Below are 57,671 nucleotides of genomic sequence, written 5' to 3'. Positions count from 1 at the left end.
TTTACGTGGTTTTACTTTAATAGAATTGATCGTGGTACTGAGCATCGCTGCTATCATTTCTGCTCTCGCAGCTCCCAGTTTCGCGGACATGATCCGTAACCATCGGCTGACAACACAGGCTAACGACATACTCAGCCAGTTGTATTACGCCAGAACAGAGGCCATACGCCGCGGCGTACAAGTATCCATAAGAAGCACATCCAATATAAACAGTAACTGGACCAGTGGCTGGCAGATTTTTGCGGACCTTGACGGCGATGGCCAACTGGATAATGGGACCGATACCTTGTTGCGTGTGCGCGAACCACTGGAGGGCAACTACACCCTGACCAGCGGTAACAATTATCAAACCTGGCTGGCCTATCTCCCCAGCGGCTACCCCGTCAGCTCAGCCGGCCTCGGTAACGACACTTTTACTCTCTGCGCTGGCAATAATGTGAATCAGGCTCGCTCAATCACCGTTAATAATACCGGCCGTGCGTCGATCCGTGATGGGGTTGCCGCATGTCCGTAGAACATGAGCAAGGCTTTACCCTGGTGGAAGTGATGGTTGCGGTGCTGGTGCTGGCAATTGGCTTGCTGGGCATGGCCCATCTTCATGTCACATCCATGAAAGTCAATCAAAGCGCCGAATTCCGCAGTCAGGCAACGACACTGGCCGCAAATATGTTTGACAGAATGCGCGCCAATCAACAGGCAGCAAAGAATGGTGATTACGCACTAACCCTGAATACCGATCCGCCGGCTTCCCCCAGCAACGTAGCGGAAAATGACATTGCTGAATGGCTCACTAAACTGAACAACACCCTGCCGCAGGGCGATGCCAGCATTGTTTGTCCGGCTTTTGCCGCCACTACCGAATTTGTATGTGATATCACCATCACCTGGACTGAAATGCAGGAAAACGATGCCCTGGGTACAACCAGCTATGTCTATGCAGGGGCGATTCTGTGAGTTTTCAAAAGCAGCAGCAAGGTCTTTCGTTAATAGAGCTGATGATATCGCTGTTACTCAGCCTTATCGTCATTGCCGCAGTGATACAGGTCTTTCTCTCCAGCCGCCAGATGTACCGGGTGCAGACAGCCAAGGCACATATTCAGGAAAACGGCCGTTATGCCATGCATGTGTTGACCGATGAGTTGCTGAATGTCGGTTACCAGGGTTGTGGTTCCTTCCAGATTGCTGACAACGAAGTCAACAATACCCTTAATACACCGAACAACTATTTGTGGAATTTTACCGTACCACTGCAGGGTGCCGAAGCCACAGGCCCCAATCTCTGGACCCCAACACTTGATACCAGTATTACCAACCCTGTTGCCGGTAGTGATGTCATTACCGTGAGAACGATCAATCAACCAGAAATCAGAGTCACTCAGCATCCCGGCGGTACACCACCCGGATCAGCCGCGATAATGGTGCCTTCGGGGAACCTGCTGGAGCGTTTCGATATTGTGATGGTCACCGACTGTGAATCGGCAGCCATCTTCCAGATTACCTCAGCCAATCCCAGCACCTCCGGAACGCTCACCCATAACACGGGTGTCGGCACACCCGGCAATGCCACTAAGGCACTGGGTAAAAACTACACCGGTGGCTGGATTAGCCGCATTCTCACTACCAGTTTTTATATCCGTAACAATCCTGACGGCATTCCCGCTCTCTATATGAAGCAGGGCGGCAATGCCGTGCAAGAGCTGGTCAGTGGCGTCGAGTCTCTGCAACTGGAATATGGCACTGACACAGATGGAGATGGCTCAGCAGATACCTATCTCAGTGCCAATGCCGTTGGTAACTGGAGTCAGGTCGTCAGTATTTCGATTGATCTGGTCATGGTCAGCGAGGAAGATAACCTGACCGTGGATGGACCTCAGGATTATTTGCTCGATGGTAATACCATCACACCTGCAGATCGTCGACTGCGTTCGGTTTTCTCGAAAACCATTACTCTGCGTAATCGCGTGCCTTAAGGAGTATGAGTATGAAACAGCAAGGTGCCGCTCTGGTCGTCAGTATGATTCTTCTGGTGCTTATTACCATCATCGGGTTGTCTTCGATTCGCAGCGGTGTAATGCAGCAGAAAATGGCGACCAATGAGCGTGATAAGGAACTCTCTTTTGAAGCCGCTGAAACCGTTCTCAGGGATGCGGAAAACTGGCTGAGCAGCCAGTTGGTTGAGCCTCTGCCCACTGACGATGGCAGTACCCGGGTCTGGAAACTGAACGCAATGGACCCGAATGACGCTAACCCGCAAAGCTGGTGGCAGGAACGGAGTCAGACCTGGTGGAATAACAATAGCGTTAGCTATGGCGTGGCACTGTCCAATATAAAAACAGCCCCAAGCAGCATCATCGAGTTTCAATATTTTAAATCTGACGATCTGGTCATCGGTGATGGCGGCGTGCCCAACGGGACCGTTTACTACCGGATCACCGGCCAGGGCACCGGCGGTACCGACGTTGCCAGAACGCTGCTGCAGAGCACCACTGCGAAGAGGTTCTAGCCATGTTGTCACGTACTTTGCAAAGTCTCTGTGTCGCCCTGGCTTTGTTCTCTATCAACGCTGTTGCCACAGCAGCGCCACTGAGTCTCAGTAAAACCCCTCTCTATCTGGGCGGCGGTGTCGAACCTAACATCATGTTTATTCTTGATGACTCAGGCTCAATGGTATTTGAAGTGACACCGGATGATCTGGCTTTCCCCGGCAGTTCCTATGCAGCGTTGCTGTTTCCAAGCCCGGACAGTGTCTATGGCAGCGGAACCCCCTACCCGAGCTACTCCAAAACACTGCTGGAAGTGGCGACTGTCGACGATAATGACGCCTACAATGCCACCACTCGCTCCCCCCAATTCAACAGCACTTATTATGATCCGTCGGTGACCTACCGTCCCTGGGTAAAAGAAGATGGCACACTTTATCCCGATGCTAATCCGTCCTGTGCCTGGCATAACCCCGAGAATACCGGCAGTTGTCCATCTGGCGATGTCAATTCCGTTGCCCGTGATTTAACTCGAAATAATGATAACTACAATAATAACCGCTGGCGGGATTGTAATAGCAGTGGCTCCTGCTCCACTACAACCAACTATAAATCGTTCTGGCCGGCAACCTATTTCTGGCATAACGGTGGCAGTCAGTGGAACTGGAACAATTACACGCGGGTCGAGATTCGCTCCAGTACCCCTAACTACAGCGGTCATAACCGAAGTAACCGTGATGACTGCGGGGGTGATGGCGTTTGCTCCTACGATCAGGAAATTCAGAACTTTGCCAACTGGTATACCTACTATCGTTCGCGAATTCTGACAGCACGCGCCAGTATTGGTCGTGCCTTTGTTGATCAAAGTAAAAAACGTATCGGTTATGGCACGATCAATAAAGGTTCCTCTGATGTGGACGGCATTTCCACCGGCACTATCATTGATGGTGTACGTGATTTTGAGACTTCCCGTGAAGACTTTTTCGATAATTTATACGGCAGAGATATTCCGGCTCTGGGCACACCGCTAAGAGAAGCACTTGACGATGTCGGCCAATACTACTCCCGGACTGACTCCAAAGGACCGTGGAGTTCCACCCCCGGAGAGTCAGGTGGGACTGATTACAGCTGCCGCCTCAACTACAGCATTATGATGACGGATGGTTACTGGAGTGGCGGCAGCAGTTATGATGCCGATACCAGCGAGGCCCGAGCCAATGTTGATAATACAGCAGGCTTAAACATCACCGGCCCCGAAAACGATCCTTTCCAGTACTCACCGGTTGGTCCGTTCCGGGATAGTCAAAGCAATACGCTGGCCGATGTGGCCATGTATTACTGGAAACGGGATCTACGTACTGATCTCGAGAATGATGTTGCCACATCCCCCATCGATCCGGCTTTCTGGCAGCATATGAGCTTATTCGGCATCAGCTTCGGCCTGACCGGCTCAGTGGATGCAGACGCAGCCTGGGCTGCAATCGATACCGAAACGGATATCAGCTGGCCTGACACCAACCCTTCAAGTTCAGGCAACTGTAGTGGCAGCGAATGCCCGGCTCGTCTTGATGATTTGCTTCATGCCTCTATCAACAGCCGCGGCGGTTTTTTTAGTGCTTCCAATCCGAAACAACTAGCAGATGCCCTCTCTGATGTACTGGCATCAATATCAAAACGTCAGTCCTCCGCTTCTTCGGTTGCATTGAACACCGGAACAATCTCATCCAATAGCCTGGTCTATCAGGCCAAATTCAACAGCGAAGACTGGAGCGGACAGTTACTGGCTTACAGTATCAATGCTGACGGTACACTCAGTGCCTCTGAAACATGGGATGCCGGTGATTTAATTCCCGCTCCGGCCAGTCGCAATATATTCACCTTCAATGGCACTGATGGCCTGCCATTCTCAGACTTCAATGCCTTGTCAGCTTCTCAGAAAGCACAACTTGGTAGTCAGCAGGTACTGAATTACCTCCGAGGTGATGACTCAAATGAACTCGCCAACGGGGGGAGTTTCCGCAATCGTAATACGCTACTGGGGGATATTATCCACTCAAGCCCGGCCTATGTCGGGATGCCTCTGCAGCGCTATCCGGATATCTGGGAAGCCGCCGCAGCAGAGAACGCCAAGCCCTACTCAACCTTCAGAAGCGATAACCTCAACCGTCAGCCGGTTATCTATGTGGGCGCCAATGATGGCATGCTGCACGCCTTTAATGCCGAGACCGGTGTTGAGCTGTTCAGTTATATTCCTGAAAGCGTCTATCAGAACCTGAGCGATTTGACCGTGTCAGGCTACAACCATGAGTACTTTGTTGATGGTACACCGACAATTGTTGATGCCTTCATTAATGATGAATGGAGGACTATTCTTGTTTCCGGCCTGGGTGCCGGTGGTCAGGGGATTTTTGCACTGGATGTGACTGATCCTGAAAACTTCGATGAAGATGATGTGCTATGGGAATTTACCGATACAGATAATGCTGACTTAGGCTTTACCTTCGGTCAGCCCAGCATCGCCCGAATGCAGGATGGCAGTTGGGCAGCCATTTTCAGCGGCGGTTACAACAACACGGCAGATAATGCCGGTGATGGTAATACCGCTGACAGTTCAAGCGGTGACGCTAAACTTTTCATCGTCGATCTCGCGGATGGTACCTTGCTGACAACGTCCCCGCTCAATACCGAGCGCGGTATCAGTGAAGATCCGACCGGACAAAATCGCCCCAACGGTCTGGCGACACCCGCGGTAGTTGATATTGATGGCGATGCGGTAGCTGATCTGATTTATGCCGGCGATTTATTTGGCAATATGTGGAAAATTAATGTCTCATCGCCCACACCAGCTAACTGGGATTTTGCGATGAAAGCCAGTGGCGTTCCACAACCGCTGTTCGAAGCCTGTGCCAGCCTGACTTGCAGCAATCTGAACAGACAACCTATCACCACGCAACCGCAAATCATTAATCACCCGACCGGTAACGGTTATCTGGTGTTATTCGGCACCGGCAAATATTTTGAAGTCGGTGACAACAGTGCCGTCAATCAGACCACACAGAGTTTCTACGGAATCTGGGATAAGAATGAAAATATCAGTAGCCGATCCGAGTTGCTACAACAATCCATTACTGATGAAGTGACACAATCCGGCTTTGAGCTCAGGGTCACCACTGAAAACACCATAGACTGGTCGACGCACAAGGGCTGGTATCTCGATCTGATCGATCCGGATACCGGTACCAATGTCGGCGAACGCCAGGTCAGTGAAGCGATTGTTCGCAACGGCCGGGTGATTTTCACTACCCTGCTGCCCTCTGAAGATCCATGCGGTGATGGCGGTACCAGCTGGTTGATGGAACTCGATGCCACTTCAGGCAGCAGGCTGACTTATTCGCCGTTTGATCTGAATGGTGATAAGGCTTTCACCGTTACAGACTATGTCAATGTCGGGGATATTGATAACGATGGTAACGATGATTATGTACCGGCCAGCGGCAAAAAGTCGAAAGTCGGCATAAACAACACTCCGGGCATCCTTAATGACGGTGGCGGACAAACTGAGTTCAAATACAGCTCCGGTTCATCCGGTGAAATCGAAATCACCACTGAAAATCCGGGGCCGGGCTCCCAGGGGAGGCAGTCATGGCGACAACTGGATTACATCTACAAGCGATGAAACTCATACAAATTAGCTTATTTCTAATGCTGGGTCTGCTTTCAACCTCGCCGTTACAGGCCATGGATTTTTCAAATGAGGGCACCATCACGGATCTCAAGATCAGTGCCGGTGAGGTTAAAATTGATGACCAGCTGTATCTGTTAGCTGCCGATGTGGACATTCTTAACAGCTATGGAGAACCTGAACCCGAGTTGGAATTAACCGTGGGCCAGGAAGTGGCATTCAACACTGACGAGTTTGAACGAATTATAGAAATCATCGTCCGCCAGGGCGCACCATTATGACCAAGCGTTTTCATTTACAATCCGCCTTCACCCTGATCGAACTGATGATAACGGTGATCATCATCGGCATCATTGCAGCGATTGCCCTGCCGTCCTATCAGGAACAGGTTAGAAAAACACGACGGGCCAATGCACAGGCGGATCTGCTTGAGCTGGCCGGCTATATGGAACGGCATTACGGTGAGAATTTCAGTTACACCGCCGCCGCGCTTCCTTTCAATGAGTCTCCCAAGGAAGGTGACAGCAAATACTATGACCTGGCTATTTCTGCGGTCGCACAAGACAGCTTTACGATCTCCGCCACCCCCAAAGGTCCACAGGCAAGCGATCACTGCGGTACCATGACAGTGGATGAAACCGGTGACCATACTGCGCAGGATAATAACTGCTGGTAGCAGTTCGATCGCTGATAAAAAGAGGCCGGCTGATGCGCCGGCCTCAAACCAGACTGCGTTCCCTCGCAAATTAGCTATCTGTATTGATGTTGATATTGCCCAGATAGCTTTCCAACTGAGCAGCCGTGTTAAGCGAGTCGGCCGTACCCAGACCGGTCAAGGTCACTGCCCCCCCATTGGTCATATTGATGGTCAGATCATTACCCGCGCCACCATTCTCGATCGACGCCACAACATCGGCAAAATCTATCGTGATGTCATTGTTCTCGTCTACCACATCACTGAAGGACAATGTATCGACTCCTATTTCGAAGTCAGTGATTTCATCCTCACCAGTGTTAAAGGCCATGCTGAACTCGAAGGTATCAGTTCCTGTATTCCCTGTCAGGATATCGTCACCGGCGCCGCCTATTAGGAAGTCATCTCCTGCAGTACCAACTAGTACTGGATTTTCAATACCATCATCAGCTCCTGATGTTCCGGTAATCGCCTCAACTTGGAGTCCATCACCCTCATCACCATCAATGGCTAGACTGAATTCCTGACTATCCACATCACCATCACCATCGACGACATCAATGACAATGCCCTCATAGGAAAGGTCAGCTGGCGGGGTTGATGATTCAGCCCCCACTTCAACGCCATTGATGTTGAAAGCACCACCATCGGAAGCATCACCATGTTCAATCTGAACAGAAAGCAGTTGGTCACCGGCTTCATAATTTAACCATCCAAGTTCAGTAATCGTGATAACCGCATCCTCCACGCTGGCAAACTGGAGCGTTTCATCTTCCTGCATCATGGTATCTGCGTCGATATAGACGATGGTTATCGCAATAGAACCATTAAAGCCCCCAGTCCATTTTGTGACCTGGAATTTGAAGTCACTAATGCCATAGGGAGTGACATCATCGTCATCATCAACAAATGAGAAAGTGATCGTTTCATCATCCTCAATATTTTGGTTATCAACCCCCCAGCCATTAGTACTGGCATTCACATCGTCCGCAACGCCCCCTTTTGTCGCCTCAACCAAAATGTTGAAATCAGCGGCTGCGTTCAGGTCGACCAGAATAGAGCCTACAGGCCCACCGGCTTCAGCAGCAGCTGTAGCAACGGGGATAAACTCGACTTCGGGTTCCCGGCGGAAAACATCAAGGCTGTCCTGACCATCCGCATTTAAGGTCAGGGTTGCCACCAGCACCTCATCTTCATAGAAGTTGAGCACAATGGTGCTTTCATCTGATGCAAGCTCATCCAGTTCCACACCTGCCGGTAAGGTCAGCGAGTATTCACCAAAGCCGTCTGCACCGAAGACCCAGTCAGAGAAGTTGCCGAAGTAAGTCATATCGGTAGTCGGGTTTTGCGTGACCAGACTGACAATATTATCGAGGTCGAAACCATCATTGACGATGGTAAAGACAGGGCCATCATCAGCGAACTGGATATTGCCGCCCAGATCAATGGTTTCACTGTGAGTCGCAGTGTCACCATCGCCATCAGTGATCGTAGCTTCACCGGTGAGGCTGACCAGGCCATTGGCCAGAGTCAGAATATCGTCATCATAGGCCGGCATGGTTTCAGGTGTCAGGTGGTCTAATGCCTGATACTGGCTCAGCGTAACATTGCCGTCGCCATCCACACTCAGGCTGAATACCACACTGGCGTCGATTGACAAGGGCTCTGTATTGCTGGTTGAGCCGATAACCGTCCCGTCGTCCAATTGATAGAGATAGATATCATTCCCACCACTATTCAGACCACTGTCTGTACCTTCCGCCACCTCCAGATTCAGCGTGTAGGTCCAGCTGATACTGCCATCCTGACCGTCTGCACCCGCCAGCGCTGTCGCCAATGTGAATACACCGCCAAAGGCACCCACTGCGGTATCAGTCTCGGTCGGATCGCCGTCTGTTTCGGCATCCTGGGTCAGTAAGACCACATCAGCTTCACCTGTGACTGCCACATCAATCACCGGGCCATCATCGGCAAACTGCACGTTTCCGCCCAAATCGATGGTCTCACTGTCGGTGGCTGTATCACCATCATTATCGGTAATACTGGCTTCGCCGGTGATACTGACCAGACCGTTAGCCAGACTCAGGACATCGTCGTCGTAGGCGGCCATCTCTTCAGGCGTCAGGTGATCCATCGCTTCATACTGACTCAACGTGACATTGCCATCACCATCGACACTCAGACTGAATACCACACTGGCGTCGATTGACAAGGGTTCTGTGTTGCTGGTGGAACCGATAACCGTCCCGTCGTCCATTTGATAGAGATAGATATCATTACCACCACTGTTCAGACCAGTGTCTGTACCTTCCGCCACCTCCAGATTCAGCGTGTAGGTCCAGCTTATGCTGCCATCCTGCCCATCGGCACCTGCCAGCGCTGTCGCCAATGTGAATACACTGCCAAAGGCCCCCATTGCAGTATCAGTCTCTGTTGGATCGCCATCTGTTTCGGCATCCTGTGTCAGCATCACCACATCGGCTTCACCTGTAGTCATGACATCCACTGTTGGCGTGTCATCATCAAAGTTGATGGTGAGCGTACCATCGTCCGTGCTGTTGTCAGCGTCAGTGACGGTAAAGGTCAGCGATACCGAGTCATTGTTTTCGGTATCATCTCCTGCCAGACCATCCAGGCTCTCATGCAACACATTGGTCAACAAGGTGACAGTGTAAGCCCCAGTGACTGGATTCACGGTGACGGTAAACAAGTCCGTGCCGTCACGAGCACCACCAGTGATGGTGGCTGTCAGCGTATCGCTGCCTCCGTCCCAGCTATAGGTCACCGTTTCTATGCCCAGCGTATCGCTGTCGCCATGCATGGCAGCAAAGTCGATACTGCCAGGTCCGTCACCACCGAAGCTGAAATCCAGCGTGCCGCTGTAGGTACTTTCATCATTGTCCGGATCGTTATCAGGCGTATCATCGCCGGGTCCGTTATCAACGCCCCCTGTCAGACCATCATCGTCGACTAATGCGCTACTGGTTCCTGCTGTCGGGGTATTGGCGTCAGTGATATTGAAATCAATATCTGCTGTCGCAGTGTCACCATCACCATCTGTGACCGTATAGGTCGCCGTGTCGGTGACAGGCTGAACCAGACCTGCATCAGCAGTGTAGCTGTAACTGCCATCGGCCTTGACCTTGATGGTACCGTTCCCGATATCAATCGCCTGAGAGAATCCCTCATCTTCTGCATCAAACACCAGTTCAATGTCATTTATATGAGTGACAGTCGCACCATCACTACCACCATCGAAGTCAAGCATGCCGGTCACCGTGGTGCCCTCGGTCACATCCTGAGAGGCTTCGTCCAGAGCGGCCGGACCATCGTCCTCAAAACCGATCAGACTGCCCAATTCGATATCATCGGAGGTGGCACTGTCGCCATCATTGTCATAAACGGTGACATGGGCACCAATCAGCCCTTCGCCAAGGGCGACCAGGGCATCATGATCATTACCATCTTCGCCATGGTCTATCGCTTCATATTGTGAGACGGTGATATCACCGGTCTCTGCGTCAATACTGATACGGAAAACCACGTGACCATCACCGTCAGTGCCTACGATCACACTGCCCTCGGTTTCCCACGACAGCATGATGTCGCCGCCATCCATCGCATCCAGACCGGAGTCGACTTCGGTTTCCTCGTCAGCGAGAGACAGTGTCAAAGCAAAGCTGCGAGCGTCGCTATCTTCCCCATCACTGCCCGGCATCACGTTGACGTTAAACAATGCGGCACCACTGAGGGTGGCAAAACCAATATCATCCGGATCGGCTGAACCGGTTTCGTCATCATTATCAGCCAGTCCAGGCTCATCTTTAGTCGAGCCGCCAGTACCCACGGATTCATCAATCACAATGCTGACTTCAGACTCTGTCTCCAGTGTGACTGCTGGCCCGTCGTCCTCAAAGCCAATCAGACTACCCAGTTCGACCTCATTGGAGATCGCACTGTCACCATCACTGTCATAAACGGTAACATTAGCCCCAATCAGACCTTCGCCAATGGCGAGTAACGCATCATGGTCATTCTCGTCCTCACCGTGATCGATGGCCTCATATTGGGAGATGGTCACATCCCCGGTATCGGCATCAATACTGATTCGGAACACCACATGACCATCTCCGTCAGTGCCTACGATCACACTGCCTTCGGTTTCCCATGACAACATGATGTCGCCACCATCTGTCGCATCCAGACCGGAATCGATCTCGGTTTCCCCTTCAGCCAGCGACAGCGTTAATGCAAAGCTGCGAGCGTCGCTATCTTCCCCATCACTGCCGGGCATCACGTTGACGTTAAACAATGCGGCACCACTAAGGGTGGCAAAACCAATATCATCCGGATCGGCTGAACCGGTTTCATCATCATTGTCAGCCAGGCCGGGCTCATCCTGGATTGATCCGTCTGTACCCACAGACTCATCCACGATGATTGGGTCGACTTCCGCCGCTAATGCCAGTGAGACCTGTGGCCCATCATCATCAAAGCTGATGACAGAAGTTTCGTCATCGACCAGCGTGATTTGATCCGAGGCGACCACCTCATCGCCATCACCATCAGTACGGGTGACTTCGTACTGCAATTGTACTTCACCCTCATCTATCAGCAGTAACTGGGCAACTGAGTCATAAAAATTGCCGTCCTCACCATGGTCAATCGCTTCATAAAGCGTGGTCTGCAATTGATACTCACCAGAATCCACCGGTGATTCGATAATCGCTAAGGTGAATACAATGTCATTATCGCCGTCACGTCCCACCAATTCGCCAGCTTCCAGGTAGAGCGTGATGGCACCGCCGTCGGTCGCTGACAAATTAGTCGCCAGACCTTCACCGGGCACACCGACAAAACTCAATGAGTCTGACACCGTGCCGGCACCATCAGAACCATAACTGCCTGAGGCTGTGAACAGTGCAGCAAGACCACCGGTGACCGCGGTGGTAACCTGTGCCAGTCCCGGACCGGCATCATCGGTGTTGCCGTCGGCAACTTCTCCCACGTCCGCGTTGGCGCGATCTTCGCCTTCAGTTTCATCGAGTTCCACCGCCAGCGCGGCTGCGGCTTCTGCATTCGCTGTCACAATCTGCTCAGGACCATCATCATCAAAGCTGAAGACAGAACCGTTGGCATTAATCAGGGTGATCTGATCAGATGCAACCGCTTCATCGCCATCGCCATCAATGCGGGTAACTTCGTATTGCAACTGTACTTCGCCTTCACCTTCCAACAACAGTTGGGTGACGGCGTCATACAGATTGCCGTCTTCACCATGGTCAATGGCTTCGTACAGGGTGGTTTGCAACTGATATTCACCGGAATCTGCCGGGAATTCAATGATCGCGACAGTAAATACAATATCGTTATCGCCATCACGCCCCACCAGTTCGCCACCTTCAAGATACAATGTGATCGCGCCACCATCAGTGGCTGACAGACTGGTTGCAAGCCCTTCTTCCGGCACACCGGTAAAGCTAAGTTCCTCACTGACTGTCCCTGCACCGTCAGAGCCATAACTGCCGGCTGCAGTGAACAACGCGGCAAGACCGCCGGTAACCGAAGTAGTCACTTGAGCCAGTCCCGGCCCGTCGTCGTCGGTGTTGCCGTCTGCAACTTCTGCCAGATCGGCATTAGCGCGGTCATCGCCTTCAGTTTCATCAAGCTCGACTGCCAGTGCGGCGGCCGCTTCGGCATCGGCAGTCACAGTTTGTGCCGGCCCATCATCTTCAAAGCCGATGAGTCGTCCTAGATCCACATCATCAGAAGTGGCGCTGTCACCGTCATTGTCATAAACCGTGACGTTGGCACCTATGAGGCCCTCTGTGATGGTGAGTAAAGCATCATGGTCGTTGTCATCCTCACCATGATCAATGGCCTGGTATTGAGAAACGGTGACATCGCCGGTTTCAGCGTCGATACTGATTCGGAATACAAGGGTATCTCCATCCATGCCGACAATGTCATTGCCGTCCATGGACAACATAATGTCGCCACCATTGGTCGCATCCAGACCGGAGTCGACCTCGGTTTCCCCCTCTGCCAGGGCCAGTGTCAGTGCGAAACTCCGGGCAGTGGCATCTTCACCGTCTGCGCCGGCATCCACGTCGACATCAAATAGAACGGCACCACTGATGGTGGCATAACCAATATCTGTGTCATCGGCAGAGTCAGTCTCATCATCGTTGTCAGCCAGACCTGGCTCATCTTTTACCGAGCCATCAGTGCCGACCGACTCATCTACTACCAGCGATAGCGGCAATTCGCTTTGCTGATCACTATTCAGTGAGAGACTGACCAGAGGAGAATCGTCATCGACATTGACCAGGATATTGCCGCTTGCTGAGTCCCCATTGCCATCAGTAATGGTGTAGCCGATATCCAGAATCAGATTATCTTCTGTTGATGCATCCGTATGATCGAGCACATCAAACAAGCCCACACTATAAGTCAGTGAGACTGGGTCAATCACAACGACAAAGACGATATCGGCTTCAAAAGTGCCATTTTCATGATAGCCAATCAGGGTCAGGCCATCCGCTGAGACCACCACATTGACTGGCTCTCCCCCGGAGGTCAAACCGCTCAAACCGGGTTGGCTTGCATTGAGTGTCAGCGCCCCAGGGCCGTCAGGACCATAGGAAGCATTCAGCACACCACTAAAATACAAGGGTGATCCAGGTAACAAATTATCTCCCGCAGCAGCATCATCATTCCCTACTGGCGAGAGTATTTCCGCATTGTAATTAACACCGGTCTCAGCACTCAACGAGGTCACCGCACTGAGAAAAAGAATCTGCATTTGGGCGAGATCATCCTCAATCGGCAGATCATCCTCATCGAAAGCGGCATCATTATTTGTACCTGCAAGAGGAAAGCCATTGGGTTCCTCAAGGATAATAATGTCTTCTTCCGGGAGGTCGTAAGTATTGGTGACACCAATGGTGTCGAAGCCTGCGACCGGGATAACGGCAGGATTAAGATAATCGACAAAGACCGGCTCATGGCCCTCATTACCGCCTTCAACGCCTGCACCAGCAGCGGTCGCTTCACCAATCGCTGTCGGGTCTTCCCCTTCCAATAAGGCTTGTTGAATCGCGGCCACATCATCAGGGACGACTGCCTCAGCTTCAGGCTCTGCCCCAGCGAGGTCGGGATCAAACACGTCACTGTTGAGCATGGCCTGCGAACTCCGCCCCAGGTCCATTGTGCTGCCGTCGGTAAACTCTATCTGAATAATCCCATCAAGCCCGGTGGCTATCATTTCATTGGCATACACTCTGTCGCCAACTTTCAGGATTCTGCTCGAGCCATCAGTCGCTGTGGCTCTGACTTCACCCATTATCGCTTTAACAAAACCAATTTCAGTAGCCATCTTATGGCCCTCCTTAGAAATCCGTCCTGGACAACATCTAAACAGTCAGCTTTGACTCAAGCAGCATCTCTTGTTTAAGGAGGTGGAGTATTGTCTGTAATCGTTAAGCTTTATCTCAATTGAGTCGCTGACTCACATAACCAAATAAAATCACACAATCAGATCGTCACCACTGCCCGGGGAATTCAACAAATCCCCCAAAGCCGATCTCGCTGCAGCATCATCTGCTGCCGCAACAGTGGTCAGATCAAACATTTTTACAACGCCCATGCTGTTACTTACCTGAATCTGTAAATGTCCTTCATGCTCAACACCGGCAATCCAGTTCGCAGACGAACTGATCACATCGGCCAGATAGACAACATCAGTGCTTTCCACTGGTTTATTGTTTGAATCCACAGCATGGGGAGCAGAAGGAAGATCGCCATCAAGCCCGGACAGAATGTCATCGCCTTCGGCATTAATCAGGAAGTTATTACTGGAAATATGAGTAAGAAAATCGTCAGTCTCATTCTCTGCAACGATTTTGGCACTCGGAAAGAAAAATTCGTTATTGAGCATGACCTGAGAGTCTCTGCCCAAGTCCATCACACTGCCGTCAGCAAAGCAGATTTCTACCGCACCGCCGGGGCCGGTTGTGATCAGCTCATCAGCAAAGGCGCTGTCACCGGGCCGCAGGGTTCTGATAAGGCCATCAGCCGCAGTGGCCGTGGCTTCGCCGATAACGGCGTTAAGCACACCAATTTTTACCGCCATGTCCTATCCCTCCATGAAGAGATAATCAATAAACATGACTCCTTGTGTTGCTACACCCCCAAATCCGTTTACGAGAGTTTGTTGCTTTAACTATCCGTGTTATCTGGTTCAGGTGAATAAGGCCGGCCGGAGCCAGCCTTATTTCAACTATTACCGATACAGCTAATTAACTAGGGTCAACATCCGTATGATTAGTGAGAATCGTTGCGAGATCAGGTCCTAAGTCAGCTACTGTTACACCTTCCAAGACAATCGTTTGAGTAACATTACCCGCAAGGTCACCGGTATCACTGATTTCGATTACTGCACCATCAGCACTATCTGCCACTGAAATATAATCAGCTATATTTCCGTCCCCGATATCACCAATGAGATCAGAAATATTTAGTGCATCGCCTTCATTGCTATCGTAGGAACCAGCGGATTGATTAAAGTCAGTGACAATGTCCTCACCAGAGTCGCCCTCGTTCCAACTGAATGTATCAGCACCCAGACCACCAGTTAAGATGTCATTTCCAGCACTACTGACGATAATGTCTGAACCCTCGTCTCCTAAAATATCTAAGGCTTCAGTGTTTTCATCAGAGTCATTAGCTGTAATGTCGATATTAAATGAAGTCTCATCTGTTACATCACCATCACCATCGACTAGTGTTACGCCAACATCAATTGATTGATCATCTGGCGGTGTAATTGAGTCAGCCGAGAACTCAGTAAGTTTGATTTTCGCAGATTGGTCTGTTTCATCGCTTGTGATACTGAAGTCTATGTAGTCCACTAAACCATCAAATTCACCACTTGCAAGAAAATCTATTGTTGTGGAGCCTGAAGCACTGACATCAAAGGATCCTGAAACAAATTCACCATCAGAGTCATATGCAATGTAGTTCACAGTTAATGTACCAGAACCATTGAACTCATAAGCTAATGTGAAGTTTGTTGCCAAAAAATTGTTAAAGCTTGTAGTCCAACTTTCATTCTGATTAAACAAATTACTGCCAACGCCAAACTCGCCGTTTGATTTATTGAACAAAGCAGCAGAACCATCAATCTCTGCATTTTCAAAGATGATTTCTTTGGTAGGATCAACCGCATCAGCAAATGTTATTGACTCAACAGACTTGCCTGCCTTGACACCAGTCAAATCAAAAGTTACTTCACCGGCTGTAGATGTCTGCAATAACTCAAAAGAGTACTGCCCTGTCTCATCAACTGTAAGTGTGTATAAAGGCTGATCATTAGCATCGTAGGCAGTTATTGTACTTGTTCCCAAACCGCTCACACTTGATGAGAATCCGCCATCATTAATTGTATTAATTACAAACTGATTTACGCCGTCTGCACCAGAGTCAAAGTCGATCTGACCTGTTACAACTTGTAATTCATTAGCCATATCAATGTCAGCAATCTCATTGATAGTTGGTAAATCATCCGTAATGTCGACGTAGACCGTGGTGGTGTAGGTATTGTTGTTTGCATCCGTCACAACAATATTCACTGAAGTCGCATCATCAGCCAAGTCAGAATCCGACGCATGATCGTATGCCGCTGTCTGATTAAACGTCACCACACCCGTTACAGGGTCGACTGAGAAGGTGCCATAACTCGGATCGCTATGACCAGCGTCGATCGCAAAACTAAATGGACCGGTGCCACCTGATGGTACAACGGTAGTGGTAAACAGGTTGTCTGCAGGATCGGCCGTTGCAACCGCCGCATCATCCGCCTGAATATCCCCCGCTGCTGCGGTCAGACCACTATCTGTCAGTGTGATGGTCAAAGTCGCATAACTTAAATCGCCATCCGCATCCTGAATCGTGTAGGTGAATACATCTGTCGCACCTTCCGCTGGAACAGCATTCGGTTTGGCATCGTAATCATAACTGCCATCTGCATTCAGAGTCAGGAAACCATAAGCAGTTTCAATTGTAGCCAGTGAACCAACAGCGGCTACACCACTAACACCAGCAACAACACCAACCACACCATCGGCTAATGGCTCGTCTGCACCAAAGGTATCGTTTGTCAGAACATTACCTGTTACATTTTGCTCACCTTCACCGGCATCATCTGCATCATCTTCGGCCTGCGGCAGATCGTCCGTAATGTCGACGTAGACCGTGGTGGTGTAGGTATTGTTGTTTGCATCCGTCACAACAATATTCACTGAAGTCGCATCATCAGCCAAGTCAGAATCCGACGCATGATCGTATGCCGCTGTCTGATTAAACGTCACCACACCCGTTACAGGGTCGACTGAGAAGGTGCCATAACTCGGATCGCTATGACCAGCGTCGATCGCAAAACTAAATGGACCGGTGCCACCTGATGGTACAACGGTAGTGGTAAACAGGTTGTCTGCAGGATCGGCCGTTGCAACCGCCGCATCATCCGCCTGAATATCCCCCGCTGCTGCGGTCAGACCACTATCTGTCAGTGTGATGGTCAAAGTCGCATAACTTAAATCGCCATCCGCATCCTGAATCGTGTAGGTGAATACATCTGTCGCACCTTCCGCTGGAACAGCATTCGGTTTGGCATCGTAATCATAACTGCCATCTGCATTCAGAGTCAGGAAACCATAAGCAGTTTCAATTGTAGCCAGTGAACCAACAGCGGCTACACCACTAACACCAGCAACAACACCAACCACACCATCGGCTAATGGCTCGTCTGCACCAAAGGTATCATTTGTCAGAACATTACCTGTTACATTTTGCTCACCTTCACCGGCATCATCTGCGTCGTTATTCGCTACAGGACCATCATCATCAACGGTGACAGTGAATACCGAAGGAGAACTGGTATTACCAGATGAATCCGTTGCTGTTGCAGTGAATTCGAATGTCAAAGGATCATCGGGATCAGTTGAATCAGGATGGTCAAACGCTTCATTTTGGGTGAATTTATAGGTGCCATCGTTATTAATGACCAGCGTCCAACTACCATCATCTGCCGTAACAGTATTAGCTGAAGCTGTTGCTGTGCCTACCCATGAACCACCTGAAAGCGCGACAGAGATAGAACCTGTATCACCTGGACCGAAATCAGCATCGATGACACCATCCAGTTCTACCAAACCATCAGTTTCATCGCCGGACACATCGTCACTGACTAAACTCACGTCATCATCGTAGATAGTGACTGTTGCAGAGTCTGCATCTGGGTTGATAGTGGCATTGTTAGCACTGATCAAAACGATTTCGAAAACTCCATTTGCTTCAGGGATGTTGTCTTCAACTATTTCCACATAAACAGGGAATGAAGTACTTCCGGCTGGAATAGTTACTGTCTGGGGAGACGGACCGTTAAACCAGTCATCGGGAGTATCAGCTGCACCATTGCTAGAAACCGGTTGCAGGATGTATGTCACTTGAACGTCTTGCGAGAACGATTCGCTTAAGTTAATGATAAATACAACCTGTTTTGTTCCCTCACTAGTGCCTTCCAGCACACTGGCGGCATTGCCTTCAACCAGTACAGGATATTCAGGGGTAGGAACACCATCTTCAGGCGGGGGTGACTGTGGATCTTCAATTTCAATTTCAACGTCGACAGAAACACTGACCTGCGGGACAGTTGGTTGCTCATCTTCTTCAGGAAGAATGATGATGTCTTCTTCTGGCAAGTCATAGCTATTGGTAACACCAATTGTGTCAAAGCCCGCATCTGGAGTAACCGCAGGGTTCAGATAGTCAACAAAGACGGCTTCATGGCCACCATCACTGCCTTCAACCCCAGCACCGGCAGCTGTGGCTTCACCGATTTCGGTCGGGTCTTCACCTTCTAATAAAGCTTGTTGGATAGCGGCGACGTCATCAGGCACATCGTCTTGTGCTCCTTCGGCCACGGCTGTGTCATTCGGATCAAAGACCTCGCTGTCGAGCATCGCCTGGGAGTTTCTGCCCAAGTCCATCAAGCTGCCATCAGCAAACTCGATTTCGATTGCGCCACCGGGTCCTGTGGTAATAAGTTCATTGGCGAACACGCGGTCGCCAGCTTGTAAAGTTCTGCTTGAGCCGTCAGCTGCAGTCGCTGTGACTTCACCAATGATTGCTTTCACAATTCCGATTTGTGTTGCCATGATTCCTCCAAAGTACTATCCACTATTAACAGCATCCCCTATATGAGGGGGTCTTGCTGATTATAATCCCCCTCTTTTTAGGGGGTGTGTATTGTACTTTGGTACAGTTTTGCCATTTTTTTCAAAATTTTTGTATAGAAATGGCTGAAAACTCAGGCTCAAAAACAAGAAAGGCGGATTTAAATATTAAAAAACCAGCTTGAAAGCTGGTTTTGAGGTTAAACCGAGCACGGTAGTCACCAAGTCAGCATCAATTTCAGAGGCAATGGCTTCACGATTTGAATATCCGAAGACGGCGGCCGTCACGGACATATTGCGTCTCCAGTATTTTTTTCTGCTTGAAGTCAACTTTTGCCATGGCTTCGAACGCTGACAGAGTTCGCTGCGATCCGAGTCCAAATTTCTCAATGTCTCTGAGTGAATGCAAATCTTCTGGCTGATGTCCAGCCAGCAGGTACTGAATACGGTCCACACTTAGTAATTCCAACTGTTCCGCCTGCCGGTGATCATCCCAGTGACGAGGGCGTCCCGTCCGCTTACCATAGTTGTGATAAGCCAGCACATCGTTAGGGGCATAAAAATCCCAGCCGTGTGTCCATAGCCTTACAGACAAGGTGATTTCCTCACCAAAAAAATAGAGCCAGGGATCATAGGGCACCTGTTTCAGGGCCGAGACCGGTGCAAACAGAAAATTGCCCGAAACAAATGCTGATGGGATTGGTTTTGCTGGCTTATCTTTATATATATAGGTATCAGATTGATAGATCAATGTGCCATGAGCGTTAAACTTGCCGGGCTTCAACACGGTAATCGCTTTTGCAGCCAGTTGATCGGGAGGCGTATACCCTAACGGGTAATGGCTGATGATCGCTTTCGGATTCTGGCATTGCTGCCACATTTCAAACAAGCGAACATCCCAGTCCGGCTCAAAGCGCATGTGACTGTCAGTCTGCAGCACAAACGGCTCCTCACCCAGCAATTCCTGATACAAATGACTTCTGGCCCAGCAGACACCCCGGCTGGTAGCAGCATCAATGACGATCTCGTCCACCTGAGGATGAGTTGGTGCACGACAGTCATCGTCATCGGTCATCAACTGCGACAACACACCAACACGAATTTGATCCGGTCGAGCAGCCTGCTTAAACAAGTTTTTTATAGTGGCCGTAATTTCCGGATCACGATAGTTGGCAATTGCCACAAACAAGGTGGGTTGATGTTGGCTCATATTTTCTCGGGTAGTTGTGCTATCTCAGCATACAAAAAGGCCCGCGATATTCCTACCGCAGGCCTTTTGTTTTAAGAACGCTGACCGGTAACGATATGTTGTTACCGGCCACCAGAGTCACTAGCTCTGGTCAACATCCAGATTGTTATTGTTCAACAGGGTAGTCAGATCCTGCTGGTTACCATTAACGAAGATGCTTTGAGTTGAGTCACCACCTGTATTGGCATCGCCGTTGGTGTAGACATCGATCTTAGTCTGGTTACTACCTGCATCAAATGTCGCTTTCAGGTAATTATCCAGGTTGGTGTCATCGATAGTCTTACTGCCATCGGAATCCAACAGGTCGGCAAGGTTCAGCACATCACCCTCACCGGCATTGAAGTCAACAACAGTGTCTACAGCCGGAGAACCCGCTGAACCGTCATCACCTTCATTCCACTGGAAGATGTCGGCACCTTCACCACCGATCAGGATGTCGTCACCGCCACCACCAATCAGCGTGTCATCACCGGCAGCATCAATCTCAGCCTGAGTAGGCGCTGGATTAATCAGATCATCGTAGTTGTCACGGATGTATTGCATGATTTGCGCATCATCCGGGGCTGTACCATCATTCACTGCCCAAGTCAGGTATTCCACCAGACCTTCATAGCCCAGGCCATGACCGGCACTGAATGTTTCACCAGTATCATCATTGGTCCAGGTCAAGTTATCAGTAAACAATGTATCACCGAAGATAACATCATCACCTTCACCACCCTGCAGCACATCATCACCGAGGTCGGCAGGGCCTTCCGTGGTGTTGCCGGTTTGCAGTTGGGCAGTCAGTTCATCCGCATCGTTGATGACTTGTGGCTCACCAACTGGGCCAGTTACGTTAATTGGCTGCTCCAAGCTTATATTATCTATGAAGAGATCATCATTAGTTGACTCTCTGGTTTCAGACCAGAATGGAGGAATAATCCATACCGTATATTCCTCAACAGCTTGGTCATCGACACTAAATTGGAGTCTATAATTTCCCCCATCCAAAGCATCTGATGTGATGGTTCCACTTCCTTCAAGTGTTCCAGTTTGTACATCTGTCCAAGTTCCTGAGACATCCTTCTGAATTTTCCAACTAAAGTTGTCAGCTTCACTGGTTCGACCACCCAGCCCGAAGTCAAATGACAAGATGCTTCCTACAGCTGCTGTGAAGGCATTGCTATTTACCGTTGTAGCCGGTCCGCCATTATTATCGCGAATACGGAACTCACCATTATTGATCGAAAGCTGACCACTGGACTCATCACTTCCACTCTCAAAATCCCAGTCTGATTCTTCATCCAACTGGTCATTAGACCCAGAGAAATTAGCCAGAACAGTGGTGGTTGTACCAAAGGTTTCAGTACCCGTACCAGCGTTGTTGGTGTTATCAAAGAAGCGCAGATAGTCTTCATTGACACCATTACCGATACCAATACCGTTAACTTCACTGATGGCACTTAAGGCTTCAAAAGCTTCAACCGCTGCCTGGAAAGTCTCAAAATCCGTTTCATTACCATCACCGCCACCGTTGTATAGCGTCGGATCACCGTCAGTCATAAAGTAACTGATAAATTCATGACCATCCGGCTGTCCATCAAACCATTCCACAGCCTCATCAAACGCCGCTTCATAGTTGGTACCGCCACTTGCCCCCAAATCGTCAATTTCAGCCAGCAGATCATCCAGACCATCCGGATTATTGGCCAAATCACTTACCGAGATTTCCAGGCTAGCCCCCGGACCAAAACCAATCAGTGCAATATTAATCACACCATCATGGTCTGCCAGATCGTTAACGAAGCTTTCCAGCGCATCTTTGAGCAACTCATTACGATCACCCGCCATGCTGCCAGATTCATCAGCGATCAGCGCAATGCTGTAGTTGCTGCCCGGACTGTATTGCTGATCCCGACCTCCCAGGTCGCCAATCAGGACGTCATCACCACCTTGTGTTTCGTATGTGTTCGCCTGATTGCTACCAACATACAGTTCATCAGCCACTTGTGTAGTTACAACCAGATTGCTGCTTGACTGATCGCCATCGCCATCCTGGATGGTGTAGTCAATTGTCGCGCTGATGTCTGTATCAGTATCAGCCAATCCGGTGAACTCGTAACTACCGTCACTATTAATGACAACGGTACCCGCATCAGTCTCAAAAGTTGCTGAAGTTGTGGTATCGCTGAAAGTTACCGTGGTGCCGTCATAAGTCACATCAACCAGTGCAGGCGCGCCATAACCATCTGCTCCTGGCGTATCGTTATCCAGCACATTGCCAGTCACCGGTTCAGGCGTCGCCGTCACGGTTGATTCCAGTGTATCTGTCAGATCATCGATATCGTCGAGGATGATGACATTCTCATCACCTGCACCATCGTATGTGCTATTGGTTTCGCTTGTTGTCCAGGCAATCGGTTCAAGCTGACCAATGTCACCACTATTCAGCCCGTTGTAACCGACTGCATAAGAGTTATCGAAGCCATTATTTTCCAGGAATTGAATCCAGGCGGCTTCTTCAGCGCTGGTAATGCCATTGCTACCGGTTCCATTATTTTCATTTGGTTCACCATCAGAGATAAACATGGAAACCAATTGACCACCACCTGGAGGTGGTGCAGTAAAGTTCTCGGTAACCGCTTCTAACGCAGCATCATAATCCGTACCGAATGCACCGCTACCAGAAGAACTCAAGCCATTGATAGCATCCATCGCATCACCAAGATTGGTAAACCAGCCACCATTCACACCTGAATCATGGAAAGTACCGCCTTCGGCGAATGAAGTAATAAACACAGAGTTTACTGAGCCACTGTTAAACATGTTCTGTAGTGACGTTTTTAATGAGTTCAAATCACTACTGTCCACACTGGCTGAGGTATCAATCATCAGCACCAGATCTGATCCCAGTGTTTCGCTTGATCCTTCCTGAGACTGGGCACTGTCTGCTGTTGCGGTTGGTACATCATCAATGATTTGTACAGATAATGTATCTGTAGCTTCATCACCATCAACATCACTCAGGCTAACAGTAAGGTTTTCAAATACCCCATTTTCACCGTTATTGGCAGGGCCATGACTCAATGTATTGTCACTGAGTTCATAGGTATAGGTAATCTCACCCGTATTGGCATCGTAGCCAGTGACAGACAAGATATTACCCAGTGCCGTGGTAAAGCTGGTGGTGCTGAAGGTGCCATCAGTAATCACTGCATGACCATCAATGGTCAGGTCATCAATGGCATCACCACTGCTGATGGTGAATGTGCCTTCCTGAGTCGTTGATTCCTTGCTGGTATCACTACCGTCTGCCAGGTCATCTTCATCAACGGTGACATCACCACCATTAGCTTCCGGTGTCAGGTTGCTGATATCCGGTGTGTAATCCACATCCACAGTAGTCGTACCTGCTGTTTGCAGATCCTCGTATTCACTGCCACCTGAAGCGATGCCAGCTATGCTGTTACTGATAGATGCCTGATTGGTAATTTCACCATCAGAATAAGTGCGAGTGAATGAACCTGATGTATCACCGGCAGAGATAGTGACCTGCTCACCATTAGCCAGGTTGAAGATCAGATCAGTATCTGGGTCAATATCACCAGGACCACCGCTCAACGTGATGGTATAGGTGATATCACCACCATCCTCATTTACTTCGGTAGTTGAAGTGCTAAGCGTTGCAGTGACGGTATCAATGGTGTCACTGATAGTCACGGTGGCGGTATCAGTGGTATCCAGATCTTCGTAGTTACCACCACTGGTTGACTGAATGCCTACATTGAAGCTTTCACCGTCAACATACACATCATCGCCTTGGGCCGCTTGCGGCGCAGAGGAACCCGTGGTTGCACCGTCAGGAATGGTGATCACGACGCCATTGGTCAGCGTAATGGTCAGGTTACCTTGTGGGGCATTATCCACACTGGCGTTGTAGGTGATAGTGCCGTCTTCGGCAACACTTACATCGTCCAACGTCACGGTGGTGGTATCAATGGTGTCATTGACGGTCACGGTCGCATCGTCACTTGTATCCAGCGACGAGTAGTTGCCACCTGATGTACCCGTCACTTCGACGGTATAGCTTTCACCATCTACATAAGGATCATCGCCCTGTACCGCGAATGGTGTGGATGCTGCTGAGGTATCACCAACCGGAATGGTAATTGTGGCCCCATTATCCAGCGTAATAATCAGGGGACTACCGGTAACAGGATTTTCTACGCTGCCGGTGAGCGTTGCTGTGCCATCGCCTTCGTTCACCGTGACATCATTCAGCGTCACAACGTCAGAAACCTGGGCATCAACAATGGTAATGGCCACGGCGCCCTGAGCGGTATCGCCGTCCCCATCGGTGACGGTGAAGTTAAAGTTTTCAACTTCATCCTGAGATACGGAACCGCTGTCAACGCTGTAGCTGTATTCGCCATTGGCTTTGACCTGCAGTGTGCCGTGATCCAGTTCGATTTCCTGTGAGTAACCGTCCTGACCAAATTCCAGGGCCACGCCATTGATGTGTGAAATTCCGCCCTCATCCTGGCCGGCATCAAACACCAGTTGACCGGTAACGGTTTCACCTTCGTCAACGGCTGCATCGCTTTGAGCACCGACACTCGGGCCGTCATCTTCAAAGGCAAACAGCACACCGACATCAATACTGTCGCTGGCACTGTCGCCATCGGCATCCGTAACGGTACCGGTCAATGCAATGGCACCCGCGTTGAGTGTGGCCGGAGAGTTCGCTTCATCAGGATCGGTCACGTCATCATGCTCAACCGCACGCAGTTGAGTCAGGGTAACTTCACCATTGTCGTCAACACTGGCTGTAAAGACGGCCAGCTCAAGATTGTCGTCAGTGGTGATGTAGCCTTCAACACCACCATCACCATTCACGCGCAGTTCAACCGCTTTGCCGCTAACGGTATCAACCAGACCTGATTCTGCATCATCAGCCACCGACAGGCTGTAATCCACATCGCCTTCGCCGTCTGCACCGAAGTCAAGAGTAAAGCTGCCAGACAGGTCCAGCGTTGCAGTGGCATTGCTTGGGTCACCGTTGCCGATATCGGTTTCATCGACAGTGATCGCACCCAGCTGGTTAATGCTGACATTGATATTGACGTCATTGAAGTCGTTATCGCCGCCAATGATGTCTTCCCAGTTCTGATTACCAGCTGCAGCATTATCCTGCAGGGTATCTGTGTTGCCAGGATTCAGGTCAGCATTGTCGAACAGTACATTAGTACCCTGTCCAGACAACGGTTCACCGCCCACAAGCACTTCCCAGTTACCTTCGCCATCCTGCTGGAAGGTCACGGCATCGCCGTTACTCAGATCATTCAGATCCGCACCATCAGGAATGATGAAGAAGCCGATATCTGATGGGTCAGTGACTTCAACCGTGATTTCTTCGGACGTGTTGTCTTTGACATTCGCCCAGATGATTTCACCGCTGACAGGCTCACCGTTTTCACCTTTGATGTAAAAACCATAGGTATTGTTGTAACCGGCGTCGCCGCCTTCATTGGTCACGGTCAGCAGGTAAGGTTGTGCTGGCTGTTGCGCTTCAATAGCTGGCGCATCATCTTCAAAGTTGAAGCTGACACCGCCCAGATCCAGCGTGGCTTCTGCACTGTCGCCATCGGCATCAGTGAGAGTTTTGACTAGGCTCAGCAAGTCTGCATCCAGCACCATGCCCTGGCTGTCGTCAGGGTTCGTGGTATCGGCATGCCAGACGTTCTCCAGCTGCGTCAGTGTGACTTCACCGGTTTCGGCGTTGACGTTGATAGTGAAGTAATCCGTACCCCCGGCAGAGCCAATGATTTGATCACCTACCTGGTTGAGAACGATTTCAGTGCCCTGACCGTAGCCGTCACCATCATCGCCAGCCGTATCGCTGTTATCAACGGTATACAGACCGGAAGCGACATCCTGACCGTTCAGGCTCAGGCTGTAGCTTTCGCTGGTTTCACCGGCAGGGCCGTCAGCACCGAACTCACCGCTGAAGAAGCCGCTGAAGTCGAAGCTTGCAGTAGTAGAAGCACCGGTTTCACCGTTGCCGTCTGCCAGCGCAGATTCATCAACAGTCAGGCTGGCGACTGCATCCAGGCTGATGTTATCGATATAAGCGCCCAGCGTGTTTTCAGAACCCACGCCTTCAAAGCTGAGGGTTTGTGCACTGCTGGTATCCAGACCGGTAAAGGTCAGGGTGATGGTGGTCCAGCCACCGGCACTGCTTGATTGTGATGCAGACACACCGGCAGGCAAGCTGCCAAAATCAATCACACCGGCACCGTCAACATTGATGTTGACCATTTGTCCGCCCAGTGAGACCGCCATATCGCTACCATCCACATCATCAGGACGTGGCTGGAAGTCAAAGCTCAGGGTCGCATCGGGAGTCGGCAGATCTACGTCTGTCGACAGCACAGTCAGTGTAGGTCCGCCATCACCATTGCTGTCGTGAGCATCCAGTTCGGCATGCACATCACCGTCTGAAGCACTGGCGCCACCGACATTACCAGACTGAATTTCAATACCGGCACCGTTAACGGTCCATTCAATACCATTGTTACCAATGATGGTACCGCCACCTTCACCGACGACTGTCCAGTTATTACCGGTCAGGTCAGGCGCAAAGTTTTCAAACGACTCGGTCAGCAGATTAATTTGCTGGCTGGTCACAACCGGCGTGTCATCATCGAAGTCGACAGTCAGATTACCGGTTTGACTATCGCCGTCATTGTCGGTGACGGTAAATTCAAGATCGACACTGGCGTTATTTTCGGTGTTATCACCTGCATCACCATCCAGTGACTCATGCAGAACGTTATCCAGCAGGGTCACGGTGTAATCACCTGATGCGGTATCGGTCACTTCCACCGTAAACAAAGGACCGCGCGGTCCAGTTGCTGTCAGCGTGTTGGTGACACTATTCCAGCTGAAGCTTACCGTTTCAGTGCCGACAGTCGCGCTTTCGCCGTTCATTGCAGCAAAGTCAACTGTGCCAGGTTGATCAGCACCGGTGGTGAAGTTCAGGCTGCCAGTGAAAATGGCTTCGTCTGCACCGGTGACTTCATCGTTAGGACCTCCTTCAATACCATCGACCAAACCTTCGTCATCAACAGTTGCAGTGGCCTGCTCTTGTGAGATAACCGGCATATCATCGTCGATAGTCACATAGACATCACCATCAACGCTATCACCATCACCATCAGTAACGGTATAAGTCAGCTTGAAGTTAACGTCAGTGCTAGAAAGGATGAAATTCGGGTTTTCATCATTACCGTAGAAGAAACCATCATTGCTGTGATCGACATTGGCAAGCAAGGTAAACTCATATTCACCAGTTTGAGCGTTTACTGTCATAGTAAACACCGGCGAGTCAGTGACTTCCGTTGATGCTGTCAGGGTTGAGGTATCTGCATTCCAGCTGTAAGTCACTGCCTCGCCGTTTGAGGTAAAGTCAGCAGTCTCACCATGCATTTTCTGCAGGCCAATCGAGCCGGCACCATCCGCGCCGAAGGTATGGCTGAGGGTACCTGTCAAATTGGCTTGAGCCAGATCACCAGTCTGATCATCGCCTACGCCGGTAGGCAAATTGTCTTCGTCAGCAACGATAAAGGTCGGAATAATCGCAGTAGGACCATCGTCATCAAATGTAACCGTTATGGCATTTTGCGTCACGACGCTGTCGCCATCGTTATCAGTCACCGTAATGTGAATCAAATTCTCAAGGCTGACATCATCGTCACGACTTTCGGTGTCTTCGTGCTGAATAGCTTTAAGTTGTAATAGAGCGAGTTGATCATCACTACTGCCTGGCTCGCCTTCGAGCAGACCGACAACAAAGGCAATATCTGCTAGGAAGTCTTCGGCTGAATCATAGCTGCCAGCCGGGTCAGCAGGATCAAAGGTCGCATTGGTCATACCCAGAACAAAGTTATCACCAACAAGCCCCTGGTCACCCAGGTCGACACCAAAGGCAGTGCCAATAGTGGCAAGTAATTCTGCTGATAGAGAATACAGATAGATCGGCTGGCCACCTTGAGTAGCACTCAGGCCTGAAGCCTGCCCGTCAAAGCTCTCGCCTGCGGCATTGGTTAATGAAACATTAGCCAAGCCATCTGCGCCACCACTGTACTGAAGAGCACCATTGATTGAGTTAACTGCTACCCCTATCAGCTCAACAGGGCCACCTTCACCCAGCGGTTGCAGGAAGGTAAACAGGTCATGGGCTGCATCATTATCGAAAATGTGAGGCTGCGCAAGGGCTGATTCGTCATGAATAACGGTAGCGCTGCCATCTTCAGAGATAACCGGAATATCATCCTGAATTTGAACAACAAACTGTCCTTCACCGGCACCGGTGACTGAATCACCATCCGTGTCGGTAGCAACCAGAATGCCGCTGAAGTCGATGCCTTCGACTGAACCCTCTGTAGTGACCAGTGCACTGTTTTCAGAGTCTGTACCATCATCGACATGATCCAGTTTATCCTGCAGATCAAAATCGTAGGAACCATCGGCATTCACCGTCAGGGTGAATACGGTCATGCCGCCAGCACTGGCTGTCAACACATTCCCGTTGACACTGTAGCTCACGGCATTACCGTTTGAGTACAGGCTCGGCAGACTGTCAGTGTTTTCAGACAGGCTGATGGTAACTGGCGCATCAGCACCGGCACTGAACAGTGCAGTGAGGGTGCCGGCTTCAGCGCTGGTTTCGTCATCAGCATTGGTATCGCCAGCTTGTTTATTGCCTTCACTATTATCTTCAGTCACCACTGACATGCCATCTTCTTCGACGCTTGCAGTGACTGCTTCGGCTTGCTCATTGGCAATCGGCGCATCGTCTTCAAAGCGATAGGCCACACCGCTGATATCCAAATCAGCACTCACAGTATCACCATCCGCATCGGTGACAGACTTGGTCAACAGCAAGGTGCCGGCTTCCAGCAGCATGCTCATCGCTTCGTCAGTGTCAGCGGTGTCGTCATTCCAGATGTTTTGCAGTTGTTCCAGTGTCACAACACCGTTGGCATCTACGCTGATGGTAAATAGCGGGCCATCAATGCCGTCAGCTGTGCCTTCAATGACACCTTCACCGTTAACGTTCAGCACAATTTCTGCGCCTTGGCCATAACCATCGTTCTCGGTTGACGTATCTGTACTGTCAACCGTATACAGGCCGGTAGCAATGTCTTCACCACTCAGGGACAGGCTGAAGGCTGTGGTGCCTTCTTCATCGGCACCGACGCTGCTAGTGAAGTAGCCACTGAAGTCAAAGCTGGCCATGGCAGTGGTAACGGCACCGGTTTCAGGATTACCGTTTTCCAGACCCGATTCGTCAACGGCCAGCACGGGCAGCGCTGACATATTGATGTTGTCGAGGTAGGCACCGAATTCATTCGCATTACCCAGACCTTCAAAAGTCAGGGTTTGCGGTGTGGTGGTATCCATGCCGCTGAATTGCAAGGTAATAGTGGTCCAGCCACCGGCTGCTTCTGTCAGCTCAGCTGTGACACCTTCAGGCAGACCATCAACAGTCACATTGCCGGCAGCGTCTGAATTCACGGTGAAGCTGTAGTCACCGAAACTGACGGACATATCGCTGTCGTCTTCATGGTTCGGGCGTGGCTGATAGTCAAAGCTCAGAATGACATCGGCGCTTGGCAAATCAACGTCAGTAGACAGTTGTGTCAGTAGGGTGTCGTTATTATCGGTATCGAGTTCGGCATGCACATCACCATCAGAGGCTGAGGCATCACCGGCGTTACCAGACTGGATTTCCAGACCCGCACCGTTCACGGTCCAGACAATACCGGCACTACCGGAAATTGTACCACCGCCCTGCCCCACAACAGTGAAGTTATTGCCGCTGATGTCGCTGAAGTCTTCGAATGATTCGCTGAAGAAGTTGACTGCTAGGTCAGGTGCAACTTCAACCGTCGGCATATCGTCATCAAAGTTGACGTTCAAGGTACCTTCAACGGTATCGCCATCATTATCCGTGATGCTGTAGGTCAGATCGGCAAAGGCATTGTTTTCGGTGTTATCACCTGTTTCGCCATCCAGTGACTCATGCAATACATTGTCGAGCAGGTCGACTGTGTACTCACCAGAAGCGGTATCCAGCGTTACAGTAAACAGCTCAGTGCCGTCACGATCACCGCTAGTGATCGTTGCAGTCAGAACTGCTGATTCGTTGTCATATGAGAAGGTAACTGTTTCGGTACCTACAGAAGCGGTTTGCCCGTCCATCGGTGCAAAACTGAAGACTGCAGGTTCGTCGGAACCTACCTGTGCATTCAATGAACCTGTGAATGAAGCGTCGCCATTATCATCCGCGATGCCGCCGTCATTACCGCCTTCCAGCGCATCGTCATCCACCAGCGCACTGCTGTCGCCAACGACAGGAATATCGTCTTTAATGGAGATGGTGAACATGTCGGCATCATCTTCAGTGATGATCAGTTGGTCACCGTCAAAGTCACGGATTTGCAGCAATTGAGTAAAGTCAATGCTGTCAACGGAGCCATTAGGTTCGCCGTTTTCATCAAGCGTAATCAGGCTAAAGTTTTCTTCGGCGGTTTCACCTGCGACGTGATCCAATTGATCATTGAGATCAAACTCCCACTGACCATTGCCAAAGATTGTCAGAGTAAACACTTCACGTGCTTCTTCACCTTCACCGGCACTGGCAGTCAGCACAGAGATAGCATCATCACCCTCACCAATTACCTGAACGCTGTAGCTAACTGCTTCACCTTTGGAAGACAAGGTCGGCAGCGAGTCAATACCCGCCTGGAACAGCGCCTGCTGAACTTCATTTTCAGAAGCCTGCAGCAAGGCGAAAGAACCAGGAACATCGGCACCCATGTTAACGAGATTGTTGAGGTTACCGCTGATGACATCTGAGCTAATCAGGCTATCTGTGCTGTCAACAGTGCCCAAGGTATCCCAACCAGTCAAGGAGCCATCAAAGCCACCATTGACCGGATTACCATTCAAGGTCAGATCAGAGACTGACAAGCTGGAATCAACACCGGTATCGCCCACATTCATTTGACCAAAACCAATGGTGATTTCACCATCCGCGGTCACTTCATAGGTAAACGGATTTGCAGCCAGATTACCAGCGCTGCTGTCAGCGAGTTCAATCACTTCACCATTAATAACGACAAAAGCAAAGTCGTTATACTCAAGTGCATCTGAACCAGACTCGCCGTTGTCGAAGACCCAGTTGAAACTGATGATATCGCCGGCTTCGACTGTTAATGTGGTTTTCGCCGCTGAACCATTACCCGCCTCACCAGCACCGCCGTTGCTGTCAACAGCAGGTTCCAACGCACCAGCTGACAGGCCGAGGAAACTTTCGATATCTGATTGATCAGCATCACTCTCATCAGAAGTAATGAGCATAACGCTGGCGTTGTTGGGGTTGCCTTCAGACAGGTCACCATCTTCAAAAGACAGGCTGTCTTCGTAAACTGTGCCGCTCTGGGTAGCCATTCCTTGTTCTTCATCACCTGCACGAACCGGGCTGTCATCGTCGACATTGATTTGCAGGGTGCCAGTGGCACTGTCGCCGTCGGCATCGGTGATGGTGAAGCCAAGGTTGAGGAATAGGTTGTTTTCGAAAACGAATTCACCATTTTCATAATCAGGCGCGGCATGGTCAAACTGACCGAAGATACCGACCAGGAAGCTGCCGCCATCGGCATTCGGCGTCATTTGAGCGGTGAAGATAATTTCCGCCATTTCAGGGAAGTCATCACCGCTACCTTGGCAGCCGTCAAAGACTTCTTGCTGTGCAGTCAGTTCTGGAGGGAGTTCTTGACCACCTTCTGAGTCCCCGTCAACAATGTAGCCAATGACTGTCAGGCCATCCGCTGAAACCCAGTATTTAACCTGATGTCCATGCGAAGTAACAGGGTTTCCGCTGCTGTCAGTGACATCAGAACCACTGGTGACATTGAAAATAATCGGGTCAGTTTCACTCGGACCATTCAGTCCGAAGTTAGCCACCAGGCTACCACCGAGGAAATGACCATCAGGAGAACCAGTATCATCACCCAGTTCGGTGCGTTCATCGTCAACACCGGCGGGTGAGTCGAAACCAAATGCATCGACGCCATGCTGCGCATTCAGATAAGCCAGGAACTCTGCACTGACATCACTCAGATCGATCTCGCCGTCGGTTACCAGATCATCTTCATCCAGCAAAACTTCGGTGATTCCCGCAGTCGGGACACCGTCGATCAGTTGCTCATCTATGATTTCATCAAAGGTGTTGTTAACACCGATAGTGTCAAAACCAGCTTCAGGGGTGACTTCTGGATTCAGATAGTTAACGAATACGGCATCATGGCCACCGTCACTGCCTTCGACACCGGCACCAGCTGCGGTTGCTTCGCCGGCTTCTGTCGGGTCTTCGCCTTCGAGGATGGCCTGCTGGATAGCGGCAACATCATCCGGTACGGCTTCGCCTTCTGATTCCGCAAGCTCGGTGGCATTGGGGTTAAACACGGCGGAATCAAGCATCGCCTGGCTGTCTCTGCCCAAATCCATCACACTGCCATCTGCAAACTCAATCTCGACTGCACCGGCAGGGCCCGTGCTGATCACTTCGTTTGCATAAACGCGATCACCTGCCTGCAACGTTCTGATGGAACCATCTTCAGCTGTGGCGGTTACCGTACCTACGACAGCTGTGATTACGCCGATTTGTGTTGCCATTGATCATCCCCTTCAAATTCATCCATTAATTGGCCAGTCATTTGGCCCGGCATGCACACGACCGAAGATTTCATCCGCCGGTGCTTTTACTCGAACGGTGACCATTCTCTGGGAATTGGAAAGGGCAAACTATTGTACGGTGGTACTAATTTGACACCTTTTTCAGCAAAAAAACCGAACAAAGCGTTTTTTTTCAATCGCTTTTATCGATTAAAAATGATAGTTTTTGCCGTAGTGGGGTTAGGCAGAAAAGGGAATTAACGTTTATTGACCAGTTGTGGTCGCGGTTTGGCTGAGACCGCTTTGCTGGCCAGTTGGTCGAGCACTGTCGTCACAAGTTTGCGGGACAACCAGGCTTCGCCGTCGTACATCACCCGGACGGCACGGACAATGGCATGACGCTGCTGATGCAGCATAAAGCCTTTACAGCTGAATCCGGTCGCCTCCAGTCTGGCGTAGTCGGCTTCGTGTTCGGTAATGATAAGTGTCTTGATATCCGGTGCCCGCAAATAGGCATGCATGCAGATTTCATCAGCGGGCAACTTACTGCCCACGTCTGATAAAACCAGAATATCAGGACGTATGTCGCAGATAGTTTTAAGCATGACATCCGTCTCAGCCATGGCAATAGTATGCAACGTAATGCCAGACTGGCTTTGCAGCAGCGCCTTCTCTTTACTAATATCCTCGCCTATCAGACAGACTTTAATCATGCGTAAGGCCTCAACAAACTGGCAACCAGCCGCCATTGCTGTTCCCAGCCGGTCAGCGGCGATTGCCGGTAGCTGCTGCGAACATATTGCTGCATATGACCTTCAATGACTGTCAACAGCAGGTTGGCCGTTTCATTGACCGGACGGCCACCGGCCTCGGTCAGGCTCAGTTCACGTTCTCGCAGGATTTGACGGAACTGGGTCTCAAGCCGGTCAAAAAACTGGCTGACGCGCTGACGCAGACGTTCGGTTTCGCCAGTCAAAGCCGCACCGACCAGGACACTGGTAATGCCCGGATTCTTGGCACTGAATCCCAGCAAGAGGGTCATGATTTTTTCAATACGTGACAGGGCATTCTGATCTTCTTCGATAATCCGGCGAATCAGGCCGAACACGGTATCCTCGGCAAAGCCAATCAGGCCCTCAAACATGCGTGCTTTGCTGGGAAAGTGGCGGTAAAGTGCGGCTTCCGAGACATTGAGACTGGCTGCCAGCTTGGCCGTGGTGATGCGCTCGCCGGGGTGCTGCTCAAGCTGGCTGGCTAAAGCTTCCAGGATCTGCTGGCGACGAGAGCTTTTTGTCTCAGCCCGGCTTGGTTGTACATTGTCGTTCATCGTGCGCCCCCGCGAATCAGGGTGCCAACCCCTTCATCAGTAAACAGTTCCAGCAATACCGCATGCTGCACCCGGCCATCGATGATATGCGCCGTGGTGACACCAGCCCGAACCGCATCCAGGGCACAGCCGATTTTCGGCAACATACCGCCGTAAATCACGCCATCGTCGATTAATTCATTGACTTGTCTGGCATTTAGACCGGTCAGCAACTTGCCGTCAGCATCCAGCAGACCGGCCGTATTTGTCAATAAGATGAGTTTTTCCGCCTGCAGCACTTCGGCGATTTTACCTGCCACCAGATCGGCATTGATATTGTAGGACTCGCCATCTTTACCGACACCGATAGGGGCAATCACTGGAATGAAATCACTATGGATCAGCATATCGATGACACTGGTATCGATACTGGATACTTTGCCGACATGGCCCAGATCGATCATTTCAGAGGCTTTTACCGCCGGATCGTCGCTGCCCTGCGACACATGCAGTTTCTCGGCATATATCAGGCTGCCGTCCTTGCCGGTCAGGCCCACAGCCCGGCCACCATGACTATTAATCAGGTTAACGATGCTTTTATTGACCTGACCACCCAGTACCATTTCGACAATATCCATGGTCTCACTGTCTGTCACCCGCATGCCATTGATGAACTCGCTTTGTTTGCCCACGCGCTGCAGGAGGTCACCGATTTGCGGACCACCGCCGTGGACAATCACTGGATTGAGGCCGACCGCTTTCATCAGCACCACATCCCGCGCAAAGCTGTTTTTGAGATCCTCGTCGACCATGGCATTCCCACCGTATTTGATCACCAGGGTTTTGCCCGAAAAACGCTGGATATAGGGTAGCGCTTCAGTCAGAACCTGAGCGATATGGGTAGCACGTTGTGTGTTCAGACTCATGATGTTTGTTCTTCTAAAATAGTAAAGACAGCGTCGGCTTAATCTGCAGCATTTGCTGGATAAAGGCCTGTTTAATATATTCCAGTTCTTCCTTGCTGGTCGCCTCAAACCGCAAAGTCAGACCGGGTACGGTATTGGAGGCACGAACCAGCCCCCAGCCCTGAGGATAATCCACCCGGATGCCGTCTACCGTCGACAGCTTGCCACCGGCAAACTCGACATTGGCCTGCAACTGCTCGATGAAACGATGGCTCTCGCCCTCCGCCATTTCGACGATAATTTCCGGCGTGCTGACTCGCGATGGCAATGCCGCAAACACCTCGGTTGGTGTCCGTTCCAGCGGATCAGCGGCGAGCAATTCTAGCAAGCGGGCTGCTGAGTATAAAGCATCATCAAAGCCATACCAGCGGTCACGGAAGAAGAAATGTCCGGTCATTTCCCCGGCCAGCATCGCATTATGCTCGACCATCAGGCTTTTGATGACAGAATGACCTGACGGCGTCATGATCGGGTTGCCACCGGCGCGGCTGATCACCTCTTCCAGCATACTGGTTGATTTGACATCAAACAGAATCGTGGCGCCGGGTTGATCCACCAGCATATACTGCGCCATCAGCAGCAACAGCCTATCCGGCCAGATAATATTGCCGTCGCCATCGACCACGCCCAGTCTGTCACCGTCACCGTCATAAGCAAGGCCCAGTTCCGCTTCCTGTTCTTTAACGGTTTTAATCAAATCCTGCAGGTTTTCGGGCTGGCCCGGATCAGGGTGGTGATGCGGGAAACGCCCATCGACTTCGCAGAACAGTTCGGTGACGTGACAGCCCAGGGCATCGAACAAATCTGCCGCCACATTGCCGGCCACCCCGTTGCCGCAGTCAATCACGATGCGCATCGGCCGGCTCAGTTTGATTTCACCCGCAATACGATCAATATAAGCCTGCTTGATATTTTCCCGGCTCAACTGTCCCTGCCCCTGCTTGAGCCGTTTCTCCTTAATCCGGTCATACAGTTTGCTGACGCCCTCACCCAACAGCGTTTTGCCGCCGATGACGATCTTAAGACCGTTGAAGTCGGTGGGGTTGTGACTACCGGTAATCATGGCGCCGGTGTGGGTCTCAAGATGTTCGCAGGCGAAATAAACCATGGGGGTCGGTACCTGGCCGACATCAATCAGATCGCAACCGGTACTCAACACACCTTTGATAAAGGCCTGAGCCAGGCTGTCACTGCTGAGACGGCCATCCCGGCCCAGTACCAGCCTGGTTTGTGATTGCTCCAGTGCTTCGCTGGCAACCGCTTGCCCGAGTTGTTCCATCACCGCAGGTGTCAATTGACTATCAACCTTACCGCGCACATCGTAATGACGAAAAATCGCTTTGTCCGGCAAAGTGGGCACGTTTTTCTCTTGCTCCTTGGCTTGGGATAACTGAACTTTTGAAGCCTGGGCCAGCGCATGCTCTACGATTATTTCAGGCTCGGAAGACAGGAGAATTTCTTCCTCAATGGCTTCATCGACAGGCGCTTTCGGTTTCGGTGGTTTCGGCTGAATTCCCTTTTTAGGTACTACCAGATGACTGATATCAAGAGAAACCGGCTCAAGTGCGGTTACGCGCAGTCTATACTCTGGCTTGAGGCTGCTGTGCTGTAAATCATCCAACTGCTGCCTCAGTGTGTCGCTGTCCTGCCTGAGCAAACGTTGATGATAAAAGTCTCGAAACCACCATAAGATAATCAAGATAAAGGTCATAACAAATGCCGGCAACATAAAACCGGCAGCAGTGCTACGCTGCTCAGGCCAGTATTGCAGCGTCCAGTGGGTATTGGGAATCTCAGCCAAAAATAGTGGCTTACCCTGTTTGAACTGCGGGTTACCGTAGCCAGAGAGCTTGGTAGCAGCTTTTTGCCCCTGGCTTATTTCCAGGTAACCTGATGCCACCAGACTGTCATCGATTTGCTGATCCAGCCACGACGCCTTTACCGTCATCACCAGCGCCTTGACCGACGAATCGGTCGACTTTAGTTTCTGCGCCAGCAGTATATGCGCCTCATCGCTGCCCGGCTGCACCATGGCGATGTCAGACTGTGGTTTATCCTCTAACTGCCGCAGGCTGTCCAGTGTCAGGTAACTAATATCGAGACAGCCGTTATTACCGGGCTTATCGGGCAAACTCAGCAAAACACAGAAATGTTCCACTTCGGGCAACAGCTGTTTGATATTGTTCTGCCAGTCCAGAATATTTTTTTCGTCAGTACGGCTAAGCAAATTGGCCAGTTGCAAAGACTCAGCCAGTGTCGCCAACCTGGTCTGCTGATGGGAAACGGCGTTTCGCAGCGAAGCCTCAATGGCGGCAAATCGCTGCTGCTGCAATGCTGCTGTGACCGCAGCAGTCTGGCTTTGCTGCTGTTGCTGATAAAATTGCAGGCTCAGCAACAGCAGGATAACCGTCAGGGCCAGCAGGACAACACTGACCGTGTAACTGCTGGTTAAGGTTGTCAGTGCCGGCTTTTTCACTCCGCGCTCCGTCAGTGCCGTCCGGTATGGCCGAAACCGCCAGTGCCGCGCTCGGAGGTCGTGAACTCATCGACCTGCTCAAAACCGACCTGGACGACCGGGATAAACACCATCTGCGCGATGCGTTCACCGATATTGATCTCAAACGCGGTGTCGCCCCGGTTCCAGCACGAGACAAACACCTGCCCCTGATAGTCACTATCAATCAGACCGACCAGGTTACCCAGCACGATGCCATGTTTGTGGCCCAGGCCAGAACGCGGCAACAGCACGGCGGCAAGGCTGGGATCATCAATATGAATCGCCAGCCCGGTAGGAATCAGTAACGTCTCACCAGGGTTGAGCATGACCGGCTCATCGAGACAGGCGCGCAGATCGAGGCCTGCAGAGCCGGCAGTTGCGTAATCAGGCAGCTCAATAGAGTCGCCCAGTCGTGAATCAAGAATTTTCAGTTGAATTTTTTGCATCGAATTGTCTTATGATTAAAGTCATCAAGTCACGCGCCAGCTGCGTCTTGGGCGACAGTGGCAGCATGGCATCACCATCACGCCAGAATACCTGCAGCGCATTGTCATCAACGGCAAAGCCCTGATTCTCGCCAACCTGATTGGCGGCAATCATATCGAGGTTTTTGCGCATCAGTTTATCACGGGCATAATCAGCTACATGGCGGGTTTCTGCCGCAAATCCAACCACAAAGGTCTGCTGGTTTACCCGTTTACTGACGGCAGACACAATATCGGTGGTGGGTTCCAGTTCCAGCAGCAGACGATCATGCGTGGTTTTTTTGATTTTCTCGCTTTCCCGGCTTTGCGGACGAAAGTCGGACACGGCGGCACAGCTGATAAAAATATCACTGCCGGCTACCGCGCGCATCACGGCTTCGTGCATCTGTTCAGCGGTTTCTACATCAACGCGTCTGACGCCGCTGGGTGTTGGCAAATGAACAGGCCCTGCCACCAGCGTCACATCCGCGCCGGCTTCTTTCGCGGCCTGTGCCAGTGCAAAGCCCATCTTGCCGGAGCTGCGGTTACCGATAAAACGCACCGGGTCAATCGGCTCATAAGTCGGCCCGGCTGTGATCAGAACATGGCGTCCAACCAGTGCCCCCGGTACCACCAATCGTTTCAGTTCGGCCACAATATCCAGCGGCTCAAGCAAGCGGCCTTCACCCTGTTCACCACAGGCCTGATCCCCACTGGCTGGGCCAATAATCTGCACACCGCGTTGCCGCAAATGCGCCAGATTGTCCTGGGTCTGGGCATGGGACCACATCTTGTTGTTCATGGCCGGCGCCACGGCAATCGGTGAATCCGTTGCCAGACACAAAGCGGTCAGTAAATCATCACCACGTCCCTGCGCCAGTCTGGCAATGGTATCGGCACTGCCCGGCGCGATAAGTACCCAGTCAGCCCATCGGGCCAGCGCAATATGGCCCATCGCCGATTCCTGGTCGGCATCCAGCAGTTCAATCGCCACCGGATGACCACTCAGGGTCTGCAATGTCAGCGGGGTAATAAATTCCGTTGCACCGCGCGTCATGACTACACGGATTTCCGCCCCCTCATCACGCAGTCGCCGGATCAGATCAGCGCTTTTATAGGCGGCGATACTGCCACTGACACCCAGTACTATCTGTTTTCCGAGCAGCGGGCTGTCACTCATGATATGGCTTTCCCCATGGCCAGCTGTTTCAGCGTCATATCGCCCACTACCTCGGCCTGGGCATTACTGATAGCATTCAGCAAACCATCCACGCCGTCATCGGCCAGACTTTTAAGTGTGTAATTCACATTTTCCTCTGTTGTGCGCAGGCAATGCAGGACCGCAGCCACCTTGATGGCATCAACATCCTGAGCCGGTACATAACGGGTTTCGTCACCAGCGAGCTCCACCAGCAAGCCCCCTTTTTCCAGCGTGCCCAGCAGATCCTGGATGGCATTGTTGGTCAGCCCGGTCTGCTCTTCCAGTTCCTGAACCGTTAATGGCGGCTGCTTTTTGCAGAAGCGTTTGGCAATGACCGTCATCAGCCACAGTCCTTCTTTTTCACGCAGGCGAGGACTCAGGGTCAATGGTTTACCGGCCAGTTTCACCAGCTTGGGATGCTGCAGATAAAAAGCCACCTGAGAGCCGGTCAACAGAATAAACCAGGCCAGATACAACCAGATCATAAAAAAGAACAGAATCGCGAAACTGGAGTAAATCGCCGTGTAGTTGGACGAGGAGGCGACAAAGGATGCAAACAGGGTACCGATAGAAATCCACAACACCCCGGCCACGGTCGCCCCTATCAATGCGGGGGCCAGCTTCACTTTGGTATTGGGTATGAATTTATACAGGAAGGTGAAGGCCAGGATAATCATCACATAGGGCAGCAACTTGGTGCCTATTACGATCAAGGTGCCGAAGGGTTCAATCCCTCTCAGCGACTGCACAACTTCATGATTCAGTACGGTGGCCGCCAAACCCAGTGCCGAAAAGACCAGCACCGGCCCAATCATGATCACACTGAGATAATCGGTAAAGCGCCGGGTGATAGAACGTGAACGCTTGACCCGCCATACAAAGTTAAAGGCATTTTCAATTTTCTGCACCAGCGCGATGATGGTGTAAAACAACATCGCCAGACCCACCGAACCTAAAACGCCGACTTTAATGTTCTGCACAAACCCAATGATGTTCTCGGTGATTTCAGGTCCCCGCTCGCCCAGCGGTTCCAGCAGTCCCAGCAGTACCGGTTCCATTTGGTTGTGTACACCAAAAGCCTTGAGCACGGAAAATGCGACCGCAATCAGGGGTACTAGCGACAACAACGTGGTAAAGACCAGGCTCATGGCACGCAGATTAAGTTCACCGGCAGCCAGTTCCCGTCCCATAATAAAGCTGACTCTGAGGAAGTTCAGCCACAGCTTGTATAAAGGATTGGTCTCAGGCGGTATGTCCTGCCACAAACCGGTTTTAAAGAAATACTTAAGCTGGCTGAGTTTGGCGTCCAGTTGCCTCTGGTAATTTTGAATCATCAATTCAGACCGGATTATCAATATCTATGAAATGATGACGGATATTGAAGCGCTGCGCCAGATCTTCCCCCAGCGCCTGCACCCCGTAACGCTCGGTCGCATGATGACCGGCAGCGATATAATGAATGCCCAGTTCACGCGCCATATGCGTGGTAGGCTCCGATATCTCACCACTTAGAAACGCATCCAGTCCCAGCTCGGCTGCCTGTTGCAAAAAACCCTGCGCGGCGCCGGTACACCAGCCTATGGTGGTGATAGGCCGGTCATGGCCCTGCACAGCAAGCGGTTCCCGTCCCAGCACCTGACTGACGTGGAGGGAAAAATCCTTCAATGATCGCGGCTCGCTGAGACAACCACAAAGTCCAATTGCCGGATCGCCGGTACCGGAAATACGGCCGTCGACCTCCAGCCCCAGCTTGAGCGCCAGCTGGGCATTATTACCCAGCGTCTGATGGCCATCGAGCGGCAAATGATAGGCGAGCAGGTTGATGTCATGTTCCAGCAAGCGCTTCAGTCGACGCTGTTTCATACCGACAATGCGAGGATCTTCGCCGCGCCAGAAATAGCCATGATGCACCAGGATGGCATCAGCCCCGGCTTCAATCGCTGCGTCAATCAACGCCTCACTGGCAGTGACACCGGAAACCAGCGTTTCGATTTGGTCTTTTCCTTCAACCTGCAGACCGTTGGGGCAATAATCCTTGAAGCGGCCCGGATCCAGGGTTTCTTCGATATAGGCGAGAAGCGCTGTTCGGGTTATCATCAAATCAGTTCCTGTCCTGTCATGAGTTTCGTCATTATTGATGAACATGATGACGTCAGCCTGAACGCTTAGCCAGACTGCGGCCATAGCAGGGCTTGAATCCCTGGCATTGATTAGCCGCCACTATAGCAAAACGGAGACGAAAGCGATGGAAGCCGTCAATATTATCGCCCTGAGTATGGGCGCTGCATGGGCTAGTGGTATTAACTTATATGCCACCATTTTTATGCTTGGATACATGGGGCTGACCGGTAATATTGTCCTCCCTGAAGAACTGCAAGTGCTCAGTGACCCGCTGGTGATGACGGCAGCCGGGTTTATGTATTGTGTCGAATTCTTTGCCGACAAAATGCCCGGCGTTGATACCGGTTGGGACAGCCTGCACACCTTTATCCGTATTCCCGCCGGCGCCATGCTCGCTGCCAGCGCCGTCGGCGATGTCACCCCGGCGGTAGAACTCAGTGCCGCACTGCTGGGCGGCACATTAGCCGCAGGCAGTCATGCTACCAAAGCCGGCAGCCGGTTGTTAATCAATACTTCACCGGAACCTGTCAGCAACTGGGGCGCTTCAATCACTGAAGACTTACTGGTGATAGGCGGTCTGTGGACAGCACTCAACCATCCGCTGCTGTTCTTGATCGCGCTGGTGGCATTTGTCGTGCTGATGATTTGGCTGCTGCCCAGACTATGGCGTTTGATCAAAGAACTGTTCCGCCGTGTCGGCAGTTGGCTCGGTCTATGCCAACCCCCAGCGCCGCCGGAGCCGCCGCCGGCACAAGCCGATCCGACGCAGATTGAAAACAGTCCGGATAAGCGCTGGTAGACTCAGTCTTTACGTCGGTAAACCGTGCTGAACGGCGTACGCACCAGATCAAAAGCATCGCTGTAGCCGCTGATGGTCTCTGAAGCGCCCAGAAACAGATACCCCCCCTTGTTCAGTGACAAAGCCATACGTTTGAGAATGTCCTGTTTACGCTCACCGGAGAAATAGATCAGAACATTGCGGCAGAAAATGACATCAAATTTGCCCAGCGTGCTGAAGCCCTGCAGCAGGTTCTGTTCACGAAAACTGACCCGGTTACGTACTTCATCGATCACCCGCCAGCGCTCATCGACCTTACTGAAAAACTGCTGTCGGCGGCTGTCCGATAGGCCGCGGCCCAAAGCGACATTTTCATACTCAGCCTTTTTGGCCTGAACCAGCATTGAGGCGGAGATATCAGTAGCAATGATCTGGCTGCCGCCGAGCCTGGAGCCGGGATTCTTGCGCAAATACTCACTTAATATAATGCTGATGGTATAGGGCTCCTGACCAGAGGAGCAGGCCGATGACCAGATCTTGAGCGCCCCGTTGCCGCGCTGCTCAAACTCCGGCAGGACTACCTGTCCCAGGGTTTCAAATGGCTGCCCATCGCGAAACCACGAAGTTTCATTGGTAGTCATGGCATCAATCACCGCATCGCGCAGGTGTCGCGGCTGACCCTTTTCGATCGCCAGCATCAAAGCCGACAAGTTGGCGATATTTTCTTCCCGCATCAGCCGGGTCAGACGGCTCACAATCAGGTATTGTTTACCTTCACCCAACAGAATACCGCAGGCCTGTTCCAGGAATTGTCGGAAGCGCTGGTAATCAAAAGTGCTGATTTCTTGGGTTTGCTGCATGTCGGCCTGGCAGAAAAAAGTCAGAGAATATATAGCATTTATCGGTCAGAATGCTTAAACATTTACTTTAATATTAGTTAGATTGACAAACTTATGAAAAAACAATCGCAAAAATCGAAGGTCAGAAACGTGCTTGTGACCGGCTGCTCCAGTGGTATCGGCCTGCGGGCGACCGATATGCTGCAGGCGCACGGCTTCAATGTTGTTGCCACTGTACGTCAAGTTGAAGATAAGGTCATGCTGGAAAAGCGCAATATCAAAGTGGTTCTGATGGATCTGGACGATGAGAACAGTATCAATCAGGGCTTTGAACAGGCGCTGAAACTCCTTAATGGCAGACTCGACGGCCTCTTTAATAATGCCGCCTTCGGCCAGCCCGGCGCCGTTGAAGACCTGAGCCGGCAGGCACTGCGTGAACAGTTCGAAACCAATGTGTTCGGTACTCAGCAACTGACCAATCTGGCGATTTCCCAGATGCGCAAGCAGGGTTTCGGCCGCATCGTCTATAACAGCTCCGTACTCGGTTTTGTTTCGATGGCTTATCGCGGCGCCTACAATGCCAGTAAATATGCGATTGAAGGTCTCGCAGACACCCTGCGGCTGGAATTGGCCGATACCGATATCTTTGTCAGTCTGATCGAGCCCGGTCCCATTGCCAGTCGCTTCCGCGCCAATGCGTTTGCCCGCTATGAAAAACATATCGATATCAACACCAGTGCCCACTTTGAAACTTATGAAGCCCTGGAAGCCCGTCTGCAGAAAGAGGGCCCGGCTGCGCCGTTTACCCTGCCGCCAGACGCGGTGGTGGAAAAATGTCTGCATGCTTTTGAAGCCACAAGACCCAAAATCCGTTACTACGTGACTTTTCCGACCTATTTATTTGCTGTTTTGAAACGGCTGCTGCCACAGCGGGCGCTTGACTGGTTTTTGATAAAAGTGTCAGATAACGAGAAACGCGCCTGAAGGGGCCTGTTTCTTCTCATATGGGATTGTGTGAAGGCGGATAATGACTAATGCGCTCTCTATCGCGTAACAGCCTACAGTGGGTTGCTGCCACTAAAACATTCAGCAGCGTGCTGATCGCCGGCTTCATCGCGTTGATTGTTTTTGCTTATCTGTTTCATACCAACGCCCTTCCCGACCACTCTGATCTTGTCACGGCCGTACTCTATTACACGCTGGCTGGCCTGGTACTGGTCGTTCTCGCTACGCTGTTTGCTGTACGTCACTACCAGACACTGACGCGCCCGCTGGAAAACCTAGATCAGATTACACAGGCTTTACCGCTGTTATCAGCCAAGAAATACGACGAAGCGCGGCAAATCTTTGAATCCACCGGGGAGCATTCCCGCTTGCAGGAAATCAGTGATCTGCTGAAAGCTTCCAAGCAGCTGTCCAGTGTATTGGAACAGCTGGACCAGAATGTCAGCCAGCGCTCCAAGATGCTGCATGCGGCCAATGAAGAACTGCGTGGGGAACGCGACTTTGTTAAAAACCTGCTGGATACGGCACAGCTGATTATTCTCACCATTGATGCCGACTTTAAACTCACGATGTTCAATGACTACGGCGAAAAAATTACCGGTTTCAGCGAAGCTGAAGTGCTCAACTCGGATGTCGCACGCTTTTTCCCTGCCGGTAACTGGACTGAAGCCCTGACCTTATTCAGAGAACTCTCCGCCGGCAACCTCCAGATTGCCCAGCAGGAATCGGAGCTGATTGATAAAAACGGCCATATCCGGGATATTTCCTGGCTACATTCGCGCATTGAAAACAATGTCAATCAGTCGGTATTAATGTCTGTCGGTCTGGATATGACCGAAAAGAAGGAGGCGGAAAAACGCATCGTCTGGATGGCCGAGCATGATCCGCTTACTGATTTGTGTAACCGCCGCAAGTTTGTCGAGGAATTCGAAAAATCCTTGCGCACCGCGCTTCGATATAACCACAACAACACACTGTTGTTCCTGGATCTGGATCAATTCAAGGATATTAATGACACCAGCGGCCACCGTGCCGGCGACGAGTTGCTCAAACTGGTAGCAAAAACGCTCAAGCAGGTGGTGCGTTATACCGATTTGGTCGCCAGACTGGGAGGTGATGAATTCGCCGTGCTGATGCCGGAGACCGATGAACTGGGCGCCGTCACTTTATCGAAAAAGATTTTGCTTGAACTCAACAAGATTCAACTGGAATACGGTACGGTCAAACACAAAGTAACCGGCAGTATCGGCGTAGTGGGATTTCCGCTGCATGATGCGACCATTCATGAACTGATGGGCTTTGCCGATCTGGCCATGTACAAGGCCAAATCCGCCGGCAAAAACACCTATCATGTGTTCTCTGCCGACGATCAGACCCGCGAACAGCTGGAAACGAGGGTGTTCTGGAAGCACAAAATCGAAGAAGCGCTGGAGAACAATCATTTTGTGCTCCACTACCAGCCAATTTTAAATATCGAACACAACACGATTCAGCACTACGAAGTGCTGATCCGGATGCGCGATCCAGGCAGCGGCGAGATACGGATGCCGGGCAAGTTTATCGAGATCGCTGAAGAGGTCGGCCTGATTCAGAGCATCGACCAGTTTGTGATTCAGCAGGGCATTCGACAGCTCAGCAAACTACAGAAAGAGGGCAAGGACGTTAAATTCGCCATCAATCTTTCGGGCTCCATGGTCGATGCACCGGTGTTATTGCCATTTCTGAAACGAGTCATCAAAAAATATGAGGTCGACCCGTCCAGACTCATTTTTGAGGTCACCGAAACCGCAGCGGTATCCAATCTGCAGCAGGCAAAACTGATGATGACCGCAATCAAAGCACTGGGCTGCCAGTTCTCACTGGATGATTTCGGGGTCGGCTTTGCTTCATTCAGCTATATGCGTCAACTACCGATTGATATCATCAAAATCGACGGTATCTTTATCAAGGATCTGGACAAAAACGCCGATGATCAGCTGTTTGTAAAAGCCCTGATTGATGTCGCCAAAGGGCTGGGCCGCAAAACCATCGCCGAATTTGTCGAAAACAAGGACATCCTCACCCTGCTACGTCAGTATGGTGTCGATTACGCGCAGGGATATCATATCGGCCGCCCGGAAGCCCGTATTCTTAAAAACACCGACTGGCAGCCGCTGGAAGAAGAGACCCGGTTTACCATCATCAATGAACAGGATAGAGATAGCGCGTCATAATCGTGCACTGCTTGAACGCGGGTCTTCAAATTGGTGCAACCGCTGCCCTGAAACAAACACGCACACACACTATCCATCTGTTTTAATTAGATTTTCTAATTTGGCATAGTATATGCCCATTATCAGCAAGCAGCATTTTGTTAATTGCTTTCTTGTTGATGATGGGAGTTTCTGATGTCGTATGTAAAACCCAATGAGTTTGTAAAAACCATGGTGGATGCGGGCGAATCCAAGTTATTTATGGCGCCCCGGGATGTATTAATTCGGTCCTTTATGGCCGGCGCCATTCTGGCCATTGCCGTTGCCTTGGCGGTCACCGCCGCTGTGCAGACCGGATACCCGATAGTCGGTGCGCTTATTTTCCCGGTGGGTTTTTGTATTCTGAATCTGCTTGGCTTTGATCTGTTAACCGGGGTCTTTGCCCTGGTGCCTCTGGCGCTGTTTGATAAACGTCCCGGCGCCACGATGTCCGGTATGTTCAAAAACTGGGGTCTGGTGGGCCTGGGGAATCTGCTGGGCGCCCTGTTTTCCGCCACTTTGATTGCCATCTCCTTCACCTATTCTTTTTCCGCCGAACCTACCGCCGTTGGCAAAGCCTTTGCCGGTGCCGCCGAAGCACGCACACTGGGCTTTGCTGAATACGGTGCCGCCGGTTGGTTCACCGTGTTTGTCAAAGGCATCCTCTGTAACTGGATGGTATCTATTGGCGTCGTCGGCGCTATGTATTCCAAAACCGTGGGTGGCAAGGTGATCGCAATGTGGATGCCGATTCTGATCTTCTTCGGTCTGGTGTTTGAGCATGCCGTGGTCAATATGTACCTGTTCCCGCTGGGCATGATGATGGGCGCGCCTATTACTATCGGAGACTGGCTGTTCTGGAACGAGATTCCGGTCATCCTTGGTAACCTCGTCGGTGGTCTGCTGCTGACCGGTACTGTGCTGTATGCCACTCACCTGAGACCAGGCCAGGTTCGTAAACCGGTTGTCAGCAGTGATTCTGCCGACGCCGTCAAAGCCTGATTATTTTCCCCTGCCTGCCGGCGCTGAATCAGCGCCGGCTTTCTCTCGAAAAATAGGAGTCAACATGGATAAAGTCGCCATGACCGAGGCCATTATCGTGGCCAAAAAAACCAAAAACCTGAGCTGGGAACAAATCGGTGAGGCCATCGGCATGTCACCGGTTTGGACCACCTCGGCCTGCCTGGGCATGAACAGCATGCCGGAAGACACCGCCACCGCACTGTGCCGGTTTATGGAACTGCCGGCAGAAGTCAGCCAGGCATTGCAGGAATATCCGACCAAAGTCTGGGACCAGGCGGTACCGACCGATCCACTGATTTATCGCTTGTATGAAATCGTGGGTGTCTATGGTCCGACACTGAAGGAAGTGATTCAGGAAAAATTCGGTGACGGCATTATGAGTGCGATTGACTTTAATATGTCGGTCGAGCATAAAGCTGACCCCAAGGGTGATCGCGTAGTCGTCACGATGGACGGTAAATTCCTGCCCTACAAAGCCTGGTAGAAAAACAGGGCGCTCAGAACTTGGCTGAGCGCCCTAATAGCTTGTTTTTCTCTCATCTCCGCCTCTGTTGAGACTGGCAAATGGGAAAGCCTCAAACAGGGCAAAAACCGTGACTTGTAGTCACCCTGCATAAGCACTTCGCGACGTAGGGTAACGCTTTTTTAGTGAAGTACTAATTCCTTGAACACCAGTTTTTCGCCTTCGACATCGACGTTTACGGTATCTCCCGCTTTGAACTTGCCTGACAGTAGATCCTGCGCCAACGGGTTTTCTATCTCGTGCTGAATCACCCGTTTCAGCGGCCGGGCACCGTATACAGGGTCAAAACCTTCTGCAGCAACCAGATCCAGCGCTTCCTCGCTCAACTGCAGTTTGATATCGCGCTCGCCGAGACGGGCACGCAAATGCGCCAGTTGAATATCGGCAATCGCCCGGATTTGGTCCTGCTGAAGCGGATGGAACACCACCACATCATCGACCCGGTTGATGAATTCGGGACGGAAGTGCTGGCCGACAATCTCCATCACCGCCGACTTCATTTCTTCATAATGCTCTTCACCAGCCATTTCCTGAATCACACTGGAACCGAGATTCGAGGTCATGACAATCACGGTATTACGGAAATCCACCGTACGGCCCTGACCATCTGTCAGGCGGCCATCATCCAGCACCTGCAACAGCACGTTGAAGACATCCGGATGTGCCTTTTCCACTTCATCCAGCAGAATCACCGAATAGGGTTTGCGGCGGACCGCTTCGGTCAGATAACCGCCTTCCTCGTAACCGACATAGCCCGGCGGCGCACCGACCAGACGCGCGACCGAGTGCTTTTCCATAAACTCGGACATATCAATCCGAATCATGGATTCCTCGGTATCGAACAGGAAGCTCGCCAGCGCCTTACATAGTTCGGTTTTACCGACACCGGTAGGCCCCAGAAACAGGAAGGAGCCGTTGGGCCGGTTGGGATCAGACAAACCTGCGCGGCTGCGGCGAATCGCATTAGCTACCGAACTCACTGCCTCATCCTGACCAATCACCCGCAGATGCAGCGCCTCATCCATTTTCAGCAGTTTTTCGCGCTCGCCTTCCAGCATTTTGGAGACAGGAATGCCGGTCCACTTCGATACGACCTCGGCAATCTCTTCCTCACCGACTTTGTTCCGCAGCAAAGTGAATTCCTGCATTTCGGCCTGGGTCGCGATATCGAGTTGTTTCTCCAGCTCCGGAATACGACCGTATTGCAGCTTCGCCATTTTTTCGTAGTCGGCGTTACGGTTGGCTGACTCCAGTTCCTGACGGGCTTTTTCCAGCTCTTCCTTGACATGCTGACTGCCGTGCAGCGCCGCTTTTTCCGACTTCCAGACTTCTTCCAGATCGGTATATTCGCGGGCCAGCTTTTTCATTTCGCTTTCCAGCGTTTCCAGCCGTTTTTTAGAGGCTTCGTCGCTTTCTTTCTGCAGGGCCACACGTTCAATCTTAAGCTGAATCAAACGGCGTTCCAGGCGGTCCAGGGATTCGGGCTTGGAGTCAATTTCCATCCGGATACGGCTGGCCGCCTCATCAATCAGATCGATGGCCTTATCCGGCAGTTTGCGATCCGTGATATAACGATGCGACAGCGTCGCCGCAGCCACAATCGCCGGGTCGGTAATATCAACACCGTGATGCAGTTCATAGCGCTCACTCAGACCGCGCAGAATGGCAATAGTGGATTCTACCGTCGGCTCGCCGACCATCACTTTCTGGAAGCGGCGTTCCAGCGCTGCATCTTTTTCGACGTACTGGCGGTACTCATCCAGTGTGGTGGCGCCGATACAATGCAACTCGCCCCGTGCCAGCGCGGGTTTGAGCATATTACCGGCATCCATCGCGCCTTCTGCTTTGCCGGCGCCGACCATGGTATGAATCTCATCGATAAACAGAATGATTTGGCCTTCCTGTTTGGACAGGTCATTGAGCACCGCTTTGAGGCGCTCTTCAAATTCACCGCGGAATTTGGCACCGGCAATCAATGAACCCATGTCCAGCACCAGTACCCGTTTATGCTTCATACCGTCCGGTACTTCACCATTAACGATACGCTGGGCGAGGCCTTCGACAATCGCGGTTTTACCGACACCGGGCTCACCGATGAGCACCGGGTTATTCTTGGTCCGGCGTTGCAAAACCTGGATGGTGCGGCGGATTTCATCATCGCGGCCAATCACCGGGTCCAGCTTGCCTTCTTCGGCCCGGGCAGTCAGATCGATGGTAAATTTCTCCAGCGCCTGGCGCTGTTCTTCTGCATTCGGATCAGTCACACGTTCTCCCCCACGCATTTTTTCTATCGCCGCTTCCAGTTTGGCCTTGGTCGCGCCATGTTCACGCAGCAGTTCGCCGGCACGGGTTTTATCATCCACCAGCGCCAGAACAAAAAGCTCACTGGAAATATATTGGTCATTACGTTTCTGTGCCAGCTTATCAGTTTGGTTAAGCAGGCGGCTGACATCCTGCGATACGTGAATATCACCGCTGGCGCCCTCGACAGTTGCAAGCCGCGATAATTGCTGTTCCAGTTCGGCCTGGTAAGCAGGGACGTTAACCCCACTTTGCTGCAGAATCGGCTTAACGCTGCCGTTTTGCTGCTGAAGCAAGGCCAGCATCAGGTGCACCGGCTCAATAAACTGATGATCGCGACCGACCGCCATGCTCTGTGCCGCTGCCAGCGCTTCCTGGAATTTGCTGGTTAATTTATCGATCTGCATGAATAATTTCCCTTAAAAAAGTGTGTTATCTGGGAAATGGGGGAAGTCGTTCCGGATTTCAAGACTGAAATCAGTAAGATAAGTCGGCTGGAGTTTCGATCGCCTGACGGATATGCTCCAGGCTGATTTTGGACGCAGGTTCTGTGATCTGCAAAGCGGGATGTAAAGTCAGGGTGACACGATCGGGCGTGAACGGGGCCATAAACACCTGCCCTTCAGCCTTGACGCCATCAATGCGGACGGGGTACACAGCAGCACCGCTCCAAGCAGCAAGGCGAACCACACCGCCTTTAATTGGCCTGGGTGGATCACTGTCGAGATGAATTTTGCCATGCGGAAATAAGGCGATGACTTCGCCCCGCTCCAGTGCACGTCTGGCCGTGCGTAATGCCTGTTCCGGACGGCCTTTACGATCGACTGGAATACAGCCTGCCAGGCGGAACAGCCAGTGCACCACCGGGCGCTGATACTCTTCGGTGGCAATCAGAAAACGTAACGGCCGGCGGCTGGCCGCAATCAGCAATAAAGGGTCCAGACCAGACACATGATTGGCAACAACGATGGCCGGCCCGGTCACGGGTAAATCAAGCTGAGTCTCAGACTTGACCCCATGCAGATAACGACAGATAAGCCGGGTCCAGCCATCCAGCCAGTTCACATGCGCACCGCCCCAGTCAGTCCGAGCATGAAACAGGCCGATACCCACCACGAGACTGATACTCAGTCCTGCAATCCACCAGCCCATATCAGCCCTGAAAAGGGGCAGGATCCCCCATGCCGACGCGGACCACTTCCGGCAAGTCATCAATAAACTCAATCACGGTGGTGGGTTCAGCGCCGCAAGCTCCTCCATCAATGATCAAATCCACCTGCTTGCCGATCGCTTCTTCGATATCCGCCGCCTCGGTCATGGGTAAGTCGTCGCCCGGCAAAATCAACGTCGAACTCATCAATGGCTCATCCAGTTCTTCCAGCAGCGCCAGGGCAATAGGATGGGTGGGAATCCGCAAACCAATCGATTTTTTCTTGGGGTGTTGCAGCCGGCGCGGGACCTCTTTGGTGGCAGGCAGGATAAAGGTATATGGCCCGGGCGTGTAGGCCTTGAGCAGACGAAACACGGCATTATTGAATTTGGCGTAGGTCGACAGCTCTGACAGATCACGGCAGGCCAGGGTGAAATTATGATCCTGATCCAGATCACGCAGCCGGCGGATCCGCTCCATCGCTGATTTATCGCCGATATAGCAACCCAGTGCGTAACCGGAGTCGGTGGGATAAACCACCAGGCCCCCGTCACGGATGATCTTACAGGCCTGTTTTATCAGGCGGAGTTGTGGGTTCTCGGGGTGAATCTGGAAAAACTGACTCATGACTTGCTCTTTATTGTTAGTTGTCGTCTTAAGCGTGCACGCTTATTGCCACTGCGTCCATATCGGCGTGACAAAAGGTGGCATTGTGGTCATCTTACCCAGCTCAATCCAATTATTATCGGGGCTGTGAAAATCCGATCCGCAGGAGGCCAGTAAATCGAATTCTACCGCGAGTTTTGCCATCACCCGGACTTCCTCAGGATGCTGATTGCCGGAAGAGACCTCGATCGCCTCACCGCCAAGTGATTTGAATTCAGCCAGCAATCGCCGGCGTTTGCTGTTGGTCATCTTGTAACGGGCGGGATGAGCGATGACAGCCTGGCCACTGGCTTCACGGATCCAGCCGACCGCATCAGCCAGTGTCGCCCAGTGGCCACTGACATAACCCGGCTTGTTTTTGACCAGAAAGCGGTTAAATACCTCTTTCATATCACTGGCGTGACCTTTCTCGACCAGGAACCGCGCAAAGTGTACCCGCCCCAGCATGGTTTCCGAGGCATATTTACCGGCACCTTCCAGTGCACCGGGTATACCCGCTTTGTCGAGGCGCTCCGCAATTTTCCTGGCACGTGTACGGCGGTAGTCACGCAGGGAACGCAATCCGTTTTGTAAGGCTTCGTTTTGCTGATCCAGCTGCAGGCCGACGATATGGACCGTCGCGCCATGCCAGCTGACTGAGACCTCCACACCGGGAATCAGGCTGATGCCCAGGCGTTCAGCTGCCACGGCGGCTTCTTCGAGACCTTCTGTGCCGTCATGATCGGTCAGCGCGAGATGGGTTACCCCCTGCGCCTTAGCGCGGGTCACCAGGTCAGTCGGGGATAAGGAACCGTCCGATGCGGTCGAATGTGTGTGTAAGTCATACTGGGTCATAACGGACATTTTACGATAGAATGTTTCTGTACTCTAATTAACTGAATTTACAATGAAACTGTTTTTTGATTTTTTACCCATTGTTCTGTTTTTTGTCGCCTATAAATTTGGTGGTGGCGAATACCATTTCAATGGTCAGATATATCAGGTGGAAGGCATTTATGCCGCCACCGTGGTGATGATTATCGCCACCCTGTTCCAGGTCAGCTATACCTGGCTGCGTCACCGCACTGTAGAAAGAGCGCATTTAATTACCCTGATCCTGGTGGTGCTGCTGGGCGGCCTGACCTTATGGCTGCAGAACCCGGACTTCATCAAATGGAAACCGACCGCGGTGAACTGGCTGTTCGCACTGGTCTTTATCGGTGCCTATCTGTTTACCGATAAATCACTGCTGGAACGGATGATGGCACAACATATTCAGTTACCGAATAAGGTCTGGTCCCGTCTCAACCTGGCCTGGATTCTGTTTTTCGTCGGTTCCGGTGTCGCCAATCTCTATGTTGCCTTCAATTTTGATGAAGCGACCTGGGTGAATTTCAAACTGTTCGGCATGCTGGGCCTGACTATCCTGTTTGTGATTGCCCAATCCGTCTATCTGGCCCGCCACGCTGTTGAAGTTTCCAAGTAGGACCCATCACTATGCTTTACGCGATTATCAGCGAAGATAAACCTGACAGTCTGCCTCGACGTCTCGAGGCAAGACCGGCACATTTGGCGCGGCTGAAAGCGCTGCAGGATCAAGGTCGCTTGATCCTGGCCGGGCCCCATCCCGCCGTGGACAGTGAGGATCCGGGACAAGACGGTTTCAGCGGCAGTCTGGTTGTTGCCGAGTTTGCCGATCTGGCCGCTGCCGAAGCCTGGGCAAAAGCCGATCCCTACATGGACGCTGATGTCTATGACAAGGTCACAGTAAAACCGTTCAAAAAAGTGCTGCCATGAACACCGTCACCGCCATTGAGAAAGCGCTGCAGACGCTTGATCCCGAATTTGTCGAGATTGAAGATGACAGCGCCAGTCATGCCGGCCATGCCGGTAACACCGGCGGCGGTCATTACAACCTGCTGATCGTCAGTGAAGCCTTTCATGGCCTGTCGCTTATCCAGCGGCATAAACTGGTCTATGCGCAGGTAGGCGATCTGATGCAACGCGATATTCATGCGCTCAGCATCCGCGCAAAAACACCGGCAGAATTTCACCAGGCTTGACGTCCGCCATGGCCGAACTCCCCGACCGCAAGCAGCAAAATCAAGCTTTTCTGCAGGAGTTGGAAAGACAACGGCTTAGCAAAACCTGCCTCCGCATCATCGATCTTCGCGGTAAAGTGGCTGGCGAATGTCAGGCCTATGAGTTTGGCGGCCGCGTGCATTATCTTGATGACCGCGCTTATCTGCTGGTCAAACAACTGATGAGCCGCTTTGACGGCCGCTACACCGTCGGTGTCTACGAAACCCTGTTCAAGGCCCTGAAACAACTTGCTCCCGGCCCGGATTCAGGTTCCGCATCAGAGGCATTACCACAAACGTTGTCGCTGGATAAATCTATCGAGCGGGCCGAAGCAAGGATTGTCTTCAGCACCCCAGTGCAATTGCGGCTTGATGATGTGCTTTATCACGGCCATACCGTTGATATTGCACTCAATGCAATTCGGGTGTCTTTGCGGCGAAGCTATTCGCTGCAGGCACAGGACAAGGTCTCGGTGGCTTTTGTCGATTTTCAGCAGCAAGACGGACACCAGTTGTTCGGCGAGGTCATGTATCAGGTTATAAAACTCGAACATGACGTCAATCACACCAGCGCCGTGTTGGGCCGGGTCAATAACAACAGCGATAGCTTTACTGACTGGTTGCAGCAGTGGCTGGACAAGCAGGCAGGCCAGCGGCAGCAGGATGTGGACAATGAAATTCTCAATCTGCAGGCGGGTTTCTATCAACGACTCTGGCTGTCCCAACTCAGTACTCCGCTGCTGTGGCTGGGTGAAGCTGACAGCCCGGAGCCTCTGCTGGCATTTCATTTAATGCCGACAGCTCGGGAACAACTGGCAAGCTGGCAGGGACTGCAGATTGACTGGCTGGAGAAGCTGCCATTGATGGCACTGGCAAAAGGGGCCGGTACGGTCATCACCGCTTTTGATCAGACGAACAGCTTCAGCGCGCCGCTGGTACAGACCGCAGCGGTAAGCAAGATCATCAACTGGTATCTGTCCCAAACGGGTAGCCGTCTGCTTTTACTCAGCGCCCGTAGCGTCACGCTCGATAAAAAAGCCTCACAATCTGCGGCGGCAACCATCGCCGAGGTCGATGCCGAGCAAAGTCAACGGAGTCTGTACCGCGCAGGTCGAATTCAGCGCCGGGTCACGGTCACTGATCTTGGCCCCGCCATGCAGCAGGTCATACCGACTGCCAGCGTCTCAGCCTTACAACTTAAAAACCTGCAAACGCTTAAGTTGTTTATCGACGCTGGCCTCACGCCGGAGACGCTGGAGGCTTATATCCAGCGCGATAAGGCGCGCTATTACATCCGTACCCCGGTCAGCGTCAGCCTTGGTGACCAGCAGTGGTCAGTAACCACGCTGGACGCTTCGGCCGATGGACTTGCTATCAGTCTGCCGGCGGACAGTGGCATTAAGCTGAATCAACGGCTGCTGATTGATTTTGAGCGTTGGCAGACCCTGACCGATAAGGTCAAACTGACTGCGATTCCCTATCAAGTTAAAAATACGCTTTACTGGCAGGGTTCACTCCGGCTGGGACTGCAGCGGATTAAAAGCAACTGCCCTGAGAGCCTTAACCAGTTCTTTGACTGGGTAATCCGCAAAAACCAGGAAAAACTTAATGCCAATCAGGATGACAAGATAAAAACAGCGGAAAGCCAGCTCTTCAGTCAGGCGCTCTTGCCGACCCTGGAAAGCGTGCCGCTGTTTCTGGGCTTTGACAGTGAGGGACAACGGCACATTCAACTGGTCGGTGAAACAGAACATAATCAAGCCGGCGCTGAGCCTGGCTTATGGCAGGCCTTGAACGCCGAGCAGTTAAGGCTTGCCGAACAGCTCAAACAGCTCGGTGGCAGTCAGCCCGGGAGCGTCAGGACAAGCTTGTATGCCTATGCTGATCACAGCGATAACTGGACATTGGCGTTTGAGGAAGACTTTCTGAACTCACGGGACAAGGCATTATTTATTCAGCGCGGGCTGGCTGCCGCAAAATTCCGTGTGTTTATCGCTCAGCTGTCACAGCTCAGAAATCAGGATAGCGAACAGCAGGCTGATTTGATGACGCAACTGATGCAGTGGCGGCCACAACGGGCACACAAGGTCGCATCAATTCGTCAGCAACTGAGTCATCTGCTAGGCCTGCTGGAGCTGACCGATATCAGCGCAGTGATTAAAGCCTTTTACCAGGCCTAGGAGCGATTAATCTTTCAACACCGCGTCTGGAATCAGCACATCCGGTTTCCAGGTTGCAGCCAAAAATAACCGCCAGCTGTGGTGAGTTTTGGAGAGCAACAGGCCCTATGCCGCTGCAATCATCATTTTTTCCAGCAGCACCGAACCGCAACGGGTATTGCCTCGGACATCAATATCGCTACCGACAGCCTGCAATGCCATGAACATATCCTGAAGATTGCTGGCAATGGTGAACTCATCGACCGGATACTGAATTTCACCATTTTCAACCCAAAAGCCGGCCGCACCCTGGGAATAATCACCATTGACAATATTGACGCCCATGCCCATGGTTTCGGTCACAATAATGCCCTTATGCAGGCGTTTCACCAGACCTTCAAAATCAGCGTCACAGGTACTGTCAATGGTCAGGTTATGGACACCACCGGCATTGGCAGTGGTCTCCAGACCCAGTCTGCGGGCTGCATAGCTATCCAGCACGTAATCCTGCAGAACGCCATTCTTCACAATATCGCGATTACGGGTTGCCACGCCTTCGGCATCAAATGCAGCACTGCCCAGGGCTTTGGGCAGATGTGGCTGTTCGTGAATATGAATGTATTCGGGAAAAATCTGCTCGCCTTTTTTATCCAACAAAAAGGAAGCATTACGATACAAAGCGCCGCCCCGAATGGCTGCTATCAACTGGCCAAACAGGGATGGAGCAACCTCGGCTGAAAACAGCACCGGGTAGCTGCCGGTTTTTACTTCACCGGCACCCAGCCTTGCCAGCGTGCGCTGCGCGGCTTTGAGACCGACACTGGCAACGCTGTCCAGATCGGCGGCATCACGCGCCATGTCGTACCAGTAATCACGCTGCATGCCGCGACCGTCACTGGCGATCAGGCTGGCAGAAATGCTGTGACGGCTGCTGTCAGTGACACCCAGAAAACCATGACTGTTGGCATAGATACGTTTACCGTTGTGACTGCTGACCGTGGCACCTTCCGAATTGCTGATTCTGTCATCGGCATCGAGACCGGCTGCTTCACATTCGGTTGCCAGTTCAATGGCTTTGTCCACGCTCAGATCCCAGGGATGATACAGTGATAAATTAGGGAAATCGCTGGCCATCAGTTCTGCATCGGCCAGGCCAGCGGCTTCATCGGGCTGGGTATGGCGGGCGATATTACAGGCTGCTTCCACTGCTTCACGGATCGCCGGCAGGCTCAGATCCGAGGTACTGGAAGAAGCTTTGCTCTGACCGAAAAATACCGTGATGCCCATACCGGTATCATTATTGTGCTCCAGGGTT

General features: G+C 51.6%; 36 protein-coding genes (2 of these 36 only partly in view). 16 read left to right on the top strand and 20 right to left on the bottom strand.

All coding sequences use genetic code 11. The features are described from left to right. The 4 genes in view from FH755_RS07560 to FH755_RS07545 are tightly spaced (at most 11 nt apart) and all read left to right on the top strand, a layout consistent with a single transcriptional unit that may run on beyond the window. Positions 1–514, top strand: the 3' portion of a protein-coding gene (locus tag FH755_RS07560; RefSeq protein WP_292440155.1) for a GspH/FimT family protein. The gene continues 20 nt to the left of window position 1, outside the view; only the last 514 of its 534 coding nucleotides appear in the window; its start codon lies beyond the left edge, outside the window; it ends in the stop codon at positions 512–514. After that, positions 505–954 carry a type IV pilus modification protein PilV gene (gene pilV / locus FH755_RS07555; protein WP_292440153.1) on the top strand — a complete coding sequence of 150 codons (450 nt, stop codon included), beginning with the start codon at positions 505–507 and terminating at the stop codon, positions 952–954. The genes FH755_RS07560 and pilV overlap by 10 nt, the downstream gene beginning before the upstream one ends. Then, the gene (locus tag FH755_RS07550; RefSeq protein WP_292440152.1) at positions 951–1,970 is read left to right on the top strand and encodes a PilW family protein; all 1,020 of its coding nucleotides are present in this window, start codon (positions 951–953) and stop codon (positions 1,968–1,970) included. Before pilV ends, FH755_RS07550 begins: the two co-directional genes overlap by 4 nt. 11 nt (positions 1,971–1,981) lie before the next feature. Then, positions 1,982–2,503 (top strand): PilX N-terminal domain-containing pilus assembly protein, encoded by a 522-nt coding sequence (locus FH755_RS07545; RefSeq protein ID WP_292440150.1) that lies wholly within the window; start codon positions 1,982–1,984, stop codon positions 2,501–2,503. A 681-nt stretch (positions 2,504–3,184) separates the two neighbouring features. On the opposite strand, the gene FH755_RS13965 is transcribed toward FH755_RS07545, so the two are convergent. Then, positions 3,185–3,313, bottom strand: coding sequence for a hypothetical protein (locus FH755_RS13965; protein ID WP_366658734.1), 129 nt, complete (start codon positions 3,311–3,313; stop codon positions 3,185–3,187). A gap of 317 nt (positions 3,314–3,630) precedes the next feature. On the opposite strand from FH755_RS13965, the gene FH755_RS07540 reads away from it, so the two are divergent. From FH755_RS07540 to FH755_RS07530, 3 genes are read left to right on the top strand one after another with little or no spacing between them, the layout of a single operon-like run. Then, positions 3,631–6,156 (top strand): PilC/PilY family type IV pilus protein, encoded by a 2,526-nt coding sequence (locus FH755_RS07540; protein ID WP_366658740.1) that lies wholly within the window; start codon positions 3,631–3,633, stop codon positions 6,154–6,156. Further along, on the top strand, positions 6,153–6,443 hold the full coding sequence (locus FH755_RS07535) for a hypothetical protein (protein WP_292440145.1): 291 nt from the start codon (positions 6,153–6,155) through the stop codon (positions 6,441–6,443). The genes FH755_RS07540 and FH755_RS07535 overlap by 4 nt, the downstream gene beginning before the upstream one ends. Then, on the top strand, positions 6,440–6,838 hold the full coding sequence (locus FH755_RS07530; protein WP_292440143.1) for a type IV pilin protein: 399 nt from the start codon (positions 6,440–6,442) through the stop codon (positions 6,836–6,838). The genes FH755_RS07535 and FH755_RS07530 overlap by 4 nt, the downstream gene beginning before the upstream one ends. Before the next feature lie 70 nt (positions 6,839–6,908). Here FH755_RS07530 and FH755_RS07525 read toward each other — a convergent pair whose 3' ends face one another. The 13 genes from FH755_RS07525 to FH755_RS07465 all read right to left on the bottom strand — a co-directional run bounded on the left by FH755_RS07525 (position 6,909) and on the right by FH755_RS07465 (position 41,597). Beyond that, a complete protein-coding gene (locus FH755_RS07525; protein WP_292440141.1) occupies positions 6,909–14,234 on the bottom strand; it encodes a retention module-containing protein in 7,326 nt (2,441 codons plus the stop codon). Between the two features lie 150 nt (positions 14,235–14,384). Continuing rightward, positions 14,385–14,990, bottom strand: a complete 606-nt coding sequence (locus tag FH755_RS07520) for a hypothetical protein (protein ID WP_292440139.1) — start codon at positions 14,988–14,990, stop codon at positions 14,385–14,387. Positions 14,991–15,156: 166 nt separating this feature from the next. Beyond that, positions 15,157–19,074 (bottom strand): retention module-containing protein, encoded by a 3,918-nt coding sequence (locus FH755_RS07515; protein ID WP_292440137.1) that lies wholly within the window; start codon positions 19,072–19,074, stop codon positions 15,157–15,159. Positions 19,075–19,345: 271 nt separating this feature from the next. Continuing rightward, positions 19,346–20,302, bottom strand: a complete 957-nt coding sequence (locus tag FH755_RS07510; protein WP_292440135.1) for a GlcNAc-transferase family protein — start codon at positions 20,300–20,302, stop codon at positions 19,346–19,348. Between the two features lie 120 nt (positions 20,303–20,422). Further along, on the bottom strand, positions 20,423–33,067 hold the full coding sequence (locus FH755_RS07505) for a retention module-containing protein (protein ID WP_292440134.1): 12,645 nt from the start codon (positions 33,065–33,067) through the stop codon (positions 20,423–20,425). A 257-nt stretch (positions 33,068–33,324) separates the two neighbouring features. After that, on the bottom strand, positions 33,325–33,780 hold the full coding sequence (locus tag FH755_RS07500; RefSeq protein ID WP_292440132.1) for a hypothetical protein: 456 nt from the start codon (positions 33,778–33,780) through the stop codon (positions 33,325–33,327). Then, a complete protein-coding gene (gene slmA, locus FH755_RS07495) occupies positions 33,777–34,394 on the bottom strand; it encodes a nucleoid occlusion factor SlmA (protein WP_292440130.1) in 618 nt (205 codons plus the stop codon). Before slmA ends, FH755_RS07500 begins: the two co-directional genes overlap by 4 nt. Next, on the bottom strand, positions 34,391–35,299 hold the full coding sequence (gene argB, locus FH755_RS07490) for an acetylglutamate kinase (RefSeq protein WP_292440128.1): 909 nt from the start codon (positions 35,297–35,299) through the stop codon (positions 34,391–34,393). Before argB ends, slmA begins: the two co-directional genes overlap by 4 nt. Before the next feature lie 13 nt (positions 35,300–35,312). After that, the gene (locus FH755_RS07485) at positions 35,313–37,814 is read right to left on the bottom strand and encodes a phosphomannomutase/phosphoglucomutase (protein WP_292440125.1); all 2,502 of its coding nucleotides are present in this window, start codon (positions 37,812–37,814) and stop codon (positions 35,313–35,315) included. 11 nt (positions 37,815–37,825) lie between these two features. Next, the gene (gene dut, locus FH755_RS07480; protein WP_292440124.1) at positions 37,826–38,281 is read right to left on the bottom strand and encodes a dUTP diphosphatase; all 456 of its coding nucleotides are present in this window, start codon (positions 38,279–38,281) and stop codon (positions 37,826–37,828) included. Then, positions 38,253–39,479 (bottom strand): bifunctional phosphopantothenoylcysteine decarboxylase/phosphopantothenate--cysteine ligase CoaBC, encoded by a 1,227-nt coding sequence (gene coaBC / locus FH755_RS07475; protein WP_292440122.1) that lies wholly within the window; start codon positions 39,477–39,479, stop codon positions 38,253–38,255. The genes dut and coaBC overlap by 29 nt, the downstream gene beginning before the upstream one ends. Beyond that, positions 39,476–40,834 carry a YhjD/YihY/BrkB family envelope integrity protein gene (locus FH755_RS07470; protein ID WP_292440120.1) on the bottom strand — a complete coding sequence of 453 codons (1,359 nt, stop codon included), beginning with the start codon at positions 40,832–40,834 and terminating at the stop codon, positions 39,476–39,478. The genes coaBC and FH755_RS07470 overlap by 4 nt, the downstream gene beginning before the upstream one ends. Positions 40,835–40,838: 4 nt before the next feature. Beyond that, positions 40,839–41,597, bottom strand: a complete 759-nt coding sequence (locus FH755_RS07465) for a Nif3-like dinuclear metal center hexameric protein (RefSeq protein WP_292440118.1) — start codon at positions 41,595–41,597, stop codon at positions 40,839–40,841. Positions 41,598–41,745: 148 nt separating this feature from the next. On the opposite strand from FH755_RS07465, the gene FH755_RS07460 reads away from it, so the two are divergent. Next, positions 41,746–42,420, top strand: a complete 675-nt coding sequence (locus tag FH755_RS07460) for a DUF4126 domain-containing protein (RefSeq protein WP_292440116.1) — start codon at positions 41,746–41,748, stop codon at positions 42,418–42,420. Between the two features lie 2 nt (positions 42,421–42,422). On the opposite strand, the gene FH755_RS07455 is transcribed toward FH755_RS07460, so the two are convergent. Beyond that, a complete protein-coding gene (locus FH755_RS07455; protein WP_292440114.1) occupies positions 42,423–43,259 on the bottom strand; it encodes a protein-glutamate O-methyltransferase CheR in 837 nt (278 codons plus the stop codon). A 93-nt stretch (positions 43,260–43,352) separates the two neighbouring features. Between FH755_RS07455 and FH755_RS07450 the strand changes: the two genes are divergently transcribed. The 4 genes from FH755_RS07450 to cynS all read left to right on the top strand — a co-directional run bounded on the left by FH755_RS07450 (position 43,353) and on the right by cynS (position 47,981). Beyond that, positions 43,353–44,222, top strand: coding sequence for an SDR family NAD(P)-dependent oxidoreductase (locus FH755_RS07450; RefSeq protein WP_292440113.1), 870 nt, complete (start codon positions 43,353–43,355; stop codon positions 44,220–44,222). A gap of 50 nt (positions 44,223–44,272) precedes the next feature. Next, complete coding sequence (locus tag FH755_RS07445) at positions 44,273–46,456, top strand: EAL domain-containing protein (protein WP_292440111.1); 2,184 nt, start codon at positions 44,273–44,275, stop codon at positions 46,454–46,456. 174 nt (positions 46,457–46,630) lie between these two features. Beyond that, positions 46,631–47,476: a formate/nitrite transporter family protein gene (locus FH755_RS07440; protein ID WP_292440109.1), complete on the top strand. Its 846-nt coding sequence runs from the start codon at positions 46,631–46,633 to the stop codon at positions 47,474–47,476. Positions 47,477–47,540: 64 nt separating this feature from the next. After that, on the top strand, positions 47,541–47,981 hold the full coding sequence (gene cynS, locus FH755_RS07435; RefSeq protein ID WP_292440107.1) for a cyanase: 441 nt from the start codon (positions 47,541–47,543) through the stop codon (positions 47,979–47,981). 161 nt (positions 47,982–48,142) lie between these two features. On the opposite strand, the gene clpB is transcribed toward cynS, so the two are convergent. From clpB to FH755_RS07415, 4 genes are all read right to left on the bottom strand, one after another. After that, complete coding sequence (gene clpB / locus FH755_RS07430) at positions 48,143–50,728, bottom strand: ATP-dependent chaperone ClpB (RefSeq protein WP_292440106.1); 2,586 nt, start codon at positions 50,726–50,728, stop codon at positions 48,143–48,145. Between the two features lie 70 nt (positions 50,729–50,798). After that, positions 50,799–51,473: a lysophospholipid acyltransferase family protein gene (locus FH755_RS07425; protein ID WP_292440104.1), complete on the bottom strand. Its 675-nt coding sequence runs from the start codon at positions 51,471–51,473 to the stop codon at positions 50,799–50,801. Position 51,474: 1 nt separating this feature from the next. Then, positions 51,475–52,098 (bottom strand): L-threonylcarbamoyladenylate synthase, encoded by a 624-nt coding sequence (locus tag FH755_RS07420; protein WP_292440103.1) that lies wholly within the window; start codon positions 52,096–52,098, stop codon positions 51,475–51,477. Positions 52,099–52,140: 42 nt separating this feature from the next. Beyond that, positions 52,141–52,971: a PHP domain-containing protein gene (locus FH755_RS07415; RefSeq protein WP_292440102.1), complete on the bottom strand. Its 831-nt coding sequence runs from the start codon at positions 52,969–52,971 to the stop codon at positions 52,141–52,143. Positions 52,972–53,023: 52 nt separating this feature from the next. Here FH755_RS07415 and FH755_RS07410 point away from each other — a divergent pair, with 52 nt between their 5' ends. From FH755_RS07410 to FH755_RS07395, 4 genes are read left to right on the top strand one after another with little or no spacing between them, the layout of a single operon-like run. Next, positions 53,024–53,602 carry a septation protein A gene (locus FH755_RS07410; RefSeq protein ID WP_292440101.1) on the top strand — a complete coding sequence of 193 codons (579 nt, stop codon included), beginning with the start codon at positions 53,024–53,026 and terminating at the stop codon, positions 53,600–53,602. Positions 53,603–53,613: 11 nt separating this feature from the next. Further along, on the top strand, positions 53,614–53,913 hold the full coding sequence (locus tag FH755_RS07405) for a YciI family protein (protein WP_292440099.1): 300 nt from the start codon (positions 53,614–53,616) through the stop codon (positions 53,911–53,913). Beyond that, entirely contained in the window at positions 53,910–54,179 is a 270-nt protein-coding gene (locus FH755_RS07400; protein ID WP_292440097.1) for a BolA family protein, read from the top strand. The genes FH755_RS07405 and FH755_RS07400 overlap by 4 nt, the downstream gene beginning before the upstream one ends. Before the next feature lie 8 nt (positions 54,180–54,187). Then, positions 54,188–56,377, top strand: coding sequence for a PilZ domain-containing protein (locus FH755_RS07395; protein WP_292440095.1), 2,190 nt, complete (start codon positions 54,188–54,190; stop codon positions 56,375–56,377). Positions 56,378–56,482: 105 nt separating this feature from the next. Here FH755_RS07395 and pmbA read toward each other — a convergent pair whose 3' ends face one another. Beyond that, positions 56,483–57,671: the 3' portion of a metalloprotease PmbA gene (pmbA, locus tag FH755_RS07390; protein WP_292440094.1), read on the bottom strand. It continues 146 nt past the right edge of the window; 1,189 of the gene's 1,335 nt are visible here — the last part of the coding sequence; the start codon falls outside the window, past its right edge; its stop codon occupies positions 56,483–56,485.

The sequence above is a fragment of the Methylophaga sp. genome (assembly GCF_009711715.1).
Taxonomy (GTDB): Bacteria; Pseudomonadota; Gammaproteobacteria; order Nitrosococcales; family Methylophagaceae; genus Methylophaga.
The sequence above is the reverse complement of the archived record's forward strand: the minus strand, read 5'-3'. Positions and strand labels throughout refer to the sequence as shown.

Coding starts and splice junctions, on each gene's coding strand:
- coaBC (WP_292440122.1), bottom strand. CDS start 39,479: ATGAGTGACAGCCCGCTGCTCGGAAAACAGATAGTACTGGGTGTCAGT.
- FH755_RS07525 (WP_292440141.1), bottom strand. CDS start 14,234: ATGGCTACTGAAATTGGTTTTGTTAAAGCGATAATGGGTGAAGTCAGA.
- FH755_RS07540 (WP_366658740.1), top strand. CDS start 3,631: ATGATGACGGATGGTTACTGGAGTGGCGGCAGCAGTTATGATGCCGAT.
- FH755_RS07520 (WP_292440139.1), bottom strand. CDS start 14,990: ATGGCGGTAAAAATTGGTGTGCTTAACGCCGTTATCGGCGAAGCCACG.
- FH755_RS07440 (WP_292440109.1), top strand. CDS start 46,631: ATGTCGTATGTAAAACCCAATGAGTTTGTAAAAACCATGGTGGATGCG.
- FH755_RS07545 (WP_292440150.1), top strand. CDS start 1,982: ATGAAACAGCAAGGTGCCGCTCTGGTCGTCAGTATGATTCTTCTGGTG.
- slmA (WP_292440130.1), bottom strand. CDS start 34,394: ATGAACGACAATGTACAACCAAGCCGGGCTGAGACAAAAAGCTCTCGT.
- FH755_RS07445 (WP_292440111.1), top strand. CDS start 44,273: ATGCGCTCTCTATCGCGTAACAGCCTACAGTGGGTTGCTGCCACTAAA.
- argB (WP_292440128.1), bottom strand. CDS start 35,299: ATGAGTCTGAACACACAACGTGCTACCCATATCGCTCAGGTTCTGACT.
- FH755_RS07395 (WP_292440095.1), top strand. CDS start 54,188: ATGGCCGAACTCCCCGACCGCAAGCAGCAAAATCAAGCTTTTCTGCAG.
- FH755_RS07515 (WP_292440137.1), bottom strand. CDS start 19,074: ATGGCAACACAAATCGGAATTGTGAAAGCAATCATTGGTGAAGTCACA.
- FH755_RS07450 (WP_292440113.1), top strand. CDS start 43,353: ATGAAAAAACAATCGCAAAAATCGAAGGTCAGAAACGTGCTTGTGACC.
- FH755_RS07500 (WP_292440132.1), bottom strand. CDS start 33,780: ATGATTAAAGTCTGTCTGATAGGCGAGGATATTAGTAAAGAGAAGGCG.
- FH755_RS07420 (WP_292440103.1), bottom strand. CDS start 52,098: ATGAGTCAGTTTTTCCAGATTCACCCCGAGAACCCACAACTCCGCCTG.
- FH755_RS07470 (WP_292440120.1), bottom strand. CDS start 40,834: ATGATTCAAAATTACCAGAGGCAACTGGACGCCAAACTCAGCCAGCTT.
- FH755_RS07505 (WP_292440134.1), bottom strand. CDS start 33,067: ATGGCAACACAAATCGGCGTAATCACAGCTGTCGTAGGTACGGTAACC.
- FH755_RS07455 (WP_292440114.1), bottom strand. CDS start 43,259: ATGCAGCAAACCCAAGAAATCAGCACTTTTGATTACCAGCGCTTCCGA.
- FH755_RS07535 (WP_292440145.1), top strand. CDS start 6,153: ATGAAACTCATACAAATTAGCTTATTTCTAATGCTGGGTCTGCTTTCA.
- FH755_RS07405 (WP_292440099.1), top strand. CDS start 53,614: ATGCTTTACGCGATTATCAGCGAAGATAAACCTGACAGTCTGCCTCGA.
- FH755_RS07400 (WP_292440097.1), top strand. CDS start 53,910: ATGAACACCGTCACCGCCATTGAGAAAGCGCTGCAGACGCTTGATCCC.
- dut (WP_292440124.1), bottom strand. CDS start 38,281: ATGCAAAAAATTCAACTGAAAATTCTTGATTCACGACTGGGCGACTCT.
- FH755_RS07510 (WP_292440135.1), bottom strand. CDS start 20,302: ATGAGCCAACATCAACCCACCTTGTTTGTGGCAATTGCCAACTATCGT.
- FH755_RS07415 (WP_292440102.1), bottom strand. CDS start 52,971: ATGACCCAGTATGACTTACACACACATTCGACCGCATCGGACGGTTCC.
- clpB (WP_292440106.1), bottom strand. CDS start 50,728: ATGCAGATCGATAAATTAACCAGCAAATTCCAGGAAGCGCTGGCAGCG.
- FH755_RS07530 (WP_292440143.1), top strand. CDS start 6,440: ATGACCAAGCGTTTTCATTTACAATCCGCCTTCACCCTGATCGAACTG.
- FH755_RS07460 (WP_292440116.1), top strand. CDS start 41,746: ATGGAAGCCGTCAATATTATCGCCCTGAGTATGGGCGCTGCATGGGCT.
- FH755_RS07425 (WP_292440104.1), bottom strand. CDS start 51,473: ATGGGCTGGTGGATTGCAGGACTGAGTATCAGTCTCGTGGTGGGTATC.
- FH755_RS07410 (WP_292440101.1), top strand. CDS start 53,024: ATGAAACTGTTTTTTGATTTTTTACCCATTGTTCTGTTTTTTGTCGCC.
- pilV (WP_292440153.1), top strand. CDS start 505: ATGTCCGTAGAACATGAGCAAGGCTTTACCCTGGTGGAAGTGATGGTT.
- cynS (WP_292440107.1), top strand. CDS start 47,541: ATGGATAAAGTCGCCATGACCGAGGCCATTATCGTGGCCAAAAAAACC.
- FH755_RS07465 (WP_292440118.1), bottom strand. CDS start 41,597: ATGATAACCCGAACAGCGCTTCTCGCCTATATCGAAGAAACCCTGGAT.